The following is a 49,570-nucleotide window of genomic DNA, read 5'->3' on the forward strand; positions in this document are numbered from 1 at the left end:
AGCCACGGTTTTCATCTTTCACCGCATCGCTCTGGCGGGCCTGGGGTAATCAGGCCATAGTTATCGGACGCTGTCTTCGAGGAAAAATAGAATGAGAATTGCCTGTTTGGGTTGGGGATCGCTTATCTGGAAATCCGGCGTGCTGCCGGTCGAGGGCGAATGGCATAAAGATGGGCCGCCTGTGCCGATAGAATTTTCCCGCATCAGCGACGGCGGCGAGCTGGCGACGGCTATCTGTATCAACGCCGATCCCGTTCCTGCGCTGTGGGCATGGCTGACGGTTGATGACCTCGCGACGGCGTGTGAACTGTTGAAAGCCCGCGAGGCCATTCCGGCACAGCGTAGCGACGGCATCGGCTCGCTGATAGTGACCGACAGGCCGGCAGGCGCGCTGGCTAAATGGGCGCACGACCGGCATATTGATGCGGTGATCTGGACGGCTCTGCCGCCGTGCTGCGATAAGATTGAGAGCCGTACGCCTTCTTTAGAGGCGGCGCTGGCCTATCTGGACAGCCTGACGGGCGAGACGCGGGAACATGCTAAAGATTATATCTGCCGGGTGCCGGCGCAGATCGACACCACTTACCGTCGGGCCATTGTAGAAAGCTTAGGCTGGACTGACTAAACGCCCGTCTTGTTACACGTTATGCTTTTCCGGTAGCGTGTCGTGAGGTGACTTTACAGGGAGGTACGATGCGCAGGTTCTGGAAGCCCCTTTCTTACTTTATTACGCTTTTATTGGGCGGCGTGCTGACGCTGGCCTGCCTGGCGGCGCTGATGATTTACTCACGCGTTGCGCCTGCCGATGAGGCTTTTCAGCAGGCCTGTCCGCGCTTTACGCCGGAAGAGGTCCGCGAGGAATATATTCGGTCGTGGCTGCGTTCGGCTGGAGAAAATGAGCGGAAAGCGGCTATCGGCCTGGACAGCCTGAGTTTTAATACCGCCCCGACTTTCGGGAACAAGATGTGGTTCGGCAAGCTCCAGGTCAGCGGCAGCAAAGGCAGTGATGAAGCTTACGTCATTCTGGACTGCCGTACGGGAATGTTCGATTATTCGGGAACTGAACTCTCCTCCGGACGGTGACTTCCTTTTCCACAGACGTAAAAAAACCCGCACGAGGCGGGTTTTTTGTCACTGTTATTATTTTCCACTTAACTGCTCAGGCTGCTGCCTTCATCGCTATCGTAAGTGTGGTAATAATATTTACAGTGCGACGACGTTTGCAGCTGAAGGGCCTTTAGCACCATTTTCGATGGTGAATTCTACCTTCTGGCCTTCGTCCAGCGTTTTGTAGTCATTACCCTGGATTGCAGAGAAATGTACAAATACGTCTTTGCTGCCGTCCTGCGGAGAAATGAAGCCGAAACCTTTATCCGCGTTAAACCATTTTACTAAACCAGTCATTTTACCAGACATCGATACTTCCTTAATTTTGAGCCACTTAAATTGGCGTGAAGGCCTGTTTCCAGAGCATAACTTATTGGGCACTTAGAAGAAGATCAGGAGGAAGGATATCGTTGGATAACGCTTGCGCTGAGGACTGCTTTACTAAAACTGCTTTCATAAGGTCTGTATTCCAAACCGATGACGCTATTAAGTCATGCCTGACTCTGTTAAGCAACGTTTATTTTTTATATTTTATTCGCGCCGGGTTTTTTGGCCGCCGGTTTAGAAACCAGCCAGCGCCAATACGCTATGATTTTACGCTATTACGCTGGCCCGCTGCGGCAAAAAAGACGCGGGCGCTTTCGTCTGTTTTCATGCACTTAACTCAAATCCGCCTCCGGAGACGCGTTTAATGTTAAACGAAACTTACACTCGCTATAGCAGCCTGCAAAATAAGACCATCATCATCACCGGCGGCGCAAGCGGGATCGGCGCAGATCTGGTTGCGGCTTTCGCTCAGCAGCAGGGCAAGGTGCATTTTCTGGATATCGATCGCAGCGGCGAAGCGCTGGCAAAGCAGCTCGGCACAACTTTTCACTACTGCGATTTGCGTGACGGCGCGGCGTGTCGGGCGATTATTAACGATATCGCCAGCCAGGAAGGTGCGCTGGACGTGCTGATCAATAATGCCGCCAATGACGATCGCCACGATTTCTTTAGCGTGGAGCCGGCATACTGGCGCGATCGGCTGGCGGTGAATCTGGATCACCAGTTTTTCGCCAGCCAGGCGGCGGCGGAGATTATGCGCCGACAGGGATCGGGGAATATTCTACTGACCAGCTCAACCTCGTTTATGAGAGGCCGCCCCGGGATGGTCGGTTACACCACGGCCAAAGCCGCCGTTATCGGGCTGAACCAGACGCTGGCGCGTGAGCTGGGCCAGTACGGTATCCGGGTCAACTGTCTGGTACCCGGCGCAATCGCCACGCCCAGACAGCAGGCGCTGTGGCGCACGCCGGAAGCGCAGGCGGAAATTCAGGCCGCGCAGGCGCTGAAGATAGTGCTTCAGGGTCGCGACGTGGCCGCAATGGCGCTGTTTGTGGCCTCCGATGAGGCGCGAGGCTGCACCGGCGCGCAGTTTATGATCGACGCGGGTATCCGGCTCGCCTGACCTGGTCGGCGTCGCGGCTTCAGAAGCCGTCGCAGGCAGTCGAGGTTCGGCTACTCGTCTTTCTCAGGCAGGCGGCCACCGATAAACAGGCGCGGCTACTCTCCCTTCACAAGCAGGTGGGCACCGCTGAGCAGGCGCGGCTATTCCTCATCCTCAGCCAGAAAAGGCAGCAGCGTCGCCAGCACGTTTTCCGGCACCTCCTCCTGAGGCGAATGCCCGCACGGCAACGCCTCGCCGCTGACGCACAGGGCTTTTTCCTGCCATGTGGCGACCACGTCGTAAAGCTGGCCTACCGTGCCCTTCTCGCCCCACAGCAGCAGCAAAGGGCAACGGATACGTTGATCGCTGTCCGCCGCATCGTCTGCCAGGTCGATTGTCGCCGAGGCACGATAATCTTCGCAGACCGCGTGGATCATCGCAGGATCGCGGTAACAGCGCAGATAATCGGCGAAAATTTCCGGCTCCGTGGCGCCAGGCGTTTTCAGCTGTCCTTCAATATGCTTTTGCAGGAAAAAAGCCGGATCGTTGCCGATCATTTTTTCCGGCAGCGGCTCGGGCTGGATCAGGAAAAACCACCAGAAATAGCGGGTTGCAAACGCTTTGTCGGTCTGCGCATACATGGTTGCCGTCGGCGCAATATCGAGAAAAACGCAGCGCTCCACCCGATCAGGATAATCAAGCGCCAGCCGGTGTCCGACGCGGCCGCCGCGATCGTGGCCGACAAAAGCGAAACGGTCATAGCCCAGCGCGTCCATCAGCTGGGCCACATCCTGCGCCATCACTTTTTTGGAATAGCAGCGGTGATCGGCATCGCCTGGCGGTTTATCACTGTCGCCATAGCCGCGCAGATCCGGCATCACCACCGTGTAGTGCTGGCTCAGCGCCGGCGCAATCTTCCGCCAGGCCAGGTGGTTCTGCGGATGTCCGTGCAGCAGCACCAGCGGCTTACCCTGCCCCATAACGGCAACGCGCAGCGTTATCCCGTTTGGCAGCTTTACGTCCTTAAGCGAGCAATCCGCAATAAACGGAGATGCGCCTCTTGCGGTTTCAACCTGTTGATCTGTTGCCATTTCACGCTCCCGTAATGTCATCCCCTGTGTATAAGACGGCGTTTCTGTTTTCGGGCCGCCTTCTCGTCGGAAAAGTTTAGCGTGCTTTTACAGCGCCAGAACTTTCCTGAAAGAGACGAAAATCACATTGCATTTCCGGATGCTGTCTATAATCAGTACAAAGTTTCGCCGCCTGGCTGAGTATGGCCTGCGGCGCGGCGACTTGTGCGGTTCAGTCTCCAGCCGCCTTTTCTTCTGCTCCTCACTGATTTTACCGCTTTCCCCCGTTCGCCAGCTTACGGCGGATATTGCCTTTTTTACGGCGTGGAAACGGTTTTCGGACCGATCGTAATCGGCCTGCACAGCTGCTATCCAGCCGTCGGCCCCCTGACGCTGGCGGGAAAATATTCTCTTTTAAACGGTAAGGGAATTTTGCATGGCGCCATTTCGCAGTTTTTGGCAGGCAGGTTACGAAGGAGCCGATCACATTAATCCGCAGGGCCTGCGCCTGTCGATGAATGCGATTACCGACCACCTGACGCAGGCCCGACAGGATTATGCCCGGCTTAAACATTTTAATATTTCCACCGTGCGCGAAAGCGTCGGCTGGCGGCTCGCTGAAACGGCAAAGGGCTACGATTTTTCTTCCGTCGCGTTGCGAATGCAGGCCGCATGCGAACACGATATACAGATATCCTGGACTCTGTGCCACTACGGCTGGCCTGAATACCTGAACCTGTTTTCTTCCGAATTTATCAGCAGTTTCGCTGCATTTTGCGGCGCATTAGCGGAATTTCTGGCGCCGTTCTATGCAGGATCGGAAGCGCCGGTTTACGCGCCGATGAATGAGATTTCTTTCCTCAGCTGGGGTATCTCGGTCGGCCTGTTCGCCTGTGCGGGCGGCCCGGAAAATGACCGCGCGCTTGCCGCCAAGCGCCAGCTGGTGCGCGCCACGCTGGCCGCCTGTGACGCCATTCGCCTTGCCGATCCCCGCGCGCGCTTTCTGCACTGCGATCCCCTGATCCACGTTATCGCCGATGAAGAAAACGAAGCCTGTCGGCAGGCCGCCCGCAGCATAACTGAATCCCAATATCAGGCCTGGGATATGATCGCGGGCCGCTGCGAGCCCGAACTGGGCGGCGCGCCGCCCTATCTGGATCTGATTGGCGTTAATTATTATCACGACAATCAGTGGGAAGCGTTTTCCGGCCGTCGACTCTACTGGCATCTTGGCGACGCACGCCGCAAGCCGCTGCATGCGCTGCTGCATGAGCTGCATAATCGCTACCAGCGGCCGCTGCTGCTGGCCGAAACCAGCCATGTCGGCAGCGGGCGCGGCGCCTGGATCGCGGAGATCGGCTCGCAGCTTGCGCAGGCGCAGCTGGCTGGCGTCACCATCAGCGGCGCTTGCCTTTATCCGATTATCGATCGACCGCTTTGGGAAGACACCGCTTTCTGGACCCGCAGCGGCTTGTGGGATCTCGATCGGCAAGGCCCCGATCCCTGTGCACGTCAGCTCCAACACCCTTATGACCATGCTCTGCTCCTGGCGCAGCGTACGATGCGCCGTTTTCATTCCTTTATCACGTCGGCCAGGGAAGCCCGGGAGAATAATATGAAAATACCAGTCCTGATTGTTTTCAGTCATCTGCGTTGGGGATTTGTTTTTCAACGCCCTCAGCATCTGCTGACCCGCCTCGCGCAGCACTACCGCATCCTGTTTGTCGAAGAGCCGATTTATCAGGCGGGAGCGGAAGAGATCCATACCAGCAGTCCGGCGCCTAACGTGACGGTGGTGCAGCCGCATACCGACGTCAACGCGCCGGGTTTTCACGACAGCCAGATCGCGCCGCTTCAGCTTCTGCTCGCCACGCTGATTGATGAGGATGAGCAGCCGCTGATTTGGTTCTATACGCCTATGGCGCTGCCTCTGCTGACGGGCCTGAAGCCGCGCGCCATTATTTACGACTGCATGGATGAGCTGTCGGCGTTCGATCAGGCACCGCGCCAGCTCCAACAGCGTGAATCCGCGCTGATGAGCCGGGCCGATCTGGTGTTTACCGGTGGCACCAGCCTGTACGAGGCGAAAAAAAGCAAGCATCCCCACGTACACTGTTTCCCCAGCAGCGTAGACGCGGTGCATTTTGAGCAGGCGCTGGATCGCAGCAACGGCCATCCTTTGCAGGAAAATTTGCCGCCGCTGCGCCTGGGCTACTATGGCGTGATCGATGAGCGTCTGGATCTGCCGCTCATTGCGGCGCTGGCCGACAGCCATCCGGACTGGCAGATCGTTATGGTCGGGCCGGTGGTGAAAATCGATCCGGCTACGCTGCCGCAGCGCGGCAATATTCACTGGTTCGGGCAGCAGCCTTATCAGGCGCTGCCGCAGTTTCTCGCGGGCTGGGATGTCTGCCTGATGCCCTTCGCCCTGAACGCCTCCACGCGCTATATCAGCCCAACCAAAGTGCTGGAGTATATGGCGGCTCGTCTGCCTGTCGTCAGCACGGCTATCGCCGACGTGCAGCGGCACTACGCGGGGCTGGTCGAAATTGCCGATAGTCACGCGGCCTTTATCCACGCCTGTGAAAAGATGCTGAAACTGACGCCGGACGCTCGCCAGATGCTCGCCGCGAAGATGCGCACCAAAGTGGCGGAGACGTCCTGGGATCGCACTGCAGATCGAATGCACGAGCTGATGACACAGGCTGTCGTCGCCCACTCCGCGCCGTCAGCCGCCGACGCAGCCGTTAAGGCACAGGATGTCGCCTGGCTTAACGTGCAGGCCGAAGAGGCAGAGAAGGTTCCCTGTTTGATTATCGGCGCCGGGCCGACCGGGCTGAGCGCGGGCTACCACTATGGCGAAGGCGCCGTGCTGCTGGAAAAAAACGCCGCGCCCGGCGGCTGGTGCCGCTCGGTCGAACACGCCGGTTTCACCTTCGATTACGCTGGCCATATTATGTTTTCCCAGGATCCCTACGTGCTGCAGCTTTACGAGATGCTGCTGGGCGATAACCTGCACTGGCAGGATCGGGAGGCCTGGGTTTACAGCGAGGGCGTGCACACCCGCTACCCTTTCCAGTCCGCGCTGCATGGGCTGCCGCCGGAGGTGATCAAAGAGTGCATCCTTGGCGCTATCGAAGCGCGCTATGGCGAGGCCGAAGCGCAGGCGGTGCCGCTTAACGCCGCGGCCGCCAGGTATTTGCGCCGCACGGAGAACCGTCTTAGCCACCGCGACTGCTGCGCGGATGGATCGGTGCCCGATGAAGCGTGCGCACTGACCGTCGGCAAACCGGAAAATTTTGAGCAGTTTATCCTGCATACGTGGGGAAAAGGCATCGCGCGTTATTTTGCGCTGCCCTACAACAACAAGCTGTGGAAGCTGCCGCTGAGCGAAATGGAAACCTCATGGCTCGGCGGCCGCGTGCCCTTACCGGATTTGGATCAGATTATCGACGGCGCGCTGAAGCCGCTGGCGAAGCCGGTCGGCCCAAACGCCCGCTTCGGCTATCCGCTGCGCGGCGGTTTTCAGGCGTTGATGTCCGGTTTTTTACCCCATCTGAAATGCAGGCTGGAAACCAATGCTGCTATCGTCAAGATCCTGCCGCAGGCGCGCACCGCGCTGCTGGCCGACGGACGGGCCTTTCGCTATGAGCAGCTGATCAATACTATGCCGCTGCCGGAACTGATCGTTCTGATGGGCGATGAAGCGCCGCAAAACGTGCAGGCAGCCGCCAGGCATTTGCGTCATGTTTCAGTGCGCTGCGTCAACCTGGGCATCGGCCGCGCTAACCTTAGCGAGAAACACTGGATTTACTATCCGGGCGAGACGATCTTCCACCGCATTTTCCTGCAAGGCAACGCCAGTCCGTTTAATAACCCGAAAGATGGCTTTGGCCTGACCTGCGAGATCAGCTATTGCGCGGAGCACCCTTTGCCGCTGAAAGGCGACGCGCTGATAGCCCGCTGCGTGGAGGATTGTATTCGGGTTGGTATTATCCGCGCTGACGATCCCGTGATTACCGCCAGCGAGGTCGATATGCCTTACGCCTATGTGGTGTACGACCATCACCGCCAGGCGAACGTCGCGTTAATCCGCCAGTGGCTGCTGACCCAGGATATTCATCTGTCGGGTCGCTATAGCGAGTGGGAGTACTACAATTCGGATCACGCGTTCCTGGCCGGTAAACGCGCGGCAGAGAACGTAAAAAGCGAGAGCGTCGCCACCCGCACGCTGGGTTAATCCGCTGCGGCTATAAAACTGCGGCCATAAAAAAACCCCGTATAAACGGGGTTTTTGCTGTTTAGTCTGCCCAGGCCTTGGCCCGGCGAGGATAATCAGAACGGGATATCGTCGTCGAAATCCATTGGTGGCTCGTTGCCCGCCGGCGCGCTGTTCTGCTGCGGCTGTGGACGAGACTGCTGCTGCTGGCCGCCGCTGAACTGGTTGCCGCCCGCAGGCTGCTGCGGCTGGCCCCAGCCGTTGTTGTTGTTCTGACCCTGGCCGCCGCCAGCCGGTGCGCCGCCGCCCTGACGGCCGCCCAGCATCTGCATGGTGCCGCCAACGTTAACCACAACCTCGGTGGTGTACTTCTCCACGCCCGCCTGGTCGGTCCATTTACGGGTTTGCAGCGCCCCTTCGATATAAACCTGAGAGCCTTTGCGCAGGTATTCGCCCGCCACTTCCGCCAGCTTGCCGAACAGCACTACGCGGTGCCATTCCGTTTTCTCTTTGGTTTCGCCGGTCTGCTTGTCACGCCAGCTTTCGGACGTGGCCAGCGTAATGTTGGCAACGGCGCCGCCATTCGGCATATAGCGGACTTCCGGATCCTGACCCAGATTTCCCACCAGGATTACTTTATTTACGCCTCTGCTGGCCATGTTCGTCTCTCCGATAAATGTTCTTAGCTTAAGGATGAAATTCTAACACGCCCTACCCATAGATTATACCTTCGGATCCGGGTTTCAGAGGCAGATCGCAAAGGGTCGCTTTCAGGCGCAGCCTTTTGGCAGGCGGGGCGGGCAGGATCGCAAAATGCCCTGGCGCCGCCTGGCAATGCCAGGATCCCGTGGCGTATTATACAGCAAAGTACTGTATATCCATTCAGCTTTTTTTGTGCCATACTAACAGGCTTAATTCTGGCCGTGCCGGACAGGCATGGTGACGTCCGTGTTAATCCGGGAATTGTGAATGGATAAGATCGAAGTACGGGGTGCCCGCACCCATAATCTGAAGAATATCAACCTGATCATCCCGCGCGACAAACTGATCGTTGTCACCGGCCTGTCGGGTTCGGGTAAGTCCTCGCTGGCGTTTGATACGCTGTATGCCGAGGGGCAGCGCCGCTACGTGGAATCCCTTTCCGCCTATGCGCGTCAGTTCCTCTCGCTGATGGAAAAGCCGGATGTCGATCATATAGAAGGGCTGTCGCCAGCTATCTCGATCGAACAGAAATCAACCTCGCATAACCCACGCTCTACCGTCGGCACCATTACGGAAATCCACGACTACCTGCGCCTGCTGTTTGCTCGCGTGGGCGAACCGCGCTGCCCGGACCACGACGTCACGCTGGCGGCGCAGACGGTCAGCCAGATGGTGGATAACGTGCTGTCGGAGCCGGAAGGCCGCCGCCTGATGCTGCTCGCGCCTATTGTTAAAGAACGCAAGGGCGAGCACACCAAAACGCTGGAAAACCTGGCTTCACAGGGCTATATCCGCGCGCGCATCGACGGCGAGGTCTGCGATCTCTCCGATCCGCCGAAGCTGGAGCTGCAAAAGAAACACACCATCGAAGTAGTGGTGGATCGCTTCAAGGTGCGGGAAGATCTGAAACAGCGCCTGGCGGAATCTTTTGAGACGGCGCTGGAGCTTTCCGGCGGCACCGCCGTGATCGCCGATATGGACGACGCGCAGGCGGAAGAGCTGATCTTCTCCGCCAATTTCGCCTGTCCAATCTGCGGCTACAGCATGACGGAGCTGGAACCACGCCTGTTCTCGTTCAACAATCCGGCCGGCGCCTGCCCGACCTGCGACGGTCTGGGCGTACAGCAATATTTCGATCCGGATCGCGTGGTGCAAAACCCGGAGCTGTCGCTGGCAGGCGGCGCTATCCGTGGCTGGGATCGCCGTAACTTTTACTACTTCCAGATGCTGCGCTCGCTGGCCGAGCACCTGGATTTCGACATCGAAGCGCCGTTTGATTCGCTGAGCGACAAGGCTCGCAAAATCATCCTGTACGGCTCCGGCAAAGAGAGCATCGAGTTTAAATACATCAACGATCGCGGCGATACCTCCGTGCGTCGTCATCCGTTCGAAGGCGTGCTGCATAATATGGAGCGCCGTTACAAAGAGACGGAGTCCGCCGCGGTGCGCGAGGACCTGGCGAAGTTTATCAGCAACCGCGCCTGTGCGACCTGTGAAGGCACGCGTCTGCGCCGTGAGGCGCGCCACGTCTACGTTGAGAACACCACGCTGCCGACTATTTCGGATATGAGCATCGGCCATGCAATGGCGTTCTTCCAGAACATGAAGCTGAGCGGCCAGCGCGCCAAAATCGCCGAGAAAGTGCTGAAAGAGATCGGCGATCGCCTGAAGTTTTTGGTTAACGTCGGCCTGAATTACCTGTCGATGTCCCGCTCTGCTGAAACGCTGTCGGGCGGCGAAGCACAGCGTATCCGTCTGGCGAGCCAGATCGGCGCCGGGCTGGTGGGCGTGATGTACGTGCTGGATGAGCCTTCTATCGGCCTGCACCAGCGCGATAACGAGCGCCTGCTGGAGACGCTGGTACACCTGCGCGATCTGGGCAACACCGTGATCGTGGTAGAGCATGATGAAGATGCGATCCGCGCTGCCGATCACGTGATTGATATCGGGCCGGGCGCGGGCGTGCACGGCGGCCAGGTGGTGGCGGAAGGCACCGTTGACGACATCATGGCCGTGAAGGAGTCGCTGACCGGACAGTACCTGAGCGGCGAGCGCGGTATTCAGGTGCCGGAAGAGCGCGTCAAAGCCGATGCCAGCAAAGTGCTGAAGCTGAGCGGCGCAAAAGGCAACAACCTGAAGGACGTCACGCTGACGCTGCCGGTTGGCCTGTTCAGCTGCATTACCGGCGTGTCCGGTTCCGGCAAGTCGACGCTGATCAACGATACGCTGTTCCCTATCGCGCAGCGCCAGCTGAACGGCGCCACCATCGCCGAGGCGGCACCCTACCGCGAAATTACCGGCATGGAGCATTTCGATAAGGTTATCGATATCGACCAAAGCCCGATCGGGCGTACGCCGCGCTCCAACCCGGCCACCTATACCGGCATCTTTACGCCGGTGCGCGAACTGTTTGCGGGCGTGCCGGAATCGCGCACGCGCGGCTATACGCCGGGCCGCTTCAGCTTTAACGTACGCGGCGGACGCTGCGAAGCCTGTCAGGGCGACGGCGTGATTAAGGTGGAAATGCACTTCCTGCCGGATATCTACGTGCCGTGCGACCAGTGTAAGGGCAAGCGCTATAACCGTGAGACGCTGGAGATTAAATACAAAGGCAAAAGCATTCACCAGGTGCTGGAGATGACTATCGAAGAAGCGCGCGAGTTCTTCGATGCGGTGCCTGCGCTGGCGCGTAAGCTACAAACGCTGATGGACGTGGGCCTTTCCTATATCCGTCTGGGGCAGTCGGCCACCACGCTTTCCGGCGGCGAGGCGCAGCGCGTCAAGCTGGCCCGCGAGCTGTCGAAGCGCGGCACCGGTCAGACGCTCTACATCCTGGATGAGCCGACCACCGGCCTGCACTTTGCCGATATCCAGCAGCTGCTGGCCGTGCTGCACCAGCTGCGCGATCAGGGCAATACCATCGTGGTGATTGAGCACAACCTGGACGTGATCAAAACGGCTGACTGGATTGTCGATCTCGGCCCGGAAGGCGGCAGCGGCGGCGGCGAGATCCTGGTCTCCGGCACGCCGGAAACGGTGGCGGAGTGCAAAGAGTCGCATACCGCACGCTTCCTTAAACCGCTACTGGCAAAGAAATAGTTTGCCACGAAGGCGCGAGTCGTTAACGGCTCGCGCCTTTTTTCCCTCTGCACTGCCGTTATCGCTTCCGCCATTTTCTTCCGCGTCTGCAATAAAACTTTCTTATTAGCGCCTGTTTTTTGTCATTTTCCCCTAAAACTTGCAGGATCAGGCAAGATTTAAACAGGTTCCGGCATACCCCTGCGCGGAACAGGCCACTATCCTTAATGAGCCGTGAGGCACACGCCATTCCATTATCAGGAGAGTCCATGAATATTACCCATGCTTATGCCGCTAAAAGCGCCGATGCGAAGCTTGCGCCTTTTGAATTCCAGCCGCGCGAACTGCGTGAGCACGACGTACAGATTGAAATTCTTTACTGCGGCGTCTGCCATTCCGATTTACACCAGGCCCGCAACGAGTGGAAAAACACCATTTTTCCCGTCGTACCGGGACATGAAATCGTAGGTCGCGTGACCGCCGTCGGCGGCCATACGCACAAGTATAAAATCGGCGATTTAGTCGGCGTCGGCTGTCTGGTTGATTCCTGCCGCACCTGCGACAGCTGTAAAGAAGACCTGGAGCAGTATTGCGAAAACGGCTTTACCGGCACCTATAACGGTGAAGATCGCGAAACCGGCGACATCACCTACGGCGGCTACTCAACGCAGATCGTCGTCAATGAAGACTTCGTGCTGCGCGTGCCGGAGAATCTGGATCCCGCAGGCGCCGCGCCGCTGCTGTGCGCCGGCATCACCACCTATTCGCCGCTGAGCCACTGGGGCGCAGGCCCGGGCAAAAAAGTCGGTATCGTGGGCCTGGGCGGTCTGGGCCATATGGGCGTGAAAATCGCACACGCGATGGGCGCGCACGTCGTGCTGTTCACTACCTCGCCTTCTAAGGTAGAAGACGGCAAACGCCTGGGCGCGGATGAAGTGGTGATTTCTAAAGATCCTGAGCAGATGGCACAGCACGCCAACAGCTTTGATTTTATCCTGAATACCGTGGCGGCTCCGCACGATTTGAACCCGTTTATCACGCTGCTGCGTCGCGACGGCAACATGACGCTGGTTGGCGCGCCGGAACACGATCATCCATCACCGCAGGTGTTTAACCTGATTTTCAAACGCCGCAGCATCGCCGGTTCGCTGATTGGTGGCATCAAAGAAACGCAGGAAATGCTGGATTTCTGCGGCAAGCACAACATCACCTCGGATATCGAGATGATCAAAATGGACGAAATCAACGAAGCCTACGAACGTATGCTGAAAAGCGACGTGAAGTACCGTTTTGTGATTGATATCGCCACGCTGCGCGGATAAACGTTCTTCAGGCATCCTGAAGCCCGATGGGTATCAGGGTGCCTGAGCCGCGTCTTCTTTCACTACGCCGTTCGCGTAGCCAGCGCCTGCTGAAGCGAGGCGTCGATCAGATAGTAAATCTGCGAATCCTTCAGCGAGCCATCCAGCAGCACGGTGCTCCAGTGCGTTTTATTCAGATGCGCGGCGGGCACCACATCGCTGTGCTTTTCCCGCAGTAAATCCGCCAGCCCGGGCGTCGTTTTCAGCGTTACCGCAGGACGACCGTCCACTTCATGTACCATCGCAAACAGCACGTCGTCCACTTTTATCTGGGTCGCTTTCCAGTCGTTATGCACGACCTGCTCCGCGCCCGGCTTGTCCATGCAGTAAGAAAGTAAATCCGATACGTTCATGTCATTCCCCCTGTAGCGTGGCGATAATACGGCGGCTGCCGCCGTGATTGCGATGCTCGCCCAGCCAGATGCCTTGCCAGGTGCCCAGCAGCAGCTTGCCACGGCTCACCGGCAGCGTCAGCGACACGCCCAGCGACGAAGATTTAATATGCGCAGGCATATCGTCCGCGCCTTCGTAATCATGCTCATAGTTAGCCTTTTCCGGCACCTGCCGCAAAAAATGGTTTTCCATGTCGCTTCTCACCGTGGGATCGCAGTTTTCATTCAGCGTCAGCGAGGCGGAAGTATGCTGAAGCAGCAGATGCAGCAGGCCGACCTGCACATCGCCAAGCCGCCGCAGCTCCTGGACGATCTCGTCCGTTATCAGGTGAAAGCCGCGGGATTTGGGATCCAGGGTGATTGTCTGCTGATACCACATCGTTATGCTCCTTAGCTGAATACGTTCCGTTAAGTGTGCAGCATGATGGGAAAAGGTAAACCTGCGGAGGGAAAAAAGAGTGAAAAAGGCCGGACGGGCGTCCGGCCACAGCGGCTTACATGACCGCCGCGAAAGCTTCGGCAACCTGATGCACGTTCTCGTTGTTCAGGCCCGCCACGCACATACGCCCGCTGGCGATCAGATAGATGCCGAACTCGTCACGCAGGCGATCGACCTGTGCCGCGCTCAGACCGGTGTAGCTGAACATGCCGCGCTGCTTCAGCAGGTAATCGAAGTTTTTGCCCGGCACCGCCGTGGTCAGCACGTCCACCAGCGCCTGACGCATGGTGGAGATGCGCACGCGCATCGCCTCGACTTCCGCCAGCCACTGCGCTTTCAGCGCCGCGTCGTTCAGCACGCAAGCCACCACCTGAGCGCCGAAGTTTGGCGGGCTGGAGTAGTTGCGGCGCACGGTGGCCTTCAGCTGGCCCAGCACGCGGGAAGCTTCTTCCGCATCTTCACAGACCACGGAAAGACCGCCGACGCGCTCGCCGTACAGCGAGAAGATTTTTGAGAAAGAGTTGCTGACCAGCGCCGGTAAACCTGCGGCGGCAATCGCGCGGATCGCATAGGCGTCTTCTTCCATGCCTTCGCCAAAGCCCTGATAGGCAATATCCAGGAAGGGGATCAGATCGCGCTCTTTCAGTACCGCCGTCACGCTGTCCCACTGCTGGTTAGTCAGATCGGCGCCGGTCGGATTATGGCAGCAGGGATGCAGCAGCACGATGCTCTGCGGCGGCAGCGTCTTCAGCGTGGCGATCAGCTCTTCGAACTTCACGCCGTTGGTCGCATCGTCGTACCACGGATAGGTGTTTACCTGGAAACCCGCGCCGGAAAAGATCGCAATATGGTTTTCCCAGGTTGGGTTACTGACCCAGACCTGAGAGCCGGGAAAATACGCCTTGAGGAAATCCGCACCGACCTTCAGCGCGCCGGAGCCGCCAACGGTCTGGATGGTGGCGATACGCCCGGCCTGCAGCATTGGATGCGCCTGACCAAACAGCAGCGGCGCAACCGCGCTGCGGTAGGACGGCAGCCCTTCCATCGGCAGATAGAGAGAAGCATCGTGCGCCTGCGCGTTCAGACGCGCTTCCGCTGCGGCTACCGCCTTCAGCTGAGGAATAACGCCCTGGCCGTCGTAATACAGCCCGATGCTCAGGTTAACCTTGTGGGGGCGCGTATCCTGCTTGTAGGTTTCCATCAGGGAAAGGATCGGATCGCCAGCATAGGCATCAACGTTTTGAAACACGGTGCAAATCTCCATTAATTAGTTGGTCGGACGCTGTGGCGCTCGCGGCCTTGCGCGACGAAGGGCGCCGCGCCTGGTTCAGACAGCGTAACGGCCAGGGCGGTGGTTCATGGCGATAATCAGGTTAAGGATCGCCGCGCCCGCAACCGAGGCCGCCAGCATCGGCAACGGCACCACAAACAGCGAGGCCAGTACCACGCAGGTATCGACCGCCATCTGTAATTTTCCGGCACGGATACCGTAACGATCCTGTAGCCATAACGCCAGAATATTCACGCCGCCCAGGCTGGCCTTATGGCGGAACAGTACTATAAACCCAATCCCCATAATGACGTTACCGAACAGCGTGGCGTAAAAGGGATCCAGCGCGGAAAAATGGATAAAAAGCGTATGCAGATGGGTAAACAGCGACACCAGGCCGACGGCGCTGAAGGTTTTAAGGGTAAACGCCCAGCCCATGCGCTTAACCGCCAGCCAGTAAAAAGGCAGGTTGATCAGGAAAAAAGCGAGGCCGAAAGAAGCGTGCGTCAGATAGCTAAGCAGAAAAGCGATACCTGCGGTGCTGCCGGTCAGGGCACCCGCGCTTTTTAACAGCATTACGCCAAACGAGACCATCAGCGTTCCAAACAGCAGCGCCAGCGCATCTTCGATAAAGGTATGGGGGACTTTAACAGGCTGAACGACGTTATCCATAAGGTTGATTCTCTGAGAAATAAACGCTGACTCAGCAAGAATCGCACCACTCTTTTGCCATTCGGGTGATGGCGAGACAAGTGATTGACTGGAAAGAATTAACCTTGTGCGCATTTACGGGGTAAAAGCAGCAATATATGCATGAATAAGAAGAAACACGCTTATATCTCGCATGGTATACCCTGACCATGCACTAAATTGATCCACATCTGCACCAAAAAAGGGCTATTGGTCAGCCAGGCGTCATCATGCCGTTTTCTTTCAGGCGGGTGAGCACGACAGAGGTCTTAACATGCGACACGCTTCGATGTCCCGCCACCAGCTGGCTAATCAGCGCGCTCAACGCGGGCAAATCGGCGACGGCGACCTTTAGCAGATAGTCGGCGTCGCCGGTGGTTTTCCAGGCATCGACGATAGCCGTTTCTTCAGCCACCATGCGGGTAAAGCTGTCCACGTATTCAGCGGTGTGGTTAATCAGGCGGACTTCAATCAGGCCGATCAGGCCCAGCCCTACCGCATTAGCTGAAAGCCGTGCGTGATAGCCGAGGATCAGCCCCGCCTGCTCAAGGTTGATGCGGCGGCGGGAGCACTGCGAAGCGGAAAGCCCGACCAGATCGCTCAGCTCCTGGTTAGTCAGGCGGCCATTGCTTTCCAGCAGCGTCAGTATTTTGAAGTCATAATCATCGATCTGGGTCATCATTTATCCGGCGGCTAATTATTTTTCCTGCCGGACAGGTAAGCGCAGTTCCCGCCTCGTTGTCCAATACTATTTTCCTAAGGGAAAAACCGCTGCCGGGTAAACGCACGCTTATTGGTAATGGCTTTCTTGTCAGAGATTAATATTCAAAAAAATTACGAGAAGAACAGCAGGAGAGAATAAAGGGTTAGCGTATTGATATGCCTGAAGGCAATGAAAACCCTCTTCCAATAACGGCCGCTACCGGAAGAGGCAAAGAAAGAAGAGCTTATTCGTCGTCGTACTGCGGGCCGGCGTAGTTATCAAAGCGCGACCACTGGCCGTTAAAGGTCAGGCGCACCGTGCCGATAGGGCCGTTACGCTGCTTGCCCAGAATGATTTCCGCAATGCCTTTCAGATCGCTGTTTTCGTGGTAAACCTCGTCACGATAGATAAACATGATCAGGTCGGCATCCTGCTCGATGGAGCCGGACTCACGCAGATCGGAGTTAACGGGACGCTTATCGGCACGCTGTTCAAGAGAACGGTTAAGCTGCGACAGCGCCACGACCGGCACCTGCAGCTCTTTTGCCAGCGCCTTCAGCGAGCGGGAAATCTCGGCAATCTCCAGCGTACGGTTATCGGACAGCGCCGGGACGCGCATCAGCTGCAGGTAGTCGATCATAATCAGGCTTAACCCGCCATGCTCACGGAAAATACGTCGCGCGCGCGAGCGCACTTCCGTTGGCGTCAGGCCGGAAGAGTCATCGATAAACATGTTCTTCTTCTCCAGCAGGATGCCCATCGTGCTGGAAATACGCGCCCAGTCTTCGTCATCCAGCTGGCCGGTACGAATACGGGTCTGGTCAACGCGGGAAAGCGAGGCCAGCATACGCATCATCAACTGTTCGCCGGGCATTTCCAGGCTGAAGATCAATACCGGTTTATCCTGCAACATCGCCGCGTTTTCGCAGAGGTTCATGGCAAACGTGGTTTTACCCATCGACGGACGCGCCGCCACGATAATCAAATCCGAGCGCTGGAGACCTGCGGTCTTCTTATTAAGATCCTGATAGCCGGTGTCAACGCCGGTTACGCCATCATGCGGCGTTTGGTAAAGCGATTCGATCCTGGAGATCGTCGCTTCCAGGATCTGATCGACGCTTTTCGGCCCTTCATCCTTGTTGGCGCGATTTTCGGCGATCTGGAAAACGCGGGATTCCGCCAGATCGAGCAGATCTTCGCTGGTGCGGCCTTGCGGATCGTAACCGGCATCGGCGATCTCGTTTGCCACCGCGATCATTTCGCGTACCACCGCTCGTTCGCGTACGATGTCGGCATAGGCGCCTATGTTCGCCGCACTTGGCGTATTTTTCGATAATTCAGCCAGGTAAGCGAAACCGCCGACCATGCTGAGTTCACCTTTGGTTTCCAGCGACTCGGAAAGCGTGATCAGATCGATTGGCTTGCCCATTTCCAGCAGCCGCTGCATTTCGCTGAAGATCATGCGATGCGGACGACTAAAGAAGTCCTGCGCCACCACGCGCTCAGAGACGTTATCCCAGCGCTCGTTATCCAGCATCAGGCCGCCCAACACGGACTGCTCCGCTTCCAGCGAATGGGGCGGCAGCTTCAGCCCTTCCATTTGCCGGTCGCGCGGCTCACGGTTTTCATTGGATTTGTTGGTGGGTTTATTTCCTGCCATAGTGATGTAATACCTTGTGTGGGGACGCGCCAGTATACCCGTTTGACGGCCTTTCGTCCTCCATCAATCACGCGCAATCAACAGGAGTGACCATGCCAAAACGCATACAAATCAGTCAGCACGGCGGCCCGGAAGTGATGCAGATTATCGATGCGGCCATCCCGGAACCGGCCGCTGACGAGGTTGTGGTTGAGAACAAAGCGATAGGCATTAACTACATTGATACCTACGTGCGCAGCGGGCTTTATCCGGCTTCGCTGCCTTCTGGCCTGGGAACGGAAGCGGCTGGCGTGGTAAAGAGCGTGGGCGAAGGCGTGACTACGGTTAAGGTTGGCGATCGCGTGGTTTATGCGCAGTCGGCGCTGGGCGCCTACAGCGAATATCATGCCGTTGCGGCTGACAAGCTGGCGCTGCTGCCGGACGCCATCTCTTTTGAGCAGGCGGCGGCCTCGTTTCTGAAAGGGCTGACCGTGCATTACCTGCTGCGGCAGACCTACGTGGTACAGCCGGACGAAACCTTTCTGTTTCAGGCGGCGGCGGGCGGCGTAGGGCTGATCGCCTGCCAGTGGGCGAAAGCGCTGGGCGCGCATCTGATCGGCACCGTCGGCTCGGCGGAAAAAGCGGCAAGAGCCAAAGAGGCCGGCGCCTGGGAAACCATTAACTATCGCGAAGAAGATGTGGCAAAGCGCGTGCTGGAACTGACCAACGGCAAGAAAGTGCGCGTGGTGTACGACTCGGTAGGCAAGGATACCTGGGAAGCCTCGCTGGACTGCCTGCAGCGGCGCGGCCTGATGGTCAGCTTCGGCAACGCCTCCGGGCCGGTGACCGGGGTGAATTTATCAACGCTCACCCAGAAAGGATCGCTGTACGTGACCCGCCCTTCTCTTAACGGCTATATCACCAACGCCGATGCGCTGACGCAGGCCAGCAACGAGCTGTTTTCGCTGATAGCCAGCGGTGCGATTAAGGTAGAGGTGCCGGAACAGCAGAAGTTTCCGTTAACGGACGCGCAGCAGGCGCATAAAACATTGCAAAACCGTGCCACTCAAGGCTCCTGCCTGCTGATCCCCTAAGGGCAAACGCGCAGGCCTGTCAGAAATAAGTGGGGCTTCCCGTAGGAAGCCCCTTTTTCTTTTTTATAGTTCGCGCTGGTTGTAGGGTCAGCGGCGATGAATTTCGGCAATTCAGTAAAATCATCCTGACAGAATTCATAAGTAAAAAATATGTTTAATTGCAAATTTGTCTGTGCGATCTGCCAGGTTGTGATCGACTCCGCATTACCTTTTGCAAACCTGGCGTCAACGCTCTGAAATTAGCGAGATATCCAGCGTGCTGTTTTTGACGGCGGTTTACGGTATGCGCGATAAATCCATACCGCAGCGACCGCCAGCGCCAGCCAAGGCAGCATTTTAATGACCACCATCAGCAAACCGGCGAACATCATCACTACGCTGGCGACAAACAGCGCCAGGATAATCCCCAGCAGCGAAACGCCCGTCAGCAGCAGCATGACAAAAAAGCCAAGCACGAAAAAGATTTCCATCAGCGTTCCTCCCGTTAAAGATGCTGTAGCACTATTACAAGATCCGTGCCAGAAATGCAGTTCATCTAAAGCTTTGAATTTAATGAGAAAGGATAAAAGAACCGCACGGAGGGCCTGGTCAATATCGCTATTACCTGGCGCGATATTGACCAGGTAATAGCGAGCCAGCAGCAGGCCGTGCTTTACAGGCGGTCATTCGAGGATTTCTGCCGGCCGCCGCTTACTGATAGCGCCTTTGGCCCGACGGCTTATACCGCTGTCGGTACCTTGTCGGCCACCAGCGCCAGCGCGGCTTCCAGCGTCTCTACGTTCGCACCCGGCTTGTGGGCATTTTCACTCAGATAACGACGCCACTGGCGTGCGCCAGGGATCCCCTGAAACAGCCCCAGCATATGGCGAGTGATATGGCCCAGGTAAGTTCCCTGCGCCAGTTCGCGTTCAATATAAGGGTACATTGAGCGCACCACCGCCACCGGATCGACCGCAGGACGATCGCAGCCAAACAGCTCCCGATCAACCTCTGCCAGCATTCCCGGATTTTGATAGGCTTCGCGGCCTACCATCACGCCATCCACATGCTGCAAATGCGCTTTGGCTTCCGCCAGCGACTTGATGCCGCCGTTAATCGACAGCGTCAAATGCGGAAAATCACGTTTCAGTTGATAAACGCGCTCGTAGTCCAGCGGCGGGATCTCGCGGTTCTCTTTCGGGCTGAGGCCGGAAAGCCAGGCTTTACGCGCATGGATAATAAACATGTCGCAGCCGCCCTGTTCCGATACCTGACGGATAAAATCGCAGAGAAACTCATAGCTGTCCTGCTCATCAATGCCGATACGGGTTTTTACCGTGACCGGAATCGACACGCGATCGCGCATGGCCTTCACCGCGTCCGCCACCAGCGCGGCTTCTCCCATCAGGCAGGCGCCGAAGCGTCCGTTCTGCACGCGGTCGGAAGGACAACCGACGTTCAGGTTGATCTCGTTATAGCCGCGAGCCTGCGCCAGTTCGGCACATTGCGCCAGCGCAAGCGGATCGCTACCGCCAAGCTGCAGGGCGACCGGCTGCTCCTGCTGGTTCCAGGCCAGATAGTCGCCTTTGCCATGAATAATGGCGCCGGTGGTGACCATCTCGGTGTAAAGCAACGCCTGACGGCTCAGCTGACGGTGAAAGTAGCGGCAGTGGCGGTCGGTCCAGTCCAGCATTGGCGCAACGGAAAAACGGTGGGCAGGTAAATTTTGGGTCATAAAGCGCAAAGACTCTGATTAACAAATGACGATAATGTGCGCAATGATAGCATGACTGCCCGCAATCGCTAAACGGGCTGTAAGGGCGCACGGTGATGCGCCCCTGAGAGAAATCAGAACGTGAAGTTAAGCTGGGCTACCGCGCCCCAGGTATTGTCATTGCCCCGCATTCCGGCCAGGTCCAGATGTACCCTGTTAAACGGCGACACGCCAAAACCGGCGGTGACCACGTTGGTATCGTTAGACTTCATATCCGCACGATAACCTGCACGCAGCTGCAGCCAGTCCAGTACGCGATACTCCGCGCCCACGCCTGCATACTGGCTGTCTTCCACCGTTTTAAACCGTTTGGTCGGCGTGGCGTCCACATCCAGCGCCGCCGTCAGCCGCTCGGTATGATAAGAGACGCCAGGCGTCACTACCGGGCGGATCTGGTAAGTATCCTTGTAGCCGTTCACTTCGCGGGTATCGATATCGCGGGCAATCAGGTTCTGCGCGCTGACGCCCAGCGTCCAGTTATCGTTCAGATCGGTCGCCGCACCGGCATCCATGTTGAAACCGGTATTGGAATTTTTATAGCGCCCTTTGGTGAAATCCGACTTGTCGTAGTTATAAACGGAGGCGCTATAGTTATAGAGATAAGTCTTCTGGATCTTCGGCGTGATGCCAAACGAAACCGGATGACCGGCAATATTGAACTCATGCGCCACGGCAACGCCGTAGTCATAAACTATGGCGCCGCGTCCCAGCGCTGACGAGGTCAGCGAGTCCTGCGCGCCCGGCCGTGGAAAATCGGTGCCGTCGGCAATGCGCTGCAAATAGTCGATATCGCCCTGGCTGACGTTCGCCGTCACGTGCGCCGTACCGTAAGCTTTCGCCACAAAGGCAAAAGGCAGCACTTCGTTCGGCACGGTCACCGCCACGGCCGCGCCTGCCGTAGCCCAGGCTTTGTTGCCCTTGATGCCGCGCAGCTGGCTCGCCAGATCGCCGGCCGCCGCCCGCACGCGTGGATAATTCAGGCTGATGGGATCCTGCTCGGCAATGTCCTGATAGCGGTCAACGCTGTCGCTCAGGTCATCCACTTTATCGATGAGCTTGTGCTTATCCGTCAGCTGCGCGCCAGCGGCCGGAAGAATAATACTGACATCGTCTTCCGGCTGGGCTTTCGTCATCAGCGCCGGGTTAGCCAGCACCGCCGTGCCATAGGTTGAAGAGGCTACGCCCGTGCCACCCATCGCATCGTTGCGAGCGTCGTAGTAGTTGCCAGCGGCCAGAGCGCTTAGCGGAGCCAGAAACAGCACGGGAAATACAACCGGTCGGGTGAATCTGTTCAGCTTAAATTTTTTGACCATTTACTTCTAACCCTTCAACAAAGGAGACAGCGCCTGAAGCGCGACAAGTGTGATTGTCCGTATAATGGGCCGAACGGCGCTAAGTCATTAGCCTGAACTAAGTCAAATTACCGGGGCTTTTCTGCTCATTGCACGGCTTTTAATCTGCTAGCTGGCTTGAAAATAAGCCGTGTTTTCAACGTCTGCTGTGGAAAGGTTTACAAATATTTAAGTAAATGTAGCCAAAACATTTCAGAGTGCAACCGTTATTGACGGTCTTCTTTAGTAATGAATGGTACAACGCAGTTGATGACAAAGGTGAGCTTCCGCTCTTCGGATTTGACTGAAATTTTTTGCGGGCATAGCGATGAAGGGAGACGCTCAGGCGGGAAGCCGGAAGCGCGGCGTTTTTATCGGCGCTGTGATAATATAACGTGCTAAGCCAGCCTGGGGAGATCTATGAACATTAACAGTCCTGAAAATATTCTGTCGCAGGCGGAAGCTATCTGTCAGCAGCGCAACGTCAGGCTGACGCCTCAGCGTCTGGAGGTGCTGCGGCTGATGAGCCAGCACCACGGCGCGATCAGCGCGTACGACCTGCTGGACCTGCTGCGCGCCAGCGAACCGCAGGCCAAACCGCCCACTATCTATCGGGCATTGGACTTTCTGCTGGAGCAGGGATTCGTGCATCGCGTGGAGTCCACCAACAGCTATGTCGTCTGCCATCATTTCGAAGAGCCTGCGCATACCTCGGCGATGCTGATCTGCGACCGCTGCGGCGGCGTAGCGGAGCAACATGCGGAAGGCGTGCAGGATATTCTGAAGTCCCTGTCGCGGGCAGCGGGCTTTGCGCTGACCAACAGCGTGATTGAAGCGCACGGATTGTGCCAAAGCTGCGTTGAGGTGGAAGCCTGCCAGCATCAGGATGCGTGCCAGCACGATCATACGCTTGGGACAAAAAAGCGCGGTCGTTGAAACGGTCAACCATCAGAATAATTTAAGCGGCGGGATCGCGCCAGACAAAACAACAAGGGCAGCGCCAGAAGCGCTGCCCTTGCTTTAGAAGGCTATCCGGAGAATCGGCCCTGGCAGTGCCAGTCAGCCTTTCCGGGGGCTATCTTATCAGAAACGGTGGTTGTTGCTGGTTTCCCAGTCGCCCAGCTCTTTCTCAGCCTGGTCTTTGGTGTAGCCATAACGTTCCTGAATTTTACCGACCAGCTGATCGCGTTTACCTTCTACGACGGTCATGTCGTCATCGGTCAGCTTGCCCCATTTTTCTTTAAATTTACCTTTTAACTGTTTCCAGTTACCGCCGGCTTCGTCTTTATTCATCTTGTTTCTCCTTAACCTTAGGTGATAACAGCTTATCGTTACAGCAAAACCACTGACAGCAACATAAAACGCTGCCCAAATGCTTAACGTACAGATAATTGTAGTAGAAGATGGCAGGTTTGCACGGCGAGGCGGCGTATTTTTCTAAAAAAAAGCGAAGCGGCACGGGCCGGGCAGCAAAAATCGCGCGGGCTCGGATACTTAAGAAGCGGGAGAACAGAAGCGCTGAGGCGATTTTGCCGGTTCGATCGAAGGGAGCGGGAAGCGACGGATGCCAACAGAGAGTAACCGCCCATACGGAATGCCAACACACAATAACGCCAATGCGGAATACCAACAGGCAGTAAATATCAGCGTGGGATACGAAAAGACAATAAACGCTAAATACGAACAGGAGCGGGCATCGATATATGTCGGACAGAACTACGATGGCTTGCGCTCCACAGGAGACATTCAGGCACGGTCAGACAATATGGCAGGGGCAGACAACAACCGTAGGTGCGGTCAGACAATATGGCAGGGGCATACAGCAGAAGGATTCAGACAATATGAGAGGTGCGAAATAAAAGCCGTAGGCGATACGCCCGCCGGTAGAAGCAAGCCTCTGCGTCATCGCAACGACGCAGAGGCGGCACGGCGTCTGGCTATTACAGCCAGCTACCGTTGCGGATCACGCCGACGGCAAGCCCTTCGATAGAGAAGGTATGCTCACGCAGATCCACCACAATCGGCTGGAACTCGCTGTTTTCCGGCAGCAGCTGCACAATGTTGCCCTGCTTTTTCAGGCGCTTGACGGTGACTTCATCATCAATACGCGCTACCACGACCTGGCCATTGCGCACGTCCTGGGTTTTATGAACCGCCAGCAGGTCGCCATCCATAATGCCGATATCCTTCATCGACATGCCGCTAACGCGCAGCAGGAAATCCGCGCCCGGCTTAAACAGATCGGGATCGACCTGGTAATGGCCTTCGATATGCTGTTCCGCCAGCAGCGGTTCGCCTGCCGCCACGCGGCCAATCAGCGGCAGGCCATCGACTTCTTCCATCATCAGGCGGATACCGCGTGATGCGCCGGAAACGATCTCGATAACGCCTTTACGCGCCAGCGCCTTCAGGTGTTCTTCAGCCGCATTCGGGGAGCGGAAGCCGAGCTGAGCGGCAATCTCTGCCCGCGTCGGCGGCATGCCGGTCTGGTTAATATGCTGGCGAATCAGGTCATAGACCTGCTGCTGCCTTGCCGTTAGTGCTTTCATCCCGCCCCCTGGTTGTTTATACAGTCGACTGTGAGTATATACAGGTATTTCGTCAATGAAAACCTCAAGCCGGATAAAAAACCATGGTGATAGCTATTTAGCCCGGCGGCTGGTGAGAAAGCAGAATCGTCAGCCAGACAAAAACCGCTAACAGAATAGCTAACAGCACGGCAGCTGAGCCCATATCTTTGGCGCGCCCGGAAAGCTCGTGGAACTCATTGCCCAGCCTGTCGACCACGGCTTCTATCGCGCTGTTGAGGATTTCCACAATCACCACCAGCGCGACGGAGCCAATCAGCATGACTCTGGCCAAAGGCGTCACGTCCAGCCAGCAGGCGATAATAATCGCCACTACCGCCGCAACCACTTCCTGGCGGAAAGCCGCCTCGTGTTGCCAGGCCGCCCGTAATCCTTTCCAGGAATACCCCGCAGCTTTAATGATCCGCGTTAAACCCGAGGCGTTATTTGCCATAATCAGGGAACCCTTTGTTCTGTTTAGCGTCAATGTCAGGGTAGCGCACATTTTGCAACACCACAGATCTCATGCAAGGATTCTGGTATGCTTGCGGCGCTTTGCTAACAAGAGGCTTTATGTTGTCTATGTCAGGTTGGCGTAACTTATATTACAAATTATTGAATTTACCGGTAAAAATGCTGGTAAAAAGTAAAGCGATCCCTGCCGAGCCGGTCGTTGAGCTGGGGCTGGATACGTCGCGTCCTATTATGTATGTGCTGCCATACGATTCAAAGGCCGATTTGCTGGCGCTGCGTGAGCAGTGTCGCAAAGAGGATCTGCCCGATCCTTTAGACCCGCTGGAGATCGACGGCACGCTGCTGCCCCGCTACGTCTTTATTCATGATGGCCCGCGCGTATTTCCTTATTACGCGGCCAATCCGGAATCCGTAAAGACGTTTCACGACTATCTGGATCTCCATCGCAGCAACCCGCTGCTGGACGTGCAGATGGTGCCCGTCTCGATTATGTTTGGTCGGGCGCCGGGGCGTGAAGTTCAGGGCGAAAGCCAGCCGCATCTGCGCGTGCTGAACGGCATTCAGAAATTTATCGCCGTCCTGTGGCTGGGCCGCGACAGCTTTGTGCGTTTCTCGCCGATGGTGTCGCTGCGCCGTATGGCAACCGAGCACGGCACCGATAAAACCATCGCCCAGAAGCTGGCGCGCGTGGCCAGAATGCACTTTGCCCGTCAGCGCCTTGCCGCAGTCGGCCCGCGTCTGCCTGTGCGTCAGGATCTGTTCAACAAGCTCTTACAGTCCAAGGCTATCGCCAAGGCCGTAGAGGACGAAGCGCGCAGTAAGAAAATCTCCCATGAGAAGGCGCAGCAGAACGCCATTGAGCTGATGGAAGAAGTTGCCGCGGATTTCTCCTACGAGGCAATCCGTCTGACCGACAGGATCATGGGCTGGACGTGGAGCAAGCTCTATCAGGGCATCAACGTCAACGGCGGCGAGCGCGTGCGTCAGCTGGCGCAGGACGGCCATGAAATCGTTTACGTGCCGTGCCACCGCAGCCATATGGATTACCTGCTGCTCTCCTACGTGCTTTATCACCAGGGCCTGGTGCCGCCGCATATCGCTGCGGGCATCAACCTGAACTTCTGGCCGGCCGGCCCGATTTTCCGTCGCCTGGGCGCGTTCTTTATTCGCCGCACGTTTAAGGGCAACAAGCTCTACTCCACCGTTTTCCGCGAATACCTGGGCGAGCTGTTCACCCGTGGCTATTCCGTGGAGTACTTTGTGGAAGGCGGCCGTTCCCGAACCGGACGCCTGCTCGATCCAAAAACCGGCACGCTGTCGATGACCATTCAGGCGATGCTGCGCGGCGGCAACCGCCCGATTACGCTGGTGCCGATTTACATCGGCTACGAGCACGTCATGGAAGTTGGCACCTATGCCAAAGAGCTGCGCGGCGCGACCAAAGAAAAAGAAGGCTTTATGCAGATGGTGCGCGGGCTGCGCAAGCTGCGCAATCTGGGCCAGGGCTACGTCAACTTCGGTGAACCGCTGCCGCTGGTGGCTTACCTGAACAAGCACGTGCCGGAATGGCGCGACGCTATCGACCCGATCGAATCCCAGCGTCCGGCCTGGCTGACGCCAGCGGTCAACGATATCGCCCAGCGCGTCATGGTGCGGATCAATAACGCGGGCGCGGCCAACGCCATGAACCTGTGCGTTACCGCGCTGCTGGCTTCCCGTCAGCGTTCGCTAACCCGTGAGCAGCTGGTGGAACAGCTGGACTGCTATATTCAGCTGCTGCGCAACGTGCCTTATTCGCCGGACGCCACCGTGCCGGACATGACGCCGGAAGCGCTCCTGGATCATGCGCTCAGCATGAACAAGTTCGAGATCGAGCAGGATAATATCGGCGAGATCATCGTGCTGCCGCGCGAGCAGGCGGTGCTGATGACCTATTACCGCAACAACGTTCACCACATGCTGGTGATGCCGTCGGTGATTGCGGTAATTTTGATGCAGCATCAGGAGCTGACGCGCGCCGAGCTGCTGCGCCAGGTCAGCGTGATCTATCCTATGCTGAAAAGCGAGCTGTTCCTGCACTGGGAAAAAGACGAGCTGCCGGGCGTGCTGGATCCGCTGGTCAGCGAAATGGCGCGTCAGGGTTTGTTGACCGCCGACGAGCAGACGCAAACGCTACGCCTCAGCCCTGCCCGTTTCCATACGCTACAGCTGCTGGCGGCCGGTGTGCGGGAGACGCTACAGCGCTACGCCATCACCTTTTCTATCCTCAGCGCCAATCCGTCGATCAACCGCGGTACGCTGGAGAAAGAGAGCCGCACCATGGCGCAGCGCCTGTCGGTGCTGCACGGCATCAACGCGCCGGAATTCTTCGATAAGGCGGTGTTCTCGACGCTGGTGCTGACGCTGCGTGATGAAGGCTATATCAGCGATACCGGCGATGCGCACTATGAAAGAACGCATAAGGTCTATCAGCTGCTGGCCGATCTGATCAGCCAGGAAGTGCGGATGACCATTGAAAGCGCGCTGACATACGAGTAGGTAAGAGATAAAAAAAAGGCCGGCATGAGCATCACACCGGCCTTTTTTATTGGCTGTCGATCAGCCAGAAAACGGCGCGCAGCTCAAAGCGATGCCTACAAACAGGATCAGCCCCACATAGTTGTTATTCAGAAAGCCACGAAAACAGGCATCACGTTCGCGAGCGCTAATCAGCTTTTGCTGATAAATAAACAGCGTCGCCGCCGCCAGCAGCGAGCAGTAAAAAGGCGTACCCAGCTGCATCAGCCAGCCGATGGCGGCCATCAGCCCCAGCGTGGCCAGCTGCAACAGGCCGATAATCAGCTTATCAAAACGGCCAAACAGGATGGCGGTGGATTTGACGCCGATTTTTAAATCGTCATCCCTGTCCACCATCGCATACTGCGTGTCGTAAGCGACCGTCCAACAAATATTGGCGAAAAACAGCAGCCAGCAGGCCAGCGGCACCGTTTCGCTGACCGCCGCCCAGCCCATCGGAATGGCCCAGCCAAACGCCGCGCCCAGCACCACCTGCGGCAGATGGGTGTAGCGCTTCATAAACGGATAGATCCACGCCAGCGCCAGGCCGCCAAAAGAGAGCAGGATGGTCATCAGATTCATGGTCAGCACCAGGCAAAACGACACCAGCACCAGACCGCCAAACAAAAATTTCGCCTCCGTCGAGGTGACTGCGCCGCTCGGTAGCGGCCGCGATCGCGTGCGTTTGACGTGTCCGTCTATCTTGCGATCGGCAAAGTCGTTAACCACGCAGCCCGCCGCGCGCATAAAAAAGACGCCCAGCGTAAACACCACCAGCACGTTGAGCGGCGGCACGCGCAGCCCGGCCAGCCATAGCGCCCAGAAAGTCGGCCACAGCAGCAGCAGCGAGCCGATTGGCTTATCAATCCGCATCAGGCGACTGTAGGCCTGAAGCTTACTGACAGGTAAAGATTTTTCCATCTACTTCTTCCTTTCGGCCTGAACGGCGTGATAAAGCGGCGCAGGCGGTAAAAACAGTTCGGTCAGCAGCAGCGGCTTGCCGGAAAGGCGCAGCAGCGAGCGGCGACCCCACAGGTCGTGACTGCGTCCCGGTTCGATAAAATCGCGGCTGAGCGTCGACGAGGCGAAAAGATAGCGCCCCAGCGGCTGGCTGCCAAGCTGTTGCAGCTTCTGCTCCGGCCCTTGTAGCGTGGATTCCGGCAGGATGGTGCGGGCCGCCAGCCAGGCTTCGCCATCGCCGCACAGCAGGATTTCCCGCAGCCAGTAGCGCGGCTCTTCAGGCAGCAGCAGCGCATCCGCGCCGGCCTCTTCCGCCCCGATAAAGCCCTCGCGCAGGATCTCAACGGTAACTTTTTCGCAGTGGCGTTCAAAGCGGCGGGTCATGGAATCTTCTTCCATCAGCCAGTCAAGCAGCGACGGCGTCAGCTGGGGCGAAGAGAGTGGAAGCCATTCGATAGCGTGCAGCTGCGTCAGCGCGCGGTTGGTCATTGCGCTTCTCCGGACAGTAAAATGGGGCTAGCGTAGCACAAGGCAAAAGGCGTTAAACAGAATTTTAACAGGATAGCGAAGCGGAAAGCCGCCCCGGTAGGACGGCCTCCTGGCTTACTTGCCTGCTGCGTTAACGATCACCGTGATGGAATTATGGGACAGCTCCCACTTCCCTTCTCCGGATGACCACAGCGCACCAGAAACAACGAGCACGATACAAAGATACCGTTTCATTGTGCGGCCCTGCTAAAGGCCGCTTCGCAATGCCACCACCGGAGATGTAACTGCGAATGCAAGCACTTGGGAGTACTTGCGTTTACGGCCGTTGGAAATCCTTTTCCCAATCCGGTGCCCGCTTGCTTAAGACGGCGAAAAGGCCCGCCCGCATTGTACGCTAAACAAGCAGTTTGTACACTTGACAGACATTCTTCAAAAGGACATTCTATGAGCACTTGGGAGTGCTTGCGTTAAATCAGCAATCAACCTGCTGGCAAGGCCGCTTACCTGGCCAGCGCAAAAAAACCGCCGTTAAAGGCGGTTTTTTTGTTTCTGCCCTTGGGCGAAAAGCTGCCGCTTCGTCAGCCCACAAAGCGTCTTCCTGCCTATTCGCGTTTCAGGCGGTTGCTGTTCGCCAGCCACAGCGTCACCACCAGGATCAGGATCGCGACAGAATAGGCCAGCGTGTCGAGCGGATTCTTATGATCGACGATGATCAGGCGGATAATAGCCGTGATGCCGATATACACAAAGTAGCGCAGCGGGAAGTGGTAGCCGGACTGGAAGTACTTCACAATCAGCGCAATAAATTCAAAGTACAGAAAGTAGATCACAATCCCTTCGATCAGCAGATACGAAGAGGTCTGCTCGCCGGTATTCAGCAGCACGTTGGCCAGATGAAACGTCTCTTTTCCTAAAAAAACGGCCAGAATACCGGCCAGTGAAATCAGGCCTACGTTCAGCACCATCTGTAAAAACCAGGCAATACGCGTGGCGTTAATCATTATCATCCTCTGCAAATACGATTTCCCGTCAGATCATCCTGACCGCCACAATATGCTTTAGTGTGAGCTGCTTCACAAGTTTTCCGCAGGCCAGCCGCCCGCAACAGGCATAAAAAAAGGGGCGAAAATTCGCCCCTTGCTGTGCACCCTAGCGGAAGTCTTTGTCCCGATCGGTGGTCATATCGTAAAGCTGATACTTGCGGCCCAGCATCTGACCGCCGTCGCGCGTCAGCGGCGTCCAGTTGACCTGCGCGCGTCCACGCGTCGGCGAAGCGGTAAACAGATCCATCGGAATAGAAATGTAGAAGCCTTTGGTGAAGTCGCCTTCGCCATACTCCTCCGCCGAAACGTTGGTTTTGGTGGCGTAAGCGCCGACGATCACGCCACTGTCGAACTGACGGGAAACGTCCAGCGTCGCCCCTTTGTCCTCGGCCAGATACTGACCCACGCTCGCCTTCACCAGCACCTGATGGTTAAAGAAGGAGGGACGCCAGTAGGCGGTCAGATTACCGACTTTCGCATTGTAGTCGGTGAACTGCATCATGTTGTCCCAGTCGCGCTGCTTGACGTAGTTAGCGTCAACGCCGAACGCCCAGTCGGAATCAAGCGGACGATAAAGGAGTTCGCCGCCCACGCCGCCATACATCGTTTCCAGATAGCCGCCGTAAACCTGCCCGTAAAAGCCGTTGCCCAGGGAGTGCATATAGTTGGCTTGCAGGTTATTTACGTAGACGTTGTTGTCAACATAGTCGCGGATATGGGTACGGACGCGCGGCAGCGAGGAATCGGCCGGCGCGCCGTTATAGGTGAACTTATCGTAATTGTTCGCCAGGTTGCCGAAGACGCTGCCGTCCACCAGCAAATGATCGGTCAGCCAGTAGTTGGCGCTGGCCATCACGCCGACCTGGTACAGATAGAAGCTTTCCGGCCCGCCGACGGACTGGTTCAGCACCGGTGACAGGCTGGCGTTAAAGCGATCCGCGTCGATGTAATAGCCCTGCTCGGTATGGCCAGGATCGGACGGGTTAACCCGCTTCTGATCCAGCATTTTTTCTTTGCCGAGCGGATAGCCTTCCAGCTGCTGACGCAGGCTGTCGGTGCTGGTTTCCGTAGTGACCTGCGGCATATTGTTGCGCGTTTCGGTCACGTTCAGTTTTTCGATGTTCTGCGGCAGCGCATTCATCATGATCACATTGGCGCGATCGATCCCTTCCTGGGTATTGCGATATTTTACCTGCTGACCGGAAACATAAAGCGTGTCGCCCTTCACCTGAATTCTTGGCCCCACCAGGCCCGCATTATATTTCAGGTCGGTCAGCTGGTTCGCCACCACCGTCGGCTCGAGGAATTCGCCCTGCGGCTGCGGATTATAAGCTGGCTTAGGCGCATCCACCGAGGCGGTATGCAGATCGTTGAAGTTGGTGCGCAGCGTAAAGCCCGCCATCAGCGTGTTGCCACGCTCGTAGCTGACGTTAACGTCGGCCCAGTCGGTGATGCGATAAATAGCCCCAACGTTGACTTTACTTTTCTGCTCCAGGCGACCGGCAAAATCATCCTGATAGTCGTTGCCTTCGTATTCCACCTTCAGACGCAGCGGCTGCCATGGCGTCTGGTATTCAATGCCGCCGAAAATAGCCGCCGGGCCTTTAAACAGATCTTTGTCGCTGACCGAACCGGCGGTGCCGTTGGTGTTGGAGCGGTAGCAGTAGCTGCTGTCCGCCTCGCAGAACGGGTTTTTGACCGTGCCGCTGTTGCCGAGATAGCCGAAGCCCAGCCCGACGGTGAAGTCAAACGGCCCCCAGGCTTTGCTGGCAACCATATATTCGCTGTCGAACAGTCCTGTACCGCCCAGGTCGCGCGCGCCGACGGAGACTTCCGGCAACCAGTAGCCTTCCTGCCACAGTCGCGCTTTAAGATCGAACGCCTTGTCTTTATAGGACTGGCTGCCGCTGAAGCTTTCCACGGCGCTGTAGCGACGGGTTTTCACGTCGGTATAGCGGATGGTGGCTTCCAGCCACGGGAAAAGCTGCACCGAGGAGGAATAGAAGCGGTACTGATCGTTATAGCGGTAGTTCAGGCTGAATTCGCCATCTTTCGCCATACGCGCCGTCGGCACCTGCAGCAGGCCCACGCCGCCAAAGTCGGACTGCGATGGCCCGACAGGATCCGCAGCCTGAGCCTGGCAAGCGCAGGCCACGGACATCGCCAGCAGGCTGAGAAGGTAAGTTTTTTTCATCAGTCAGGGATCCGGTGCGTCAAAACAGAAATAATTTGCTGGTTAAGATCCGGGCCGTCAGGCAGCGACCAGGCAGAAAAGCCAACGTAAATAATGCTGCCCGCGTCGGGTTCAACATCGCGGCGATTCCAGTAGGCGACCGGCACCTGCTCGGTTTTGCCGGTAGGCGCGATCAGCGTGACGAAATTGCGCTCGCCGCCGTCCAGACGCTCGTGGTCAGCCAGATAGTCAACCACGCTGCGGCCCGCCACCCAGGTTGTTTTGCCGCTGTTATTCGCCAGACCGGCGATCGTCAGGCTGCCGGGTTTTTGCAGCGTATAGACGCTGTATTCACCCTCCAGCCGACGGTTCTCTTCAGGGCGCAGGCGCACCCAGTCCGGATCGAGATTCACAATCTGACGACCCGTGACCTTAATGGCGGCAATCTGCTGGTAAAGGTTATCGACAACCGCGGCTTTTTCGCCGTCGTCGTCGGCGCGTAATTCCGCGCTCCAGCTTTTCAGACGCGCCAGCAGCTGCTGCTGTTGCTGTACCGCCGCTGCCGTCGCCAGCTTTTCGCTGATAACCGTGCCTGGCCACCAGGTACCTGCCAGCGCGGGGCTTGCCGTCAGCTGCGCCAGGTTTTGCGCATGGCTGACCAGCGCAGTTTCGCTGCGATCCGGCGAGAAGACGGTGACTTCGCTGTCGGCGCACACGTTCAGTGACACGCAGGCGGCGAGGCCTGCGAGGAGATAAGTAATATTTTTCATGATTTTGCAGGCTTCAGGATGGTGGTTTCAACGGAGACGTCGTCGCCGCCCAGCGTCTGCCGCGACTGGCGAACCTGGCCGGTAGTCGTGTCGATCCAGAAAATATTGCGCCAGGTTTTACCGTCGGCCGTGACCTCTTCCTGCCAGACGCGGCAGGCGACGCGGTGCCCTGTCAGGTCAAGTACCTCATCCTGCAAACGCGTAAAGCGCGATACCGCCGTCGCGGCGTGGAAGCGGCCCGCTGCCGACCAGGTCAGTTGGCGTGTCCAGCCTGCGCCATCGGTCAGATGCAGCGGATCGGCCAGCGGATCCTGAGCAAGGTTGCTCACCTCATGCAGGTTGTCCGCCAGGCCTAACGTTTTCACTACGCGGCCATGCTGCGTGACGATCATGGTGCGATCGCGCGTGATCCATTTTTGCTGGCCGTTTTCGTCAAAGCCCAGCACCACAAAAATACGCTGGCCGTTGTTAACGCGCAGATACATGCTGGCATAGGGCAGGCCTTCGACCTGCTCTGCCGTTACCTCGACGTCGTCCGGCCCGAGCAGAGCGAGTTTTACCGTCTCCCCCAGGCTTTTTTGTGTTTGTGTGCAGCCCTGGGCAAGCAGGCATAAAAGCAGCAGTGGTAGGTAGCGCACTGGTGTAAGTTCCTGAATGAAGTCTGAAAATATCAAAAAATAACCACACAAGCGTGTGGTTATGATTAATTTACTGCACTTAACGAGTGGTGCTGGTGGTGGTAGTAGTCGTGGTTCCGGTGTTGGAACCGTTACCGCCGCTGCTTGCTGCCAGCGCCACGCCAACCAGCGCGCCAAGCGCGCCCACACCCACTGCCGTGGTCGTCCCGGCGGAAAGGGTTCCCGCCGAGGCGCCCGCTGCGGCACCGGCCTCTTCAGGCGCGGCAAACGCGGCGGAAGCAGTCGCTAAGTACGCTACGGCTGCAGCAGCACATAAGACTTTTTTCATACAAAATCCTTCATAGAATGAATGGATAACTCGCCTGAAAGATTTCAGACCGGCTCATTATAAGGCAATAAATTACCAGAATTCAGGACGGTTAAACGCGCTGGCTGCTGCCGCTTCGCTGTGTGAAACAGAAACATTTTTGGAGGGATAAGGCAACAATTGGTCAATAAACTCGTTATATCGCTATTTATCGCTGCCATAACGCGACAAGTTAGCGCCATTCACTACCGATTGTGATTAAAACGGCCGTTTTATGGGCAGAAAATGCGGCAGCGCGCTTTTTCTGTTAAAAGTGCAGTTTTTCAGTGAGTTAAATGTATTTACTCAGCGTTTTAAGCGGATCGAACGAGAATACGTTTCGGACTATTCCTGCCATAAATTGACTTAGTGGCCTGAAATTTAAGAATTTCCTTAGTCAGGCAGCAGGTCATTCAGCAATTATTGGAAGAGGAATTAACCTTAAACTCTGTTACAGCGCCGCATTCGTCAGGGCCAGTGGGAAACCGCGTCGCTGTCAAACAGGACCACCAGTAGGTAAAGATGGATCTGATAAACGCATTATGCAGCTAAAAAAGGCCGGCGCGATGGCCGACCTTCAGACTTTGCGCTGCGCCAGCAGAGAGCCGGACGCGTGTCAGCTGTTTCAGCCGCGCCAGTTTTTGTAGCGGTTGATCAGGCCGTTGGTGGAGCTGTCATGGCTTGCCACCTGCTCGCCGCCGGAAAGCTCAGGCAGGATGCGGTTAGCCAGCTGTTTACCCAGCTCCACGCCCCACTGATCGAAGGTGAAGATGTTCAGGATAGCGCCCTGGGTAAAGATTTTGTGCTCGTACAGCGCAATCAACGCGCCCAGGCTGAACGGGTTGATTTCACGCAGCAGAATGGAGTTGGTCGGACGGTTCCCTTCAAACACTTTGAACGGCACGATATGCCCGACGGACTGGGCATCTTTGCCCGCATCAGCGAACTCTTTCTCTACCGTTTCGCGTGATTTGCCGAACGCCAGCGCTTCGGTCTGTGCGAAGAAGTTAGAGAGCAGCTTGGCGTGATGATCGCCCAGCTGGTTGTGGCTGACGGCCGGCGCGATAAAGTCGCACGGCACCAGCTTGGTGCCCTGGTGGATCAGCTGATAGAAGGCGTGCTGACCGTTGGTGCCAGGCTCGCCCCAGATGATCGGGCCGGTTTCATAGCTGACAGGGTTGCCGTTGCGATCGACATATTTGCCGTTCGACTCCATATTGCCCTGCTGGAAGTAGGCGGCAAAACGATGCATGTACTGGTCGTAAGGCAGGATAGCTTCGGTTTCGGCACCGAAGAAGTTGTTATACCAGATGCCGATCAGCGCCAGGATCACCGGCAGGTTTTGCTCCGCAGGCGTGTTGGCGAAGTGGTTGTCCATCGCGTGGGCGCCGCTCAGCAGCTGCTCGAAGTTATCGAAGCCGATGGACAGCACGATAGAGAGGCCAATCGCCGACCAGAGCGAATAGCGGCCGCCGACCCAGTCCCAGAACTCAAACATATTGGCAGTGTCGATGCCGAACTCGCCCACGGCTTTGGCATTGGTAGAGAGCGCGGCGAAGTGTTTCGCTACGTGCTGCTCGTCGCCCGCCGCCTTCAGGAACCAGTCACGCGCGCTGTGGGCGTTGGTCATGGTTTCCTGGGTGGTGAAGGTTTTTGACGCGACCAGGAACAGCGTGGTTTCCGGGCTGAGATCTTTTACCGTTTCCGCGATATGCGTGCCGTCTACGTTAGAGACGAAATGCATATTCAGATGGTTTTTATACGGACGCAGCGCCTCGGTAACCATAAACGGCCCCAGATCGGAACCACCGATACCAATATTGACCACGTCGGTGATAGCTTTACCGGTGTAGCCCTTCCACTCACCGCTGATGATGCGATCGGAGAACGACTTCATCTTCTCCAGCACCGCATTGACTTCCGGCATCACATCCTTGCCATCGACCATAATCGGCTTGTTGCTGCGGTTGCGCAGAGCAACGTGCAGCACGGCGCGATTTTCAGTACGGTTAATTTTTTCCCCGGAGAACATGGATTTGATAGCATCCTGCAGCTCGGTTTCTTTCGCCAGAGCCTGCAGCTTGTCGAGCGTTTCGCTGGTGATGCGGTTTTTAGAGAAGTCCACCAGCATTTGATCGTCGAAGGTGGCGGAAAATTTGCTGAACCGATCGGCATCTTTCGCGAACAGGTCGGCAATCTCTACGTCTTTCATCTCTGCAAAATGCTGCTGCAGCGCTTGCCAGGCAGCGGTTTGTGTCGGATTGATATTTTTCATAGCAACACACTCTTTTTATTTAAGAACCGTAAAACAGACCGGGCGCCATGTTACCTGTTACGCGTTTTTCGCACGCCTTTCCCTGCAACAGGTGACGGCTATCAGAGGAGAAGTTTTCCTCTCTTTTGCCCGGGGCTATTTATAATTCAGGCGGCGGGGTGAAACCCGATGCGTTTCAGTATGACTATTCTTGCCCTTTAAAGGAAAAATTTTATGGAGCTTTCTGCGCCACTCCTGTTGGTTATCATTGGATTAAGCTCGCTCGTGGCCCAGTGGCTGGCCTGGTTGCTGCGTTTACCGGCCATTTTACCGCTGCTTGTTTTCGGCATTCTCCTGGGGCCGGTCGGTCATGTTTTGCAGCCGGATGCGCTGTTTGGCGCTCTGCTGTTCCCGCTGGTTTCTCTCTCGGTAGCGATCATTCTGTTTGAAGGCGCGTTGACGCTGCGTTTCGACGAGATCCGTGGATTGGGCAAGGTGGTGCGCAATCTGGTCACAATCGGCATGTTTATCACTTTTCTGGCTATCGGCCTCACCTGCTGGCTGCTGCTCGACTTCCCGCCCGAGCTGGCGGCGCTGGTCGGCGCCGTCACGGTCGTCACCGGCCCGACGGTTATCGCTCCGCTGATGCGCGTGGTGCGTCCGAATAAGGCAATTAATCAGATCCTGCGCTGGGAAGGCATTGTGATCGATCCGGTCGGCGCTATTTTCACGCTGCTGGTGTTTGAATTCATTGTGCTACAGCAAAAAGCGGAGTCGCTGACCCATCTCTTCTGGACGTTCGGCCTGACCGTGGTGGTCGGCACCGTCGGCGGCGCGCTGTTCGGCTGGCTGATAGGCGTCGCGCTGAAGCGCGTCTGGCTGCCGGGCTATCTGCAAAACTTTGCGGTGCTGGCCGTTACGCTGACCGCTTTCGGCGCGTCGAACGCTATTGCCGACGAGTCGGGCCTGCTGACCGTCACCGTGATGGGGATCTGGCTGGCCAATATGCGCGATGTGGATTTGAGCGAGATTATCGCCTTTAAAGAGGAGCTGTCGGCGCTGCTGATCTCCGCGCTGTTTATTATTCTGGCCGCCAGGCTGGATCTCGGCGCGCTGCTGGCGATGGGCTGGCCGCTGCTTGGCCTGCTGCTGGTGGTGCAGTTTATCGCTCGTCCGCTCTGTATCGCGCTCTCCACGTGGGGTTCCTCGCTCTCCTGGCGCGACAAGCTGCTGCTGAGCTGGATTTCGCCACGCGGCATCGTGGCGGCGGCAGTCAGCTCGCTGTTTGCGCTGACGCTGGAAAAAACCGGCTATGAAGGCGCCAGCCGGCTGGTGACCGTGGTGTTTGCGGTGATTATCGGCACCGTGGTGCTGCAAAGCCTGACCAGCTCGTTCCTCGCCCGTGCGCTGCGCGTGCAGCAACGGGAGCCGCGCGGTATCCTGATTATCGGCGCGAACAGCGTCGCCCGCGCGCTGGCTGCCGCGCTGCAAAAGCTGGATCTGCCCGTGCTGGTGACGGACAGCAGCTGGGAATATTATCGGCTGGCCCGTATGGAAGGCATTCCCGCTTACTACGGCAACGCCTGGTCGGATCATGCCGAAAACTTCCTCGACCTTAGCGAAACGGCCCAGGTGCTTGCCCTGTCGCCCAATCGCCATCAAAATGCGCTGGCCGTTTACCATTTCAGCCATATTTTTGGTAACAACAACGTGGCGGCTATTCGTTCGGGCGCCGCGCTGAAAGGCCGCCGCGACAGTGAAAGCCCGCGCTTTCGCCGTCATGAAGTGCTGTTCAGCCAGGAGCATACCTATGCCCGCCTCAGCAGCCTGCTGGCGAAAGGCGGCGTAATCAAAGCGACGGGCCTGAATGAAAATTTCGGCTGGGAAGAGTATCTGGAAAAGAATCAGAACGCGCTGTTGCTCTTTGTGCAGGACGAACAGGGCAAGCTGAAAATAGGCGACGGCCAGCCGCCCGCGCTGCCCTGTACGGTGATCGCTCTGGTACAAAATGAATCATCGGCCAGTTCCGGGGATTGACAGCAAGACAATAACCCGGTATTTCTGGGCGGCTAGCTGCGCATCTGATGCGCAGGCCAGAAGAGGCGCGTCGCCCAGGCAGTGTGTTGGAGGAACCGAATCCGTAGAAAACACATCAGGGGGAGCGACGCCGAGGTACAAACCATGCGGTATGGGGCGTATCGGCTACAGGGGCTGAATCCTCTGGGTTGTCACCACGATCGTCCGCCGGGCGGACGATTTGCAAGGTGGAGCGCTTCTGGGTGACTCGTAGTAATCCCTTTTCTACGTCTGCCCCGTTTCTGCTCTTCCCTTGTGCCAAGGCTGATAGATTTTAACCTGACACGAGGTATGTCAAGACATGTCCCAATCATTGATCGTGGCGAAGTTCGGCGGCACCAGCGTTGCCGATTACGCCGCCATGAACCGCAGCGCCGACGTGGTGCTGGCCGATCCGAATGTGCGCGTGGTGGTGCTTTCCGCCTCTGCGGGCGTCACCAACCTGTTGGTTTCCCTGGCGGAAGGCCTGGAGCAGGAGCAGCGTGCTTATCAACTGGATGAGATCCGCCGCATCCAGTACGCCATTGTTGACCAGCTGCCGCATTCTGAAGTGATTCGCGACGAAATCGATCGCGTGCTGGAAAACATCACCATGCTTTCCGAAGCCGCCGCGCTGGCTACCTCAACCGCGCTGACCGATGAGCTGGTCAGCCACGGCGAACTGATGTCCAGCCTGCTGTTTGTAGAGATCCTGCGCCAGCGCGAAGTGGCCTCCGAGTGGTTCGACGTGCGTAAAGTGATGCGCACCAACGACCGCTTTGGTCGCGCAGAGCCGGATGTCGCGCTGCTGGCGGAACTGACGCAGGCACAGCTGGCGCCGCGGCTGGGCGAAGCGCTGATCGTGACCCAGGGCTTTATCGGCAGCGAGCCGAAAGGCCGCACCACCACGCTGGGTCGCGGCGGCAGCGACTATACCGCCGCGCTGCTGGGCGAAGCGCTGCACGCAAGCCGTATCGACATCTGGACCGATGTACCGGGCATCTATACCACCGATCCGCGCGTGGTGCCGACGGCGAAACGCATTGATGAAATCACCTTTGGCGAAGCGGCGGAGATGGCGACGTTTGGTGCCAAGGTGCTGCATCCGGCCACGTTGTTGCCTGCCGTACGCAGCGATATTCCGGTGTTCGTCGGCTCCAGTAAGGATCCGGCCGCTGGCGGCACGCGCGTCTGCAACGAAACGCAGGATCCGCCGCTGTTCCGCGCGCTGGCCCTGCGCCGCAAACAGACGCTGCTGACGCTGCACAGCCTGAATATGCTGCACGCGCGCGGCTTTCTGGTTGAGGTTTTCACCATCCTCGCGCGCCATAATATCTCGGTCGATCTGATTACCACTTCGGAGGTAAGCGTTGCGCTGACGCTGGATACCACTGGCTCCACCTCCAACAGCGATGGCCTGCTGACTCAGGCGCTGCTGACCGAGCTCTCTTCGCTGTGCCGCGTAGAGGTAGAAGAGAATCTGGCGCTGGTGGCGCTGATCGGCAATCAGCTTTCCAAAGCCTGCGGCGTCGGCAAAGAGGTCTTCGGCGTGCTGGAGCCGTTTAACCTGCGCCTGATCTGCTATGGCGCAAGCAGCTATAACCTCTGCTTCCTGGTGCCGGGCAACGACGCCGAACAGGTGGTGCAGGCGCTGCATAAAAATCTGTTTGAGTAAGCGTGGAAGCCGGGCGGAAGCCCGGCTTCCAGATTGCTGACAAGCCTGCGGCGCCCTGCCGTTTTCGCAGCAGCAATGCCGCCTTTATCAGCCCAATGGTGGCCTGATAGCCTGAAGGCTTATTAGCAGCCTTGCCCGCTTTTTTACTTTTCTTGTTTTTCCCTTTCATCGCTTTACTCAGCGAGCGCTTATCTTTTGATCTGGCTCAAGCCAGTCGCTAATAAAGCCGCAGATCCGCCCGCAGACAGCATATTCTCCGTTCCGTTGATTTTCCGGTTGGACAAGCCAGGGATAATCGTGGCGTTAAATCAAATAATGGAGCAAAACATGCGTAGGTTAGTCGCTGAATCGCTGGGAACCTTTGTGCTGGTTCTCGGCGGCTGTGGTAGCGCGGTATTAGCCGCGGCTTTTCCCGAGCTGGGAATTGGTTTTGTCGGCGTATCGCTGGCGTTTGGCCTGACCGTCCTGACGATGGCTTATGCCGTAGGGCATATCTCGGGCGGTCATTTTAATCCGGCGGTAACCATAGGCCTGTGGGCCGGCGGCCGTTTTCCCGCGTCGCAAATCCTTCCCTATGTGCTGGCGCAGGTTGTGGGCGGCGCGCTGGCGGCAGGCACGCTTTATCTGATCGCCAGCGGCAAAGCCTCTTTTGACGCGGCAGCCAGCGGTTTTGCCGCCAACGGCTACGGCGAGCATTCGCCTGGCGGTTTCTCTCTGCTGTCCGGCATGATTGCGGAAGCCGTGCTGACCGCTATTTTCCTGATCGTTATCCACGGCGCGACCGACAAACGCGCGCCGAAGGGCTTTGCGCCCATTGCTATCGGTCTGGCGCTGACCCTGATCCATTTGATCAGCATTCCGGTGACCAATACCTCGGTTAACCCGGCACGCAGTACCGCCGTGGCTATCTTCCAGGGCGGCTGGGCGCTGGATCAGCTATGGATGTTCTGGGCGATGCCGCTCGTCGGCGCGCTGGTTGGCGGCCTGATTTACCGCGTTCTGCTGGAGGAAAAAGCGTAACGCCTGCCTGGCGGGCCGCTGCTGGCCCGCCCTTTTCCTGCGTCTTTCCCGCCGCTGTCCGCTCGTCCTTCCTTTCCCATCGGCTAATGCTATGATTCGACGACCGCTTTTCCCCCGTTCCGGGAAAACGGCATTCTGTAATCACAACATAAAAAGGAAGTCTGGCTATGCTCGCCACCGTTACCCGACTGTTCCCGTTATGGGCAGTCCTGCTTTCCCTTGCTGCCTGGTACACGCCAACTCCCTTTCTGGGTATTGGCCCCTGGGTCACTTATTTGCTGATGCTGATTATGTTTGGTATGGGCGTCACGCTGAATATCAACGATTTCAAACGCGTGCTGACCCGACCGGCACCGGTTATCGCCGGCACGTTTTTGCACTATCTGGTGATGCCGCTCGCCGCCTGGGCGCTGGCAAAACTGTTTAAGATGCCACCGGATCTGGCAGCGGGCATGATCCTGGTCGGCAGCGTCGCCAGCGGCACCGCTTCCAACGTGATGATCTATCTGGCTAAGGGCGACGTGGCGCTGTCGGTGACCATCTCGTCCGTCTCCGCACTGGTAGGCGTGTTCGCCACGCCGCTGCTGACTAAGCTCTACGTGGATACGCATATTCAGGTGGATGTCGCCGGGATGCTGCTGAGCATCGTTAAAATCGTGGTGGTGCCGATTAGCATCGGGCTGATTGTCCATCACACGCTGCACGGCGTGGTGCGCCGCGTGGAGCCTTATCTGCCCGCTTTTTCCATGGTCTGCATTCTGCTGATTATTAGCGCCGTCGTAGCGGGCAGTCAGGGCTTTATCGGGTCGGTGGGGCTGGTGACGATAGCCGCAGTGATCCTGCATAACGCTATCGGCCTGCTGGGCGGCTATTGGGGCGGCAAGCTGTTTGGCTTCGATGAATCCACCTGCCGCACGCTGGCGCTGGAAGTGGGGATGCAAAACTCCGGGCTGGCGGCGACGCTGGGCAAGCTTTACTTCTCACCGCTGGCCGCGCTGCCGGGCGCGCTGTTCTCGGTCTGGCACAATCTTTCCGGCTCGCTGCTGGCGGGCTACTGGTCCAGCAAACCCATCAGCAAAAAATAGCGTTTCTCCCCCGCATTGTCGCGGGGGCTTGCGTTATTCCTCATCCCTGGGATCGTCAGGCTGCTCCAGCACGCTGTAGGCAACCGCGCAAAATAGCGAGTTCAACCTTTTCATATCGCCCAGCAGGCCCAGATGCAGCGAACTGGTTTCTATACTCTGCACGTTTTGCTGATGCAGACGATCGACATGCTTATGCGAATAGCGGCGAGTTGTAATGCGGAAACGGTGCTTGGCGCGCCGCAGCCGCTTAGCGCTGGTTACGTCATGTGATAAAAATACCGACAGGCTCAGACGCAGGTTGGCGTTGAGCTGCTCAAGCAGCGCATCCAGTTCCGCCAGGCCCTCCACCGAAAAAGCACGGCGCGCATTCAGCGATTTATCCACCACGTCGCCGCTCATGCGCTCCAGAATATCGCCCGCCATTTCCAGGTTCAGCGCCATTTCGATGATTTCCGCCCAGCGCCGCGAATCCTCTTCCGGGAGATCTTCTTTCGGCATCTGCGCCAGATAGAGTTTGATCGCGGTATAAAGTATGTCAACGTCGTCGTCCAGCCGCCGGATTTCCCTTTCCTCTCGCAGCTCGCCGTGCATCACTTTACTGAAGCTGGTCAGCATCTGTTCCAGCACGTCACCCATGCGCAGCGTCTCTCTTGAAGCGTTCGCCAGCGCCAGCGCGGGCGTATCCAGCGCGCTACTGTCCAGATGTTTCGGCTTCAGGCGCAAATCCGTTTCCGGCTCTTCACGAATAATTCGCTGGCACAGATCGGCCATCAAATCGGCGAAAGGCACCATCACCAGACAGCGGATCAGGTTGTAGAAGACGTGGAAAAAGATCACCAGCTCTTCGTCGTTAACCGGCAGCTTTTGCAGCCAGTCCGCCAGCAGATCGATGAAAGGCAGCACTATCAGCGAGCCGATAAATTTGAACAGCAGACTGCCCAGCGCCACTTGTTTCCCTGCGGCATTGGAGCCGCTGTTGTTCAGCATCGCCAGCAGGCCGCTGCCCAGATTCGCGCCGATCACCAGGCACAGCGCCACTTTAAAAGAGATAACGCCGGTCGCGGTGAGCGTGGCGGTGATCAGCACCGCCGCCAGACTCGAATAGCTGATAATGGCAAATACCGCGCCAATCAGCGAGTCCAGCATTACGTCGCCGGTGAGCGAAGAGAAGATTACCTTAACGCCTGCGGCCTGGGTGATTGGCGTCGCCGCCGCGACGATCAGCTGTAGCGCCAGCAGGATCAGCCCCAGCCCGATGCTGGCGCGGCCAAGCTGCCCGGCGCGCGTCTGTTTGCGTCCCAGGAAAAAGACCACGCCAAAGAAAATAAACAGCGGCGACAGCCAGGAAAGATCAAAGGTCAGGATGCGCGCCATGAGCGCCGTCCCCACGTCCGCGCCCAGTATGATCACCAGCGCGGGCGTCAGCGCCACCAGCTCCTGCGCCACAAACGAAGTCACCAGCAGCGTGGTGGCATTGCTGCTCTGCACCAACGCGGTGACGCCGATGCCGGCCACAAAGGCCATCGGCTTTTTCGCCACGCTGCGGCTGAGCACGCGGCGGAGATCTGCGCCGTAAACTCGCATAATGCCGGTACGAACAATATGCGTTCCCCACACCAGCAGCGCTACGGCAGAAAGTAAATTAAGCAGGGTCAGCACCGATATTAACCTCACGGATTTTCACGAATAAAAGCTTTAGTCCTGATGAGCGACCGTCGCCTTAAGTTTAGTCGCTCTGGCGAAAAAGCTTTTTTATCAGCGTCATATTATTGAAATGGCATCGCGCGACTGGCGCTGGCTGAAGAGCAGGCGGGAGAAAAGCAGGGCAGATCCTGTTATCTGCCCCCGGCATTGGTCAGTCGGCGTCATAACCCAGGTTTGAGGCCAGCCAGCGCTCAACTTCGCTCACCGACATCCCTTTGCGCTGCGCATAATCTTCTACCTGATCGCGTTGCAGTTGAGCGACCGCAAAATATTTGCTTTGCGGATGGCTGAAGTACCAGCCGGAAACCGATGCGCCCGGCCACATGGCAAAAGATTCCGTCAGCCTCATGCCGGTATGGGTTTCAACATCCAGCAGCTGCCAGATGGTCGCCTTCTCGGTGTGTTCCGGACAGGCGGGATAGCCGGGCGCGGGACGAATGCCCTGATAGTTCTCACGGATCAGCTCTTCATTGCTCAGGTTTTCCGTAGGCGCAAAGCCCCAGATGACCTTACGAACTCGCTCATGCAGATATTCCGCGAACGCTTCCGCCAGACGATCTGCCAGCGCTTTCACCATGATTTTGTTGTAATCATCATGAGCGGCGTCATAGGCTTCCGCCAGCGAATCTTCCTCCAGGCCGCCGGTAACGGCGAACGCGCCCAGATAGTCGGCTTTGCGGCTGGCAGCCGGTGCCACAAAATCGGCCAGGCAGTAGTTCGCAAAGTCCGTTTTTTCCGTCTGCTGACGTAAGTGATGGCTTACTTGCAGAACGTCGCGGCGTGCTTCGTCGCGATAAATATGGATATCGTCGCCGACGCGGTTAGCCGGAAAAATGCCTACTACGCCGCGCGGTGTAAGCGCCTGCTTCGCGCTCAGCTCGTCCAGCATCGCGTTCGCATCGTCAAAAAGCCGTTTCGCCTCAACACCCACCACTTCGTCTTCCAGAATGCGGGGATATTTGCCAGCCAGCGACCAGGTCATAAAGAACGGCGTCCAGTCTATATAGTGCCGCAGCGTTTCGATGTTAGCGCTTACTTCGCTTATGCCCAGCCGGTGCGGCACGGGCGGCGTATAATCTTCCCAGTTCAGCGCCAGGGCATTAGCCCTTGCCGTCGCCAGCGAGACCGGCGGCGTGCGCGGCTTTTTACGACCGTGCTGGATGCGCACCGTTTCATACTCTTTACGCGTGCGGGCCACGAAATCGTCACGCTGCGTGGCGGAAAGCAGCGCTGAAACCACGCCAACCGTGCGCGAGGCGTTTTGCACGTAGACCGTTGGGCCGCTATAGTTTTGCTCGATTTTAACGGCCGTATGCGCTTTGGACGTGGTTGCGCCGCCGATCAGCAGCGGTAGCGTAAAGCCCTGCCGCTCCATCTCTTTCGCCACGTTGACCATCTCGTCCAGCGACGGCGTAATCAGCCCCGACAGACCGATGATATCGGCATTTTGTTCTCTGGCGGTTTTAAGAATTTTATCGCCGGGCACCATCACGCCCAGATCGATGATTTCGTAGTTGTTGCATTGCAGCACCACGCCGACGATATTTTTACCAATGTCGTGAACATCGCCTTTTACCGTAGCAAGCACGATTTTGCCGTTGGTGCGGCCCTTCTCTTTGCTCGCCTCAATATAAGGCTCCAGATAAGCCACTGCCTGCTTCATTACGCGCGCGGATTTCACTACCTGCGGCAGGAACATTTTGCCTTCGCCAAACAGGTCGCCGACCACGTTCATGCCCGCCATCAGCGGCCCCTCGATTACCTCAATCGGGCGACTCGCCTTCTGGCGCGCGGCCTCGGTATCCTCTTCAATAAATTCGGTAATGCCTTTAACCAGCGAATACTCCAGCCGCTTTTCCACTTCCCAGCTGCGCCATTCTGCCTGCGGCTTGTTTCCGTCGTCCGCCTTGCTGCCACGATATTTTTCCGCCAGCGTCAGCAGCCGCTCGGTGCTGTCTTCACGCCGGTTAAGCACCACGTCTTCTACCGCGTCGCGCAGATCTGGCGCCAGGTCGTCATAGATGGCCAGCTGACCGGCATTGACGATCCCCATATCCATACCGTTGCGAATAGCGTAATAAAGGAAAACCGCGTGGATAGCTTCACGTACCGGATCGTTGCCGCGAAAGGAAAAGGAGACGTTGGAGACGCCGCCTGAAATCATCGCGTGCGGCAGCTCTCGCTTGATATCTTCACAGGCGCCGATAAAATCCATCGCGTAGTTGTTGTGCTCTTCAATGCCGGTAGCGACCGCAAAGATATTGGGGTCGAAAATGATATCTTCCGGCGGGAAGCCAACCTCTTCCGTCAGGATCTGATAGGCGCGACGGCAGATAGCGATTTTGCGTTCGCGGGTATCCGCCTGGCCGACCTCATCAAACGCCATCACAACCATTGCCGCGCCGTAGCGCCGCACCAGGCGGGCATGATGAATAAAGGCTTCGATGCTTTCCTTCATCGAAATGGAGTTAACGATGCCTTTGCCCTGAATACACTGCAGGCCTTTTTCAATCACTTCCCATTTGGAGGAGTCGATCATCACCGGCACGCGCGCAATATCCGGTTCGCCAGCAATCAGGTTCAGGAAGCGTACCATCGCCGCCTCCGCATCCAGCATCCCCTCGTCCATATTGATATCAACGATCTGCGCGCCGCTTTCCACCTGCTGCAACGCCACTTCCAGCGCCTCGCTGTACTTCTCTTCTTTGATCAGACGCTTGAATTTTGCCGAGCCGGTAACGTTGGTGCGCTCGCCGACGTTGACGAACAGCGTTTCAGCGCTGATGTTCAGTGGTTCAAGACCGGAAAGACGACAGGCCACGGGCAGATCCGGCCGCTGGCGAGGCGTAACGCCCTCTACCGCGGCGGCCATTGCGGCAATATGTGCTGGCGTAGTACCGCAGCAGCCGCCGACGATATTTAAAAAGCCCGATCGCGCCCATTCACCTATCTGCTCCGCCATAATGTCCGCGTCCAGATCGTATTCACCAAAGGCGTTAGGCAGGCCCGCATTGGGGTGCGCGGTCACGTAGCTTTCCGCAATGCGCGACAGCTCCGCCACGTACTGACGCAGCTCGTCCGGCCCCAGCGCGCAGTTCAGGCCGAACGACAGCGGCTGCGCATGACGCAGCGAATTATAAAAAGCTTCGGTAGTCTGTCCCGAAAGCGTACGGCCGGATGCATCGGTAATGGTGCCGGAAATCATCAGCGGCAGCGTAATGCCCTGCTCGTCAAATTCGCTTTTTACCGCGAAAATGGCCGCTTTGGCATTTAACGTATCGAAAATGGTTTCGATCATAATAATATCAACGCCGCCCGCCATCAGCGCCTTTGTTGATTCACGGTAGGCTTCGACCAGCTGATTGAAAGTGATATTACGGAAGGCAGGATCGTTAACGTCCGGCGAAATCGAGCAGGTGCGGTTAGTTGGCCCTAAAACGCCTGCAACATAGCGTGGTTTTTCTGGCGTGCGGGCCGTCCAGGCATCGGCGCACTCACGGGCCAGCTTTGCGGCGGCAAAGTTGATTTCCGCCGACAGCGAGGCCATATGGTAATCCGCCATCGCAACAGGGGTGGCGTTGAACGTGTTGGTTTCCAGAATATCTGCGCCCGCCTGTAGATAGGCGTGGTGAATGTTGCTTATCACATCAGGCCGCGTCAGCACCAGCAGGTCGTTATTACCCTTTAAATCGCTCTGCCAGTCGGCAAACCGCTCGCCGCGAAAATCCTCTTCGCTCAGACGATAGCTCTGGATCATGGTGCCCATGCCGCCATCCAGCACCATGATGCGTTTTGCCAGCTGCTGATGCAGCGCTTCTGTTCTGTTGCCCACTGTTGCCTCTTTCTCACCTGCGGCACGATGCCGGCAATCCATACTGGCACAAGTTTTCATCACGTAGAAGCATCCGACTGGCGGTCTGGCAAAACGCCCTGCGCTACTATTCCAGCGTTGGGTTCATATGACGCAGATCGAACGGCGTGATCTGGTAAACGTAGTAGTTCAGCCAGTTTGAAAACAGCAGGTTGCCGTGGCTGCGCCAGCTGGCTCGAGGCGGCAGTTCCGGGTTGTCCTGTGGGAAGTAATTACAGGGTACCTCCGGATGCAGCCCGGCTTCGTAGTCACGATGGTATTCGCCGGACAGCGTCAGCGCATCGTATTCCGGATGGCCGGTGACGAAAGCCAGACGCTTGTCTTTGCTGGCGAACAGGTAAGCGCCCGTCTCTTCTGATTCGGCAAAAATTTCCAGATCCGTGTAATCGCGCAGCAGGTGCGTCGGGAAATCCGCATAGCGTGAATGCGGCGCCAGAAAAGTATCGTCGAAGCCACGCGTTAACAGAGCGTGCGGATGCAGAATACGATGCTCATAAACGCCCGATAATTTTTTATCACGCGTTTGTTTAGGGATGCCGTACAGGATATTCAAAGCAGCCTGCACCGCCCAGCAAACAAAAAGCGTGGAGGTAACGTGCTCTTTAGCCCAATGGAGAACGCGCTGGATCTGCGGCCAGTACGCCACATCGTTAAAATCGACCAGGCCCAGCGGTGCCCCGGTAACGATCAGACCATCGTAGTTATTGTCCTGAATATCCTCAAAATTACAGTAAAAGTTGTTCAGGTGCTCCACAGGCGTATTGCGTGACTCGCGGCTGTCGACGCGCAGAAGTTGAATATCTATTTGCAACGGCGAGTTAGAAAGCAGGCGTAAAAACTGGTTCTCCGTCTCGATTTTTTTAGGCATCAGATTCAAAACCAGCACTTTTAACGGGCGGATTTCCTGAGTGCTGGCCCTTGTAGAGGTCATCACAAATACATTTTCATTACGCAGAAAATTCACGGCTGGTAATTCATCGGGTACCCTAATCGGCATCGTTTACTTCCTCGGCTAACCATTTATACGTTTAGACATCCAGACAGCCAAAGATAGCGGGTCAGGCGCTGAAAGTCGAGATGAGATGAAGTAGTTGAAAATGTTTCATCACAGACGGAAAGGTTAAGGAATATACCGGATGACGGAAATATAAGCGTAAAAAGGGAATGCCAGGCAGGAAGTGAGAGGGGAATAAAGCCTGTAGCTCTTGAATCGGTTACTAAAAAGTTTCCGGCCCACAAACGCAAAAAACCCCGACCGTGAGGTCGGGGCTGTTGCAATTTGATGCCTGGCAGTTCCCTACTCTCGCATGGGGAGGCCCCACACTACCATCGGCGCTACGGCGTTTCACTTCTGAGTTCGGCATGGGGTCAGGTGGGACCACCGCGCTAAAGCCGCCAGGCAAATTCTGTTTCCCCCGCCGCCCTGAGGCCGCGCGGGTTTATCCGTGAACAGGCTGAAAATTGTCTGCGTCTCTCATAACGCTTACCAGAACGCTTCTGGCGTTGTAAGGTTAAGCCTCACGGGTCATTAGTACCGGTTAGCTCAACGCATCGCTGCGCTTACACACCCGGCCTATCAACGTCGTCGTCTTCAACGTCCCTTCAGGTGGCTT

Annotated in this window: 39 protein-coding genes, 2 rRNA genes and 1 riboswitch; of the genes, 13 read left to right on the forward strand and 28 right to left on the reverse strand. The window is 57.1% G+C overall.

The genetic code is table 11. From position 1 onward, the window contains the following. The first annotated feature begins 91 nt into the window (after positions 1-91). Together QZH36_RS12630 and QZH36_RS12635 are read left to right on the forward strand one after the other, a co-directional pair. Positions 92-625, forward strand: coding sequence for a hypothetical protein (locus QZH36_RS12630; RefSeq protein WP_253456163.1), 534 nt, complete (start codon positions 92-94; stop codon positions 623-625). Between the two features lie 68 nt (positions 626-693). Then, a complete protein-coding gene (locus QZH36_RS12635) occupies positions 694-1,083 on the forward strand; it encodes a hypothetical protein (RefSeq protein ID WP_253456165.1) in 390 nt (129 codons plus the stop codon). A 120-nt stretch (positions 1,084-1,203) separates the two neighbouring features. Here the strand turns inward: QZH36_RS12635 and cspE are convergent, their stop codons facing one another. Beyond that, on the reverse strand, positions 1,204-1,416 hold the full coding sequence (gene cspE, locus QZH36_RS12640; protein ID WP_125290184.1) for a transcription antiterminator/RNA stability regulator CspE: 213 nt from the start codon (positions 1,414-1,416) through the stop codon (positions 1,204-1,206). 382 nt (positions 1,417-1,798) lie between these two features. Here cspE and QZH36_RS12645 point away from each other — a divergent pair, with 382 nt between their 5' ends. Continuing rightward, on the forward strand, positions 1,799-2,557 hold the full coding sequence (locus QZH36_RS12645) for an SDR family NAD(P)-dependent oxidoreductase (protein WP_301730352.1): 759 nt from the start codon (positions 1,799-1,801) through the stop codon (positions 2,555-2,557). A 140-nt stretch (positions 2,558-2,697) separates the two neighbouring features. Here the strand turns inward: QZH36_RS12645 and QZH36_RS12650 are convergent, their stop codons facing one another. Then, the gene (locus tag QZH36_RS12650; protein ID WP_301252101.1) at positions 2,698-3,627 is read right to left on the reverse strand and encodes an alpha/beta fold hydrolase; all 930 of its coding nucleotides are present in this window, start codon (positions 3,625-3,627) and stop codon (positions 2,698-2,700) included. Positions 3,628-4,042: 415 nt separating this feature from the next. Here QZH36_RS12650 and QZH36_RS12655 point away from each other — a divergent pair, with 415 nt between their 5' ends. Further along, a complete protein-coding gene (locus QZH36_RS12655) occupies positions 4,043-7,846 on the forward strand; it encodes an NAD(P)-binding protein (protein ID WP_301730353.1) in 3,804 nt (1,267 codons plus the stop codon). Positions 7,847-7,941: 95 nt separating this feature from the next. Here QZH36_RS12655 and QZH36_RS12660 read toward each other — a convergent pair whose 3' ends face one another. After that, positions 7,942-8,484 (reverse strand): single-stranded DNA-binding protein, encoded by a 543-nt coding sequence (locus QZH36_RS12660; protein ID WP_253456176.1) that lies wholly within the window; start codon positions 8,482-8,484, stop codon positions 7,942-7,944. 310 nt (positions 8,485-8,794) lie between these two features. Between QZH36_RS12660 and uvrA the strand changes: the two genes are divergently transcribed. Continuing rightward, a complete protein-coding gene (gene uvrA / locus QZH36_RS12665; protein ID WP_253456179.1) occupies positions 8,795-11,626 on the forward strand; it encodes an excinuclease ABC subunit UvrA in 2,832 nt (943 codons plus the stop codon). Between the two features lie 248 nt (positions 11,627-11,874). Further along, the gene (locus QZH36_RS12670) at positions 11,875-12,927 is read left to right on the forward strand and encodes an NAD(P)-dependent alcohol dehydrogenase (RefSeq protein WP_125290177.1); all 1,053 of its coding nucleotides are present in this window, start codon (positions 11,875-11,877) and stop codon (positions 12,925-12,927) included. Between the two features lie 62 nt (positions 12,928-12,989). Here QZH36_RS12670 and QZH36_RS12675 read toward each other — a convergent pair whose 3' ends face one another. The 6 genes from QZH36_RS12675 to dnaB form a co-directional block, all read right to left on the reverse strand. Continuing rightward, on the reverse strand, positions 12,990-13,319 hold the full coding sequence (locus QZH36_RS12675) for an MmcQ/YjbR family DNA-binding protein (RefSeq protein ID WP_301730354.1): 330 nt from the start codon (positions 13,317-13,319) through the stop codon (positions 12,990-12,992). 1 nt (position 13,320) lies between these two features. Beyond that, a complete protein-coding gene (locus tag QZH36_RS12680; protein ID WP_301730355.1) occupies positions 13,321-13,737 on the reverse strand; it encodes a secondary thiamine-phosphate synthase enzyme YjbQ in 417 nt (138 codons plus the stop codon). A gap of 115 nt (positions 13,738-13,852) precedes the next feature. Beyond that, positions 13,853-15,046, reverse strand: coding sequence for an amino acid aminotransferase (locus QZH36_RS12685; protein WP_253456185.1), 1,194 nt, complete (start codon positions 15,044-15,046; stop codon positions 13,853-13,855). A 78-nt stretch (positions 15,047-15,124) separates the two neighbouring features. Next, a complete protein-coding gene (locus tag QZH36_RS12690; RefSeq protein WP_125290174.1) occupies positions 15,125-15,739 on the reverse strand; it encodes a YitT family protein in 615 nt (204 codons plus the stop codon). Between the two features lie 232 nt (positions 15,740-15,971). Continuing rightward, positions 15,972-16,436 (reverse strand): Lrp/AsnC family transcriptional regulator, encoded by a 465-nt coding sequence (locus tag QZH36_RS12695; RefSeq protein ID WP_253456188.1) that lies wholly within the window; start codon positions 16,434-16,436, stop codon positions 15,972-15,974. 268 nt (positions 16,437-16,704) lie between these two features. Further along, on the reverse strand, positions 16,705-18,120 hold the full coding sequence (gene dnaB / locus QZH36_RS12700) for a replicative DNA helicase (RefSeq protein ID WP_125290172.1): 1,416 nt from the start codon (positions 18,118-18,120) through the stop codon (positions 16,705-16,707). 92 nt (positions 18,121-18,212) lie between these two features. On the opposite strand from dnaB, the gene QZH36_RS12705 reads away from it, so the two are divergent. Beyond that, the gene (locus tag QZH36_RS12705) at positions 18,213-19,193 is read left to right on the forward strand and encodes a quinone oxidoreductase (protein ID WP_301730357.1); all 981 of its coding nucleotides are present in this window, start codon (positions 18,213-18,215) and stop codon (positions 19,191-19,193) included. 239 nt (positions 19,194-19,432) lie between these two features. Here QZH36_RS12705 and pspG read toward each other — a convergent pair whose 3' ends face one another. From pspG to QZH36_RS12720, 3 genes are all read right to left on the reverse strand, one after another. Further along, positions 19,433-19,663, reverse strand: coding sequence for an envelope stress response protein PspG (gene pspG / locus QZH36_RS12710; protein ID WP_253456194.1), 231 nt, complete (start codon positions 19,661-19,663; stop codon positions 19,433-19,435). Positions 19,664-19,911: 248 nt separating this feature from the next. Then, positions 19,912-20,907 carry a tRNA dihydrouridine(20/20a) synthase DusA gene (gene dusA / locus QZH36_RS12715; RefSeq protein WP_301730358.1) on the reverse strand — a complete coding sequence of 332 codons (996 nt, stop codon included), beginning with the start codon at positions 20,905-20,907 and terminating at the stop codon, positions 19,912-19,914. A gap of 113 nt (positions 20,908-21,020) precedes the next feature. Beyond that, a complete protein-coding gene (locus QZH36_RS12720) occupies positions 21,021-22,259 on the reverse strand; it encodes a conjugal transfer protein TraF (RefSeq protein WP_301730359.1) in 1,239 nt (412 codons plus the stop codon). 438 nt (positions 22,260-22,697) lie between these two features. On the opposite strand from QZH36_RS12720, the gene zur reads away from it, so the two are divergent. Further along, positions 22,698-23,213 carry a zinc uptake transcriptional repressor Zur gene (gene zur, locus QZH36_RS12725; RefSeq protein ID WP_253456203.1) on the forward strand — a complete coding sequence of 172 codons (516 nt, stop codon included), beginning with the start codon at positions 22,698-22,700 and terminating at the stop codon, positions 23,211-23,213. A gap of 147 nt (positions 23,214-23,360) precedes the next feature. Here zur and QZH36_RS12730 read toward each other — a convergent pair whose 3' ends face one another. The 3 genes from QZH36_RS12730 to QZH36_RS12740 all read right to left on the reverse strand — a co-directional run bounded on the left by QZH36_RS12730 (position 23,361) and on the right by QZH36_RS12740 (position 25,298). After that, the gene (locus tag QZH36_RS12730; protein WP_125290167.1) at positions 23,361-23,570 is read right to left on the reverse strand and encodes a CsbD family protein; all 210 of its coding nucleotides are present in this window, start codon (positions 23,568-23,570) and stop codon (positions 23,361-23,363) included. A gap of 647 nt (positions 23,571-24,217) precedes the next feature. Beyond that, positions 24,218-24,826, reverse strand: coding sequence for a transcriptional repressor LexA (lexA, locus tag QZH36_RS12735; RefSeq protein WP_253456205.1), 609 nt, complete (start codon positions 24,824-24,826; stop codon positions 24,218-24,220). 97 nt (positions 24,827-24,923) lie between these two features. Then, the gene (locus tag QZH36_RS12740) at positions 24,924-25,298 is read right to left on the reverse strand and encodes a diacylglycerol kinase (RefSeq protein WP_301252092.1); all 375 of its coding nucleotides are present in this window, start codon (positions 25,296-25,298) and stop codon (positions 24,924-24,926) included. 128 nt (positions 25,299-25,426) lie between these two features. Between QZH36_RS12740 and plsB the strand changes: the two genes are divergently transcribed. After that, positions 25,427-27,856: a glycerol-3-phosphate 1-O-acyltransferase PlsB gene (plsB, locus tag QZH36_RS12745; RefSeq protein WP_253461154.1), complete on the forward strand. Its 2,430-nt coding sequence runs from the start codon at positions 25,427-25,429 to the stop codon at positions 27,854-27,856. Positions 27,857-27,916: 60 nt separating this feature from the next. Here the strand turns inward: plsB and ubiA are convergent, their stop codons facing one another. The 8 genes from ubiA to pgi all read right to left on the reverse strand — a co-directional run bounded on the left by ubiA (position 27,917) and on the right by pgi (position 36,568). Next, positions 27,917-28,795 carry a 4-hydroxybenzoate octaprenyltransferase gene (ubiA, locus tag QZH36_RS12750; RefSeq protein ID WP_301252090.1) on the reverse strand — a complete coding sequence of 293 codons (879 nt, stop codon included), beginning with the start codon at positions 28,793-28,795 and terminating at the stop codon, positions 27,917-27,919. Next, on the reverse strand, positions 28,796-29,323 hold the full coding sequence (gene ubiC, locus QZH36_RS12755; RefSeq protein ID WP_253456214.1) for a chorismate lyase: 528 nt from the start codon (positions 29,321-29,323) through the stop codon (positions 28,796-28,798). Between the two features lie 602 nt (positions 29,324-29,925). Further along, a complete protein-coding gene (psiE, locus tag QZH36_RS12760) occupies positions 29,926-30,324 on the reverse strand; it encodes a phosphate-starvation-inducible protein PsiE (protein ID WP_253456218.1) in 399 nt (132 codons plus the stop codon). Positions 30,325-30,472: 148 nt separating this feature from the next. After that, entirely contained in the window at positions 30,473-32,560 is a 2,088-nt protein-coding gene (locus QZH36_RS12765) for a YjbH domain-containing protein (RefSeq protein WP_253456221.1), read from the reverse strand. Beyond that, the gene (locus QZH36_RS12770; RefSeq protein ID WP_253456224.1) at positions 32,560-33,309 is read right to left on the reverse strand and encodes a capsule biosynthesis GfcC D2 domain-containing protein; all 750 of its coding nucleotides are present in this window, start codon (positions 33,307-33,309) and stop codon (positions 32,560-32,562) included. Before QZH36_RS12770 ends, QZH36_RS12765 begins: the two co-directional genes overlap by 1 nt. Further along, positions 33,306-33,947, reverse strand: coding sequence for a YjbF family lipoprotein (locus QZH36_RS12775; protein ID WP_253456227.1), 642 nt, complete (start codon positions 33,945-33,947; stop codon positions 33,306-33,308). The genes QZH36_RS12770 and QZH36_RS12775 overlap by 4 nt, the downstream gene beginning before the upstream one ends. A gap of 79 nt (positions 33,948-34,026) precedes the next feature. After that, positions 34,027-34,275 carry an exopolysaccharide production protein YjbE gene (yjbE, locus tag QZH36_RS12780; protein ID WP_125290158.1) on the reverse strand — a complete coding sequence of 83 codons (249 nt, stop codon included), beginning with the start codon at positions 34,273-34,275 and terminating at the stop codon, positions 34,027-34,029. Positions 34,276-34,918: 643 nt separating this feature from the next. After that, positions 34,919-36,568 (reverse strand): glucose-6-phosphate isomerase, encoded by a 1,650-nt coding sequence (pgi, locus tag QZH36_RS12785; protein ID WP_301730360.1) that lies wholly within the window; start codon positions 36,566-36,568, stop codon positions 34,919-34,921. Positions 36,569-36,781: 213 nt separating this feature from the next. Between pgi and QZH36_RS12790 the strand changes: the two genes are divergently transcribed. From QZH36_RS12790 to panS, 4 genes are all read left to right on the forward strand, one after another. Continuing rightward, complete coding sequence (locus QZH36_RS12790) at positions 36,782-38,584, forward strand: cation:proton antiporter (RefSeq protein WP_301730361.1); 1,803 nt, start codon at positions 36,782-36,784, stop codon at positions 38,582-38,584. Positions 38,585-38,636: 52 nt separating this feature from the next. Beyond that, positions 38,637-38,830, forward strand: a riboswitch (Lysine riboswitch). 94 nt (positions 38,831-38,924) lie between these two features. Continuing rightward, the gene (gene lysC / locus QZH36_RS12795) at positions 38,925-40,277 is read left to right on the forward strand and encodes a lysine-sensitive aspartokinase 3 (RefSeq protein WP_253456236.1); all 1,353 of its coding nucleotides are present in this window, start codon (positions 38,925-38,927) and stop codon (positions 40,275-40,277) included. A 327-nt stretch (positions 40,278-40,604) separates the two neighbouring features. Then, positions 40,605-41,297 (forward strand): aquaporin Z, encoded by a 693-nt coding sequence (gene aqpZ / locus QZH36_RS12800; protein ID WP_253456239.1) that lies wholly within the window; start codon positions 40,605-40,607, stop codon positions 41,295-41,297. A 167-nt stretch (positions 41,298-41,464) separates the two neighbouring features. After that, entirely contained in the window at positions 41,465-42,382 is a 918-nt protein-coding gene (gene panS / locus QZH36_RS12805) for a ketopantoate/pantoate/pantothenate transporter PanS (protein ID WP_253456247.1), read from the forward strand. A gap of 33 nt (positions 42,383-42,415) precedes the next feature. Here panS and QZH36_RS12810 read toward each other — a convergent pair whose 3' ends face one another. The 5 genes from QZH36_RS12810 to QZH36_RS12830 form a co-directional block, all read right to left on the reverse strand. Beyond that, positions 42,416-44,041 (reverse strand): Na/Pi cotransporter family protein, encoded by a 1,626-nt coding sequence (locus QZH36_RS12810; protein ID WP_253461156.1) that lies wholly within the window; start codon positions 44,039-44,041, stop codon positions 42,416-42,418. A 196-nt stretch (positions 44,042-44,237) separates the two neighbouring features. Beyond that, entirely contained in the window at positions 44,238-47,918 is a 3,681-nt protein-coding gene (gene metH, locus QZH36_RS12815; RefSeq protein WP_301730363.1) for a methionine synthase, read from the reverse strand. A gap of 106 nt (positions 47,919-48,024) precedes the next feature. Next, positions 48,025-48,954, reverse strand: a complete 930-nt coding sequence (gene metA, locus QZH36_RS12820) for a homoserine O-acetyltransferase MetA (protein WP_253456254.1) — start codon at positions 48,952-48,954, stop codon at positions 48,025-48,027. A 287-nt stretch (positions 48,955-49,241) separates the two neighbouring features. After that, a 5S ribosomal RNA gene (rrf, locus tag QZH36_RS12825) occupies positions 49,242-49,357 on the reverse strand. Between the two features lie 107 nt (positions 49,358-49,464). After that, positions 49,465-49,570: ribosomal RNA gene (locus QZH36_RS12830) — 23S ribosomal RNA — on the reverse strand; the annotation flags it as partial.

Source organism: Erwinia wuhanensis, assembly GCF_030484085.1.
In the GTDB taxonomy this organism is placed as follows: Bacteria; Pseudomonadota; Gammaproteobacteria; order Enterobacterales; family Enterobacteriaceae; genus Erwinia; species Erwinia aeris.

What these genes read in the sequence shown, in the direction of transcription:
- QZH36_RS12730 (WP_125290167.1), bottom strand. Translation starts at nt 23,570, where the DNA reads ATGAATAAAGACGAAGCCGGCGGTAACTGGAAACAGTTAAAAGGTAAA.
- ubiC (WP_253456214.1), bottom strand. Translation starts at nt 29,323, where the DNA reads ATGACCAACCGCGCGCTGACGCAGCTGCACGCTATCGAATGGCTTCCA.
- yjbE (WP_125290158.1), bottom strand. Translation starts at nt 34,275, where the DNA reads ATGAAAAAAGTCTTATGTGCTGCTGCAGCCGTAGCGTACTTAGCGACT.
- QZH36_RS12695 (WP_253456188.1), bottom strand. Translation starts at nt 16,436, where the DNA reads ATGACCCAGATCGATGATTATGACTTCAAAATACTGACGCTGCTGGAA.
- QZH36_RS12675 (WP_301730354.1), bottom strand. Translation starts at nt 13,319, where the DNA reads ATGAACGTATCGGATTTACTTTCTTACTGCATGGACAAGCCGGGCGCG.
- psiE (WP_253456218.1), bottom strand. Translation starts at nt 30,324, where the DNA reads ATGATTAACGCCACGCGTATTGCCTGGTTTTTACAGATGGTGCTGAAC.
- QZH36_RS12655 (WP_301730353.1), top strand. Translation starts at nt 4,043, where the DNA reads ATGGCGCCATTTCGCAGTTTTTGGCAGGCAGGTTACGAAGGAGCCGAT.
- QZH36_RS12770 (WP_253456224.1), bottom strand. Translation starts at nt 33,309, where the DNA reads ATGAAAAATATTACTTATCTCCTCGCAGGCCTCGCCGCCTGCGTGTCA.
- plsB (WP_253461154.1), top strand. Translation starts at nt 25,427, where the DNA reads ATGTCAGGTTGGCGTAACTTATATTACAAATTATTGAATTTACCGGTA.
- QZH36_RS12790 (WP_301730361.1), top strand. Translation starts at nt 36,782, where the DNA reads ATGGAGCTTTCTGCGCCACTCCTGTTGGTTATCATTGGATTAAGCTCG.
- lexA (WP_253456205.1), bottom strand. Translation starts at nt 24,826, where the DNA reads ATGAAAGCACTAACGGCAAGGCAGCAGCAGGTCTATGACCTGATTCGC.
- QZH36_RS12705 (WP_301730357.1), top strand. Translation starts at nt 18,213, where the DNA reads ATGCCAAAACGCATACAAATCAGTCAGCACGGCGGCCCGGAAGTGATG.
- QZH36_RS12680 (WP_301730355.1), bottom strand. Translation starts at nt 13,737, where the DNA reads ATGTGGTATCAGCAGACAATCACCCTGGATCCCAAATCCCGCGGCTTT.
- QZH36_RS12670 (WP_125290177.1), top strand. Translation starts at nt 11,875, where the DNA reads ATGAATATTACCCATGCTTATGCCGCTAAAAGCGCCGATGCGAAGCTT.
- QZH36_RS12690 (WP_125290174.1), bottom strand. Translation starts at nt 15,739, where the DNA reads ATGGATAACGTCGTTCAGCCTGTTAAAGTCCCCCATACCTTTATCGAA.
- QZH36_RS12650 (WP_301252101.1), bottom strand. Translation starts at nt 3,627, where the DNA reads ATGGCAACAGATCAACAGGTTGAAACCGCAAGAGGCGCATCTCCGTTT.
- QZH36_RS12660 (WP_253456176.1), bottom strand. Translation starts at nt 8,484, where the DNA reads ATGGCCAGCAGAGGCGTAAATAAAGTAATCCTGGTGGGAAATCTGGGT.
- QZH36_RS12740 (WP_301252092.1), bottom strand. Translation starts at nt 25,298, where the DNA reads ATGGCAAATAACGCCTCGGGTTTAACGCGGATCATTAAAGCTGCGGGG.
- lysC (WP_253456236.1), top strand. Translation starts at nt 38,925, where the DNA reads ATGTCCCAATCATTGATCGTGGCGAAGTTCGGCGGCACCAGCGTTGCC.
- ubiA (WP_301252090.1), bottom strand. Translation starts at nt 28,795, where the DNA reads ATGGAAAAATCTTTACCTGTCAGTAAGCTTCAGGCCTACAGTCGCCTG.
- metA (WP_253456254.1), bottom strand. Translation starts at nt 48,954, where the DNA reads ATGCCGATTAGGGTACCCGATGAATTACCAGCCGTGAATTTTCTGCGT.
- uvrA (WP_253456179.1), top strand. Translation starts at nt 8,795, where the DNA reads ATGGATAAGATCGAAGTACGGGGTGCCCGCACCCATAATCTGAAGAAT.
- dusA (WP_301730358.1), bottom strand. Translation starts at nt 20,907, where the DNA reads ATGACCCAAAATTTACCTGCCCACCGTTTTTCCGTTGCGCCAATGCTG.
- dnaB (WP_125290172.1), bottom strand. Translation starts at nt 18,120, where the DNA reads ATGGCAGGAAATAAACCCACCAACAAATCCAATGAAAACCGTGAGCCG.
- pgi (WP_301730360.1), bottom strand. Translation starts at nt 36,568, where the DNA reads ATGAAAAATATCAATCCGACACAAACCGCTGCCTGGCAAGCGCTGCAG.
- QZH36_RS12720 (WP_301730359.1), bottom strand. Translation starts at nt 22,259, where the DNA reads ATGGTCAAAAAATTTAAGCTGAACAGATTCACCCGACCGGTTGTATTT.
- QZH36_RS12645 (WP_301730352.1), top strand. Translation starts at nt 1,799, where the DNA reads ATGTTAAACGAAACTTACACTCGCTATAGCAGCCTGCAAAATAAGACC.
- QZH36_RS12765 (WP_253456221.1), bottom strand. Translation starts at nt 32,560, where the DNA reads ATGAAAAAAACTTACCTTCTCAGCCTGCTGGCGATGTCCGTGGCCTGC.
- QZH36_RS12635 (WP_253456165.1), top strand. Translation starts at nt 694, where the DNA reads ATGCGCAGGTTCTGGAAGCCCCTTTCTTACTTTATTACGCTTTTATTG.
- pspG (WP_253456194.1), bottom strand. Translation starts at nt 19,663, where the DNA reads ATGGAAATCTTTTTCGTGCTTGGCTTTTTTGTCATGCTGCTGCTGACG.
- cspE (WP_125290184.1), bottom strand. Translation starts at nt 1,416, where the DNA reads ATGTCTGGTAAAATGACTGGTTTAGTAAAATGGTTTAACGCGGATAAA.
- panS (WP_253456247.1), top strand. Translation starts at nt 41,465, where the DNA reads ATGCTCGCCACCGTTACCCGACTGTTCCCGTTATGGGCAGTCCTGCTT.
- QZH36_RS12630 (WP_253456163.1), top strand. Translation starts at nt 92, where the DNA reads ATGAGAATTGCCTGTTTGGGTTGGGGATCGCTTATCTGGAAATCCGGC.
- zur (WP_253456203.1), top strand. Translation starts at nt 22,698, where the DNA reads ATGAACATTAACAGTCCTGAAAATATTCTGTCGCAGGCGGAAGCTATC.
- aqpZ (WP_253456239.1), top strand. Translation starts at nt 40,605, where the DNA reads ATGCGTAGGTTAGTCGCTGAATCGCTGGGAACCTTTGTGCTGGTTCTC.